Origin of the sequence: Moorena sp. SIO3I8 (assembly GCF_010692325.1) — a bacterium.
In the GTDB taxonomy this organism is placed as follows: Bacteria; Cyanobacteriota; Cyanobacteriia; order Cyanobacteriales; family Coleofasciculaceae; genus Moorena.
Window position 1 is genome coordinate 91,172 of the sequence record NZ_JAAHHW010000018.1, and the last position, 52,912, is coordinate 144,083.

The window sequence follows — 52,912 nt, forward strand, 5'->3', positions numbered from 1 at the left end:
CCAAAAGAGATTAAGTGCTAACGGGTTCAGCTGGCTCAGTAACCGCTCCGTTCTCTTCGATCTCCATTTCCTCATACTTAGTAAAGCACTTACGCTTAGCACCTACAGCTAGGTCGAGCACAATGGGCACTTCTAATTTGATGGGAACTTGGAACACACAGGGTTTATGGTATTTGTAAGCCATGGGTTTTACCTCTTGCTGTAATTAATTTCAATCAACACATTTATATAATGTCAAATCTAACTCTGGCTTCACAGTACCCTTGAGGGTACCTTTTTTCCCTATAGACCTACTTAATCATTAATGGGAGCACATTCGACCTTGAGTAAATCGTCGCGAATCCATCCTTTGGCTCCACTTACTGGAAAACCTACTCTGTGCCAACCATAGCCAAAGCTGTCTATTTTGTAATCTGGCTCTGGAGGAGTTGCTGTCAGGACGTAGACATTATCACCCACTAAACCATAACCCAAGCTTCTATAATTAGTTCCTGCTCCAGAACGTAAGGTGATCCGAGAATTGGGGTTGTTAGCAGTTAGGGTGGCTAGACAGTGGGAACGCTCACTAGGAAAAGTATGCTGAGCAAAAGCCTCAGTTGTCGGGACGGTAATTGCAGCAGCTGTAGCTAGGAATAAGATTGCTTTTTTCATTTGTTTTCTCCAATCATCGACGTTTCTTATTTACTAGTAAAATAGAAATAACAGTTGGAGTGATTGGAGACAGTGTCAGTTTATTAGTAGTCCTAAAGCTGACACCAATAAAGCCTTATTTTTCCATAGTTAACACTGTTGCTAGTACAGACAGTTGAGAAACTGGTCTATGCTGGTCTTGTGGGCGGGGAATAGGGAATAGGGAATAGGGAGTAGGGAATAGGGAGTAGGGAATAGGGAGTAGGGAGTGTGGGGAGATGGGGAGATGGGGAGATGGGGAGATGAGCAACTGCAGTGGAAACCGCTAAAACCATGCTGCATCGCTACTTGATTAACTCTAGCATGCATGCCTCTTGCCAATGCCCTTGCGCGTAGCGCTATATCAGCAGGAGACTGGTAAAAAAAACCCCTGGCTTGATCAGCCTAGGGGGGTTTCAGGGATTAATTACTATGAGCTACTTCAAAGCCAGCCGTCAGAGATTCCTGTCAAATATTCCTAAAGGTACTAAGTGCCAACGGGTTCGGGTGACTCAGTAGTTTCGCTACCTTCGGCCTCTTCGAGCTCCATTTCCTCATATTTGTCAAAACACTTGCGCTTAGCAGCGACAGCGATGTCGAGAACAATGGGTACTTCTAATTTGATCGGAACTTGGAACACACAGGGTTTATGGTATTTGTAAGCCATGGGGTTTACCTCTTGGTGCAATTCATTTCAATCAACACATTTATAGAATGTCAGATCTAACTCTGGCTTCACAGTACCCTTGAGGGTACCTTTTTTTTGGGCGTTGCTTAATAATGGAATGATTTTAATAGTTTTGTGGAACGGGCATCTTGCCGTGGAACGGGCATCTTGCCGTGGAACGGGCATCTTGCCCGTTTCATTTTCGCGCGGGCAGGATGCCCACCCCACTCATATTCATTCCGCCCCTCAGCAATGCCAAAAATCGAGTAGCTCTCGCACTTTGCTAGACACGGTTGAATCCGTTTTGCTTTGGTCACGCAGCTTGGCTGGGGTAACTCCAATGGATCTGCTACACGATGCTCAGCAAAGAGCCGCTACGCGAACGCATAATTCCCCTGTCAACTGGAATGCGATGCTCAGCAAAGAGCCGCTACGCGAACGCATAATTCCCCTGTCAACTGGAATGCGATGCTCAGCAAAGAGCCGCTACGCGAACGCATAATTCCCCTGTCAACTGGAATGTGATCCCATGATTACCCTTTCCACAGTAAAGCGTACGCATGATTACCCTCTCAAAAGTAACGCGATGCTCTGAAATAGCGGCAATTGCAGCAGCTGTAGCTAATCAGAACATTGCTTTTTTCATTTCTTTTCTTCAATCATCAACGGTTCTGATTTAGTAGTAAAACCGAAATAACAGTTGCAGTAATTGGAGACAGTGCCAGTTGATCAGCAGTTCTAAAGCTGACGGAAATAAAACCTTATTTTTCCATAGTTAACACTTTGCTAGTACAGACAATTGAGAAATTGGTCTATGATCCTATTGTGAGTAAACTGTGCTGCTAATACTTTATAAGGGAGTATCAAGCCAGCGCCCAATCATAATTAGTGGGCAATAAGGGCGTGTTATAGATACTAGGTTCCCTAGAGTCTTAATGTAAAAATTAGAGGTAGCAAATTTAGGATGATGATCAAACTGGTACATATTCCTAGCCTTCTAGTTAGGATTCGCTTTGCAATTGCTCCCTTACTCCTTTTAGATGCCCTGGATCGTAACATCAGCTATTGGTTTATTATTGGTTATATCATTGCCGTACTGTCAGACATTTTTGATGGCATCATTGCTCGTCGATTAAAGGTTAGTACAGTCCAACTTCGTCAAGCAGATAGTTGGGCAGATATCTGTCTATACTTGTGCGTTGCCATTAGCACCTGCTTGGTATACCCCAAGGTTATCAAAGATTTCCAAATCCCTTTATTGTTAGCGATCGCTGCCCAAGTTACTTTGTTCACAATCAGTCTAATCAAGTTCAGAAAATTCCCTAGCTTCCATACCTACACTGCGAAAATATGGGGGTTAACGCTACTGGTGGCCACGGTGGGATTATTTGGTTTTGACTATGCTAAAACCCTGTGGTTCGCAATCGCCCTTTGTCTGCTCAATAGTTTAGAAGAGATTGGGATGACGTTGCTCTTGCCTGAGTGGCAATGTGATATTTTAAGCATCTTCCATGCATTCAACTTACGCCAAACCTTGATTGCAAAATTAAAAATTCAGGAGAAGATTGGCTGAAGAATAATATAGCAGTTCTCAGGACGAGTGAGGTAATTTAATCCTAGGTTTTAGGGAGCAGGAATCTTCGGAACAGTCGTCGTTCCCTGCTCCCTACTCCCTACTCCCTACTCCCTACTCCCTCAAAACCTAACCTAATTGAAAACCGCTCTACTACTACGGCAAATCAATCCTTCTGATCCAAAATGTGTGTAAGAGTATGGATTATTCTGATCTGGCCACAGTTGCTGGCCTTTCTCAACTCCAATTTCTTTAACTACCTCTAACTTACCTTCATCGATCGCTTCATTAACTGCCCTAAAGACGCTTTCCCATGCTCCGTAATCATCAAAAATGATCAATGCATTCTTAAATCGCTTTAAACAGTTATCAATATCTTGTTTGATATACTCGTATTTGTGACGTGCATCTATTAAAACCACATCAGCAGGAAAGGTTAACTCATTCCAATCAGAATTATACACATCAAATTTTTTGAATTTTACATTAAAATTCAAAAGATTGTTTAGTCTTGCTACTCTCAGGTACCTATCGTTAACATCTAAACCCAGATATTGAGTGAAGTGATCAGCTAGGTGCTTTGCGGTCAAGCCCTTGTAACATCCCACCTCTAATAAAGTAGATTTTTTTTTCGGGAAAAATTGTTTTACATGATCACGGAATTGTTGGCTAACTGTCCAACAATCTTTACTTTTATCTACAGGTAGGACTATATCCTGCCATGTATTCTGTATTTCATTGAATATCTCAAGCATAGGTTGTAATTAGTAACAGTAATAAATAGTAAAGGGAACAGGGAGTAGGGAGTAGGGAGTAGGGAGTAGGGAGTAGGGAGTAGGGAGTAGGGAATAGCGAACTTCGGATCAAATAGATATCCTATCAAATAAAATAACTGACACCACACACTTCCCACACGCCCTATTCCCCATTCCCTACCCCCAGGGCTGTCGCAGCACCTAAGTGCTTAAGCAAGGTGGCCATAGGAAGTGGCCCAAGCAGATGACTCCAAGGCAAGACTTGCTCTGTTGACCAGTCGGTATAGACGTAGAAGTCTAGTTCAGGTAACTGTCCTCGCAATTGTTTAAAGGCACGGCGGAAACTGCCTAGGGAATCCCCATAATGCCTGGTTAGTTCTAAGAGTTGGGATAAGCGACGATCTCCTCGGGAAATGAGTGCTTGAATTACTGACCAATTGTAGCTTTCTGGTCGAAAGTCTATGGCTTGCGATCGCAATTTTTTCTGCAACAACTTGAGGCGCTTCTGGGCTTGGGGATTGACACCAAACCACTGAAAGGGTGTATGAGCTTTGGGAACAAAGGTGGAGCAACCGAGGGTTAAGCCTAGACCGGGGGCTGCTTTCTTAATCTGTTCCATCATCGCTACAGTTTCTTCAACATCTGCTATTTCCTCTCCGGGAACTCCTACCATCCCGTAGAGTTTCAGACGTTTTAATCCCCCTGCTTTAGCATTGACTGCTGCCTGGATAATTTGGTCATTAGTGAGCTTCTTATTAATAATCTCGCGCAACCGTTGTGAGCCACTTTCCACTGCAATCGTAATGGAACGGGTGTTCCGTTTAGTTAGGGTTTGGGCTAGCTTTTCGGTAACTGTATTGGTTCGCACTGAAGCAATACTCAAGCGCACATGGTTGTATTGTGGCTGATTTAGGTAATCTAACAAAACATCAAACTCGGGATGCTGGGTGACGGATGCTCCCAGTAAGCCAATCCGGTCTGTTACCTTTAATCCCCTTTCTATAGCTGGAATCAACGAATCGATAGCGCTAGGAGTACGAAATGGTAACGTCAGGTAACTGGCCAGACAGAAACGACACATCTCTGGACAACTGCGCACCACTTCTACCATGTAGATGTTTTCCCAAGCGGCTTTTTCGGTGACCACTGTGGAAGCAGACAGGGTATTGCCCCGATAGGTCTGTTTAGATACCGTGGCAGGAATCTGATCAGACACTGGTTGAATGGATGCGATCGCACTCGTTAGGTCATGGTAGGTTACCTGATATAGACTGGGTATATAAACTCCAGGGACTTGGGCCAGATGCTGCAGTTGAGTATTACGTTCAGCAGTGCGAACCTCTTGATAAGCATCGATAAAATTATCTAGCAGGATTTCCCCATCTCCGAGCAAAATCACATCAAAGAAGTCAGCAAAGGGTTCTGGATTAGCCGTTAACACGGGACCGCCACCAAACACTAGGGGATGGCTAGAGTCTCGTTGTGCTGAGTATAGGGGTATCTCCAAAAATTCCAATCCCGCTAAGATATTGACATAATCCAATTCCCATGATATAGAATAACCTAGTAATTCTGGCTGTCTCGGTAATGGCTCATGGTAATCGGTAAAGAAGCGGCTGACCATTAGGTCAGGGCGCAAGGCTAAAGATGCCCACACTATCTGATAGCCAAGACTAGTAATACCGACGTTGTATTGATTAGGAAAGGCAAAGATAGTAGGAATGGCATTGGAGTCAGGAGTGGCTGGTGTAAACAGAAGACGCTCGGAGGAAAATACCACAGGGTTTAAAGTTGACGAATCATGTTGAACAATAGCAAAAAATAACGTTTATTTTATTATTTCTATTATGCTTTGGTTCATGAGTAAGCATATGCGCTACAGATGGTGCTACTTGAGGTGCCGTCAGCTGTCAGCAGTTAGCTTAATGCTTAAGGCAACGGAGTTGCCGAACTAGCCCGTTTCCTTCAAATTGCTATGGGTTCAGCCAGTGAACTTGAAGATCACCTGTTACTGGCAGAAGATCTTAACTTAACTATTAGCCAAAGACTATGAATCCCATCCCAGCAGAGGTAACTCAGCATTATCCGAATGCTTACCTGTTTTATTCAAAAGCTGATAGCTGAATGCTGATAGCTGAATGCTTACCTAGTACGTATAAATCCGGATTTTAGGCAAGCAGAAAGAAAAAAGTGACAGATTCACTAAATTTAAGATTTATAGCCCTAAAATAGACAACAAGTTATAAGACAACAAGTTATGGCTGCTTTTGTATTGCTAAGGAGTTGATGTGTCAATATTTTCCCCGAAGCCCCAAGATCGACATAGCCACCACCCTCCGAATCCCTCAAAGAAACTGACGGAGAAATCGGATTTGAATAGGAGTGCTGTGTCTAATAATGGCAAGCCCCCCTCATCAAAGCCAAGACGGCGGAAGCGGTCGAGGGTAGTTGCCCAAACTCTAAACGGAATCAAGCGTGTATCTACTACGGTTATCAAACCGCTAATCGGACCAAAAGCAATCTATCGTCGCTCCTGGTTTTGGATCGGACTAGGGGTGGGTGGCAGTGCGATCGCATTGGGTTGGGGTTGGCAAAAGCTAGAAAGCTCTCTGCCAGATTCTACTAAGGATGTCTTGACCTATGTTCGAGATGACACCATCACCATCAAAGCTGCCGATAGCACTATTATCCAGCAAATTGGGCCAGCTACCCATGAGACCCTCAAGATTTGGGAAATACCCGAAACCCTGATTGAAGCCTTCATTGCTATTGAAGACCAACGCTTTAAAGAGCATAAAGGGGTAGATTCCCAGGGTATTCTCCGTGCTACTGTGGCTAACCTGAAAGCTGGGGGAGTAGTAGAAGGAGGTAGCACGATTACCCAGCAACTCGCTAGAATTGTCTACTTTGATCACGAACGCAGCATCGTACGGAAACTCAAAGAAATGCGCATGGCGCAGAAAATTGAGCAGGATTTGACCAAAGATCAAATCCTGGAGCGCTATTTAAACTTAGTCTATTTGGGTTCCGGTGCTTACGGCATTGCTGATGCGGCTTGGGTCTATTTTAGTAAACCCGTAAAAGACCTGACCTTGGGAGAAATAGCAACACTGGCGGGATTACCTCCAGCTCCTAGTGTTTACTCGCCATTGTTTGAGGGCAAAATCAATAGCTCTAGGCAAAAAGCAGCCAAAGAGCGTCGTGATGTAGTATTGCAGCGGATGTTGGAAAATGGCTACATCTCCCAGGCTGAAGCCGACAAAGCCATGGCCGAGCCCCTGAGTATTAAGCCAAGCCAACCGAAGCGACTGGAGCGTAAAGCATTCTATTTCACTGAATACATCCAACAAGAATTGCCCAAATACGTTTCCAAAGAAGTACTGGCTCAGAAAGGGCTGACTATTGAAACTACAATTAATTTAGAGTGGCAAGATGCTGCTGAAACTGCTGTCCAAAAGACCATGAAAACCTATGGTCGGTACCAACGGTTTGGACAAGCTGCACTAGTTGCCGTCGATCCCCGCAATGGTCAGATCAAAGCCATGGTCGGGGGTAAGGATTTTAATGACCTAGATAGCAATAATTACCTCAATCGGGTCACCCAAGCTCAGCGTCAGCCCGGTTCTACATTCAAAACATTCGTGTATGCCGCAGCAGTAGCAACAGGGATGTCTCCCTATAAAGGCTATATGGATGCGGGATATATAGTAGATGGTTACGAACCTAAGAACTACAGTGAGAGATTCCGGGGTTCGATCTCAGTGCGGGATGCCCTGATTTCTTCGGTGAATGTGGTAGCCGTAAAAACCCTAGTGGATGTGGGCTGGGAGCCGATCATTAAACTAGCTCAAAAAATGGGGATTAAATCCAAACTCCATCCCACCTACTCCCTAGCCTTAGGAGCATCTGAGGTAAACCTGTTAGAACTCACCAATTCCTATGGGACCTTAGCCGCCCAAGGCATTCACCACGATGCTCATGGGATTCGCCGCATTATTGACCAGCACGGTAACGTGATTTATGACCACAAACTCGAGGGTGAGCGAGCTATTGATGCAGAAACAGCAGCCATTGTGACCTGGATGCTCAGGGGTGTGGTTACCGGGGGTACCGGAACAGCGGCTCAAATTGGACGACCAGCAGTTGGAAAAACCGGTACTACGGATGATGCCCGTGACCTCTGGTTTGTGGGCTATATTCCCCAATTAGTAGCTGGGGTTTGGTTAGGTAATGATGATAATAAGCCTACCAAGGGTTCTAGTGCAACTGCTGCTGCCACCTGGCGTCAGTTCATGTTGGAGGTAATCGAAGACTTAGACCGTGAGTCCTTTACTGAGCGCCCCAGGAAGTTATCAGGTCGGGAAGCTACCATTGAAGCTCAGCCGATTAAACCCAAACGAGTTATTAACAAAAAATTTGTTCCCACTACCGTTACCGCTTCCACAACTCGGTCAAGGAGAAGAACGAGTTCAAGAAGAGCTAGTTCAACCAGAAGAGCCAGTTCTACACGGCGGCGTAGTAGTCGGGTCAGGGTGTCTAGGAAGAACTCTCAACCCAAACGGTATTACCGTCGCAAAGCTACAACTAAACGGTCTTATCCCCGTAAAAGTACCACCAGACGCTATACGCCTAGAAACACTGCCCCGAGACGGTCAGCACCAGCCAAGCGCAGGTATGCACCAGCACGAGCAAGGCGCAGACCAGCACCAGCACCCAGAGTTGCTCCCAAGCCGGTGGCTCGTCCTAAGCCTCAACGCAAGCCAGCAGGAGGTCCGTTAGCTCCCCCAGCAGCTAGAAAGTAGGTATCGAAGCCATCATGCTGGATGGTACGATAACCGAAATACGAGAAAATCTAAACTGGCTATGTATGTATTGATGGAAGCAGGCAGTTTTCCCTTGTGGTTTACCCTAGTGTATGTTGTGGGTTTTGTGGCAGCAGTTGTGATTGGCTCGATTGCTTGGTACAACTCTAAACGTCCTGCTGGTTGGGAAGGGTCAGACACTCCTAATTGGGTACCAAAGATCGATGATCCAGAGGATAATTCTAAGGGAGACCAATCCTAACAGAAGTTAGTTTGGTTGGGAAAACCGGAAGATTTGACTGAAAAAGAACCGTGGCTTCAACACCGTAAGTCACGGTTCTTTTTTAGCCCTATTAGGGGAATCAGGCCACTGGTCAGAATTTGTTGGTATCTTAGAGATGTCTTACCAAATGACCATCATGACCGGAGCTGCTGAAACTAAGAAGAAAGGCAAGTCACTCCCCCCAACACTGATCATCAGGTTGGGAAAATTTGTCTGGACAACTCTCTGGCAAATGATGATGTCGAAGCTGGCTCCACGGAATAATTCTGGAGAGTACATTCGCCCTGCCAGCGAGTTTAGGAATTTTATCGGGACAGAACCAGAGAATCCTTACCAACCCGAAGCAGGACGCTACTGTCTTTATGTAGGACTAGGTTGTCCTTGGGCGCACCGCACTCTCGTCGTCAGGGCACTCAAGGGACTCCAAGACGCAATACCGGTATTCATTGCGTCTCCTTCCTCAAATCAGGGGATTTGGGTATTTAATGAGCAGCAAGAAGGCTGCGATACCCTTCCTGAACTTTACGAGCTGGCAAAAACAGGCTACAACGGTCGTTGCACAGTTCCAGTGGTGTGGGATAAACAGAGCAAAACCATTGTCAACAATGAGAGTGCAGAAATTATCGTAATGCTGAACTCACAGTTCAATGAGTTCGCTACTAATCCTACCCTAGACCTTTATCCAGAGGAACTGAAGGAAACCATTGATGGGTGGAATGAGACCATCTACCACACGGTGAATAATGGAGTCTATCGCTGCGGTTTTGCCCAGACCCAAGAGGCTTATGAGAAAGCTTGCGATCAGCTATTCACAACCTTGGATAAGATTGATCGAGCCCTGGAGACCAGTAGATACCTGTGTGGGGATAGGGTAACTCTGGCAGATGTGCGTCTATTTACCACTCTGTTCCGTTTTGATGTGGTCTATTATGGATTGTTCAAGTGCAACCGTTTCAGAATTCAGGACTACGATAACTTAGGCCCCTACCTGCGTGACTTGTATCAGCTTCCTGGAGTTGCTGATACTTGTAGCTTGGAGGATGTCAAGCGGGATTACTACGGCAATCTGTTCCCCCTCAATCCAGGTGGAATTATTCCCAGTGGCCCTGATCTGACTAGCCTCCTTAAACCTCATGGTAGGGAATCGGGAGTCGGGAGTCGGGAGTCGGGAGTAGGGAGTAGGGAGTAGGGAGTAGGGAGTAGGGAGTAGGGAACAGGGAATAGGGAATAGGGAAACAATTTTGTTTATCTGATTACTATGAAGAAAGCTATCAGCTATCAGCTATCAGCTATCAGCGTATTCTTACACTATGATAACCGCTATAGTTGCAATTACTGTAAGGGTTAACAGCTGAGTGCGATGGCCTTTGGCCACGCTACGCGAACGCATCCAATGCAATTAATACTATAGGGCACCTAAATGCATTGTCAGAATTTAGCTACCCTGTTCCCTGTTCCCTATTCCCTACTCCCTACTCCCTACTCCCTACTCCCTATTCCCTATTCCCTGTTCCCTATTCCCTTTTAATACTTAAAAGGATATAATTTTTTTACCGATTGGCGAGATAGAACAACAATCGTTAAAACTCCAACAAGTGTGCCAAATGGTCTGAACCAGCAGAGTAGGCAAGCTATCATAAACGAAAACCAATAATTCTTGCTTTTTCTGAGCATATATCCAGAGATAATGATAGCAAAAGCAAAGATTTCTCCAAGGATGAAAAGTATGGCACCAGAAATGACCAGCAAATATCCAGGCAAGTCCGATGAGACATTTCGTGATAACTTAAACCACTCTGATAACTCTCCTGATAAGTCTGGAGGAATTGAGTCAGTTGCACCAATCATGAACAGACCAAAAGGGATATACAACATTAGTATAAACAGGGAGTAAAATCCGACAAATCCCCCAAACATGTAGTGAGTCAATGATAATATATTTAACTGCTTTTTAGGATTTCTCATAACTATAAATTAGTCGAATTCCCAAACTTCCCAAACTTCCCAAACTGTCCCAACTTAGCACACCTCCCACACTTCCCTTCAAGACTCTCTAGGGCAGCAAAAGCCTGAGTGTGAATGGCGGCATCTCCATTGAATGCCACAAATTTTCCTAGTTTAACTCCCTGCGTCATCACCGAAAACTCAAGAACTGTTTTACCTTCACCATCTTTCCTAGCTCCACGCTCCGGCTCAGGAGATTTTTCTAGTGCGATGCTCCTTTGGAGCCGCTACGCGATTGACCTTGACCAAAAGGCCACGCTTGGCCTCTGGCCACGCTGCTTGAGGTGCGAATGGTCACGCTACGCGATGAAGCGAAGCTTCCGCTAAAAGCGATCGCATGTTGTAGTACGGATTTAGTAGGGTGGGCATTGCTTGAAACCAACCCCCGAACCTGCCGGCGTCAGCTATCAGCTATCAGGCACTATAACTGCATGGGGTCGGATTAGTGCGATCCCAAATGCCTACGCTGATCTTGATAATATAGCCGAATGGCACTGATGGGGTTCCCGACTTGAGCGACTACATCAATAACAGTATCAGAATACTACTTTGGCAAGGGGTCTACTATTAGTGATCGCACTGGAATCTGAATTGTTCTATGATTGTAAGTAAACTACAAAAAAATAACAATGGCAGCCAAAGATAAATTTCATGCTGCGGTTAGAATCGCCCTAGAAAAAGAGCAGTGGAAGATTACTGATGATCCGTTGCGACTGGAAGTAGGCGGAACCAAGTTTGAAATTGATTTAGGTGCGGAGCAACTGTTAGCAGCAGAGCGAGGCCAAGAAAAAATTGCAGTAGAGATTAAAACCTTCTTGAGTGATTCGCCACTAACAGCTTACCATGCTGCATTAGGACAGTTTTTGAATTATCGGCTTGCCTTAGAAATCAATGATCCAACTCGTATTCTATATTTAGCCGTGCCTGTGATTGCTTATGAAGCTTTTTTCAAGCGCGAATTTACCCAATTTTTATTAGAAATATATCAGATTAAACAAATAATTTATGACCCGATTCAAGAGGTAATTGTACAATGGATAACCTAGAGTATTATCGCCAGATCATTCAGTCGTTGTTGACGGATTATGCTGCCATTCCCATCGCCAATGGAGTGATTGATTGCTACACGGTTTTTGATACCAAACAAGACCACTACATGGTAATGACTGTGGGATGGGATGGCTATCGGCGGGTCTATGGTTGTGTTTTACACTTGGATATTAAGAAGGGAAAGATTTGGATTGAACAAAATATGACGGAAATGAGAATAGCCCAAAAACTTGTGGAGAGAGGGGTAGCGAAGGACGATATTGTGCTGGGGTTTCAAGCACCAGAATTTCGGCAATATACGGACTATGGTGTTGGTTAATTTATAAGCAGTCAGCGGTCAGCAGTCAGCGGTCAGCATGGTAGGGTGGGCAAATATTGAAAGTTTGGCAATTTAATGAGGAATCATCGACCTTTGCCCACCTGACAAGAGCCAATGCGATACGCGCACGCTACGCGAACAGCTATCAGTGGGGTAGGGTGGGCAAATATTGAAAATTTGGCAATTATATTAGGAATCATCGACCTTTGCCCACCCTACAAAAGCTAAATGAATTGTGATAATATTGTTCCCTGTTCCCTAATCCCTGTTCCCTGTTCCCTACTCCCTGTTCCCTGTTCCCTACTCCCTGTTCCCTGTTCCCTTTTCCCTATTATTGACTATTTATATCCTGAACTTATCAACCTCTAAACTATGCTTTCACAAAACCTGAGAATTGTTACTCTGCTCCCCAGTGCCACAGAAATTGTGGCCGCTTTAGGATTAGCTGATGCCATTGTGGGGCGATCCCACGAATGCGACTATCCCGCAACCATCAAAAATCGACCTGTCTGCACCGAGGCTCAAATCAACAGCGACAAACCTAGTGCTGAGATTGATGATGATATAAACAATCTGGTAAAACGTGCCTTGAGTGTTTACCAAGTAAAAACTGATGTTTTAGAACAATTGCAACCAACCCACATTGTTACTCAAGATCAATGTGATGTCTGTGCTGTGAACTTCGATGTGGTCGAGAAAGCAGTTGCCAAGCTTACTAATAGCCAGCCTCAGATAATTTCCTTGCAGCCAAACTTGCTAACTGAAGTTTGGGCAGATATTGAGCGAGTTGCTGTCATCCTGGGAGTAGAGTCACAATCTCTACTGAACCAATTACAGTCTCGCGTGGAAACCTGTAGGCAAAAGACACAGGAAATGTCGGAAAATGACCGCCCTACTGTTGCTTGCATTGAGTGGACTGATCCTCTGATGGCTGCTGGTAACTGGATTCCTGAATTAGTGACAATTGCAGGTGGTAATCCTCTGTTTGGGGCTTTAGGTAAACATTCGCCTTATCTGGAATGGGATGCTTTAGTAAAAGCTAATCCAGACGTAATTATTGTAATGCCTTGCGGCTTTGATTTGGAACGCACAAAACAAGAAACCCAACAGATGGCTCACCATTTGCAGTGGTCAAGTTTGCAAGCCGTACGCCAGGGTAAGGTTTTTGTTACTGATGGTAATGCGTATTTCAATCGTCCAGGACCAAGACTAGTCGATTCAGTAGAAATGATAGCAGAAATTTTGCATCCAGACCTGTTCACTTTTGGTTATCAAGGCACTGCTTGGGAAAGGTTTGAGGTAGGAAATGCTTAAGAAACTTATCCTGGAAAATTGGAAAAGCTTCCGTTATGCAGAACTCCCGATTGATCCCCTGACTGTGTTGATCGGGACGAATGCTAGTGGAAAATCTAATCTAATTGATGCTTTGGAATTTTTCAAACGAATAGTGTTTGGAAAGGAGATTCGATCGGCTTTGGCAGGGGATGCTGCGTTTCCTGGGATTCGAGGTGGAGTAGAGTGGGCGTCACTCAAGCCAGAATCTCACTTTACCTTGAAAGTTGTGGTTGAGGGAGAGGATGATGAAACCGATTACCTTTATAGTATTACAGTAGAAACCAAACCAAGTGTTCAGTTAGCTAATGAATCTCTAATTCGCCAGGTCTATTCACCAGATAGTAATCAAATCCTTACTCAAACTAGTTTGTTCCAAATATCTTATCCTAGAACTCAAGATAAAGATATTCATATTAAATTGGTAGATCAAGAACAAATTTTGTTGATAAATTTCTTGAAAGGTTCTAATTCTATTTTGAGTAGACTTAGGGGAATAAACTATAATGCCGATATGAAAAATATAATTATAAACGTTTGTAGAATTATAGAAAATATTTTTATTTTTAATCCTATGCCTGCCAGAATGCGGAACTATTCACCCCTTTCTGATCGCATTGAGAGTGATGGCTCTAATATTGCTGGTGTGCTAGCCGCATTACCTAAAGAGCAAAAAGACGAGTTTGACTCAACGGTATCTGCTTACTTGAAATATCTGCCAGAACGAGATATACAGGAAGTTTGGGCGGAACCAGTAGGAAAGTTTGGTACAGATGCTATGCTCTACTGTAAGGAAGAATGGAAACCTGGTCAAACTACAGAAATTGATGCCCGAGGAATGTCGGATGGAACCCTGCATTTTTTAGCAATTATTACCGCACTGATCACACGACCAGAAGGGAGTCAATTAGTAATTGAAGATGTAGACACTGGATTGCATCCCTCTAGGTTACATCTGCTGATAAACATGCTCAAAGAAATTGGAGAAAAGAGAAAAATAGACATATTAGTCACTACTCACAATCCGGCTTTGCTAGATGCTTTAGGACCAGAAATGATTCCCTTCGTAGTTGTGGCACACCGGGATTCAAAAACTGGAGAAAGCACACTCACCCTTCTAGAAACTATTGATAATTTACCTAAATTGATGGCATCTGGTTCCTTGGGTAACCTAGTGACTAAAGGAGCTATTGAAAGGAATATTTCTGATCCTAAGCCACTATAGACATGAGTAAGGTTCTGATTATCGATACATCGATTCTCTGCGTTTACTTGGAAGTTCCTGGAAAAGAGACTTGTGGGTCTGGTAATAATAAATGGAATAAGCAGCGAGTTGTTGAGCTTTTGGAAACAGAAGAAAAAGCATCGACAACATTTGTACTACCCTTGGCTGCTATTATTGAAACTGGTAATCATATTGCTCAAGCTAGAATAAAAAGGTATGAAACTGCCCAAGCTTTAGCTGAGATTATGGAGAAAGCAGCAGATGAAAAAACACCTTGGGCAGCTTTCACTGATCAGTCAGTGCTTTGGGACGCTCAAGGACTGAAAAAGTTAGCAGTCGAATGGTCTCAACTCGCAGCACAAAAAGTTTCAATAGGTGATGCTACCATCAAAACTGTAGCAGAATTCTACGCAAAAACTGGTTGCCAGGTGGAGATTCTTACTGGTGATCATGGACTTAAGGCATACCAACCCACTACACCAGCCCCAATTCCCAGACGCAGGAGAAGTAGATGAGCTGAGGGCGTGACAAGTGCTTACGCATTTTGTAGGGTGAGCATTGCCTGTTTCCCACTCCCCTACCTGCCCGAATTCACCAAAGCAATGCCCACCAACCTTTGAGAATGCGATCGCGGCATTAGTATTTTATCCTCACACTATAGGTTATTTTCACTTCCTCCTAATCTTAATGGGTAGTGCTATATCTCCTCTTATCTCCTCTTGATATTTTCCCCCCGCGCCCCCGCCCCACACTCCCTGTTTAACCCTAAATGTAAAAAACCTACCCCTACTCCCTACTCCCTACTCCCTACTCCCTACTCCCTACTCCCTACTCCCTACTCCCTACTCCCTGTTCCCTTTGGAAAATTAACAATTAACAAACTGTCATCAGCAGATCCTGATGCATCCTTGCCCGGTCTACCAATGACTGAATTTGGTCTTTAGTCAATGGTTCACCATTAGCATAGTGTTCTAGCCAGGTTTTACTAATCACATTTGGGTCATCTGGTAAACTAGCAACATCCCATCCAGGTAAATCCAGTTGCTCCATCAAGTAGTTAACTTTAGGGTCATAACTGAGGGCAAAACATCGACATTCTTCCGCTGCTGCCATAATCAAACTGTGGTAGCGCATCCCAATCGCCATTTCCACCCCGCGAAATAATCCTTTTAATTCTCTAGGGTCTTCTATACAAAAGATCTGATGGGGACCGGTTAACTGAGACGCAATAGATTGAGCAATGGTCAAATCTCGGGAAGCTTGGAAAGGGACTAATAAAATACAGGTTTGTGTCGCTTTCTGAAAATCCACTAAGGCATGGGTCAGATTATTCAGGCGTTTGGGAGTTAGGGTAGAATGCGATCGCAAAGTAACTGCTACTCTTGGTGCTGGTAAATCCCACAATCCTGGTACAGGTTTGGAGTCTAATGCCCAAACTGGATCGGGAGCCATAATAAACGGAATTTCCCAATCCGCTAGGAGTGTCGCTGAGCCATAATCCCTGACACTGACTGCTGTACATCCGGTGAAGGACCGCTGGGCTAGCCAACCAATCAGCCGACGCTTAATTGGACCAACCCCCTGGGCCCAAGCAATGGTTTTCAGACCCATCCTTTGAGCTAATCCCATTAAACCACAGTAGTAGAGAGGACTAGCGGCACTAGTCACATCTTGGATTAAACTACCACCCCCCCAGATGAATAGTTCCGAAAAGCGCATGGCCTTGAGCACTGGTAGGGTAGACATGCGATCGCAACTTTCTACTCCATAGCGCTGACGAGTTTGACTAGGGTTACCGGAAAGGACTATCGGCTTCACTGACTTTGGGAGCATTTGCAGCAGTGACGCTAACAAGGCTTCATCGCCACCGTTGCCCTTGCCGTAATATCCACATAAAACTGCTTTGACTTGCTTCATGCCTTCAACTCGTCCTGCCTACGACTCCCTATATTCCCATCCGTGAGTGTAAAAAAAATGCCAATTAAAGTAGGGTGGGCAAAGTAATATTATCTAGAATACTCACGCATAACCAAACTATTTTTGCCCACCCTACAAGCTATAGTGCCATCCGTTAGATCCGTTAACCCATCAATTGCCCCTGATTGGAGCTTATTGCATCCGATCAATAGTACGATATTGAATGGCTTCAGCAACATGTTGGGTTTTAAGGTCATCATCACCACTCAGGTCGGCAATGGTACGGGCAACTTTGAGAATACGGTCGGTGCCTCTAGCAGAAAGACCAAGTTTGCGAATAGCCCCTTCTAATACATTACGGGAAGTATCATCTAATTTACAGAATCGACGTAGATGATGGCTTTGCATCTGAGCATTGCAATGAAGAGTGGGTTCAGTGTGGAAGCGGTGATGAGTGCGATCGCGTGCGACTTGGACTCGTTCTCGCACCGGTGCTGATTCTTCTCCTGTAGACTCTCTAGTGATTTCTTCAGGTTTAAGCCGATTCACAGCTACTTGTAAATCAATGCGATCCATTAATGGTCCTGATAGCTTCGACCAATATTGTTCCCGTTGGCGAGGGGAACAGGTGCAAGGTTGGATCGGGTCACCAAAGTATCCACAGGGACAGGGATTGGTACTAGCCACTAAGGTAAACTGAGCAGGAAACTGTACCGATTGGCGGGTGCGGGAAATAGTGACTTGTCCGTCTTCCAAAGGTTGGCGTAGGAACTCTAAGACATTGCGCTTGAATTCTGTCAACTCGTCTAAAAATAGAACTCCCCGGTGGGCTAAGGAAATTTCTCCCGGTTTCGGAAAACTACCACCACCCACAAGAGATGGGCCAGAGGCGGAATGATGGGGACTGCGAAAAGGGCGATCGCAGATCAGTTTGCCGCGATTTTTCAATAAGCCAGCAACAGAATAAATTTGAGTGACTTCCAAAGCTTCAGCAAAACTCAACGGTGGCAAAATTCCCGGTAATCGTCGCGCCAACATCGTTTTACCACTGCCAGGAGGACCGACAAAGATTAAATTATGTCCCCCAGCCGCAGCAATTTCTAACGCTCGACGCCCATGAGCCTGACCTTTAACATCCTTCAAATCCGGTGCAGTGGACTGGGTTACTTGCAACTGCCCCACGCTATCAATCTCTACCGGTGAATAGCGGTTTGGCTGGTTAAGGAAATCAGCAACATCTGATAGGTGCTCAAATCCATACACAGTGATGCCATTCACCACTGCAGCTTCTGTAGCATTGTCAGCAGGAACCACTAACCCAGTAATTCCCATTTGCTTTGCTGCCGCAGCAATTGGAAGTACACCAGCCACAGGTCGCAAACTGCCATCAAGGGACACTTCTCCGAGAAATAGGTGGTCTCCCAATAACTGAGGATTTAACTGTTCCGATGCCGCTAAAATACCAACACTGATCGGTAAATCAAAACTAGGACCTTCTTTCCGTAAGTCAGCCGGGGTCAGGTTAATCACAATCTTGCGTATCGGAAAGGCAAAACCAGCATTTTTCAGTGCTGCTTTCACCCGTTCTCGCGACTCTTGGACAGCGGTATCCGGTAAACCAACGACTACAATTCCCGGTAAGCCACCGGACACATCTACTTCAACCCCTACTTTTACAGCATCAATGCCGATAATTGAACCACTCCAAACCCTAGCCAGCATAGTGTTAGCCTGATACGTGTTTTGGGACAAGGAAAAAATAAGAGGACTTACGCGGTTAAGTGTCTTTCGCCCCCCTAGCCCCCCAATTCTGGGGGGTAATGATGTCAAAGTCCCCCAGAATTGGGGTATTTAGGGGGCAAATGCGTAAGTCCTGAATAAAATAAGGGGAGAGTGGGAAAACTCCCCATCTCCCTATTACCAGTCTCACTTTTTCCTTCGTTTCTCTTTTTAGAAACCTTCACTTAAAGGCAAGTATAGTGCTTATCGCCTGGAGAGTTTAACCGGAAAATTACATAAATACTGATATCCTGTTCATAACAGGGATGTAACCTAGGATTTTCGGGGAATCGGGAATCGGGAATCGGGAATCGGGAATCGGGAATCGGGAATCGGTAATCAGTAATCAGTAATCTTACGACCATTACCCATTAGCAATTACCTATTACCAAAAATCCAGGGACTACTTGGGAAGACATTAATCCAACAGCCCCTTCTACCGTCAAGTAGGAATTGATCTGATTCGTCGTATCTTGCGCCAGGAAAGGAACGCTGGGCGGCTCGAATGCCTTGGGCGAAGGCCAGATGCCCGTTGGCGGAAGAAATAGGTACTGTACCTATTAAATAGGTACTGACAAGCTAGTTAGTACCTATTTAAGGGGAATTTCCGTTGGAGAAGCTGTGTGCTCAGGCTTGTGTTCGCACCTTCAAAGCCCCGTGGCAACCACAACCGTTGCTCATCTGAACGAAATACCAGCTTTTTTTACCGGCGTTGCTAAATCACGGTATGATTTCACTAACTGGCGATGTTCCAAAAGAACCGTTTCCCGAACGCTTTTTGAAAAATCCATCACATCAATCACAGTTTAATTCTAAAGGCCGGTTTCCGCCTATTGAGAAAACTTCGTTTGGGGAGTTGGGAGTTGGTTGGGAAGGAGTTCCAGGGGAATTATGGGCGATCGCGTAGCGTGCGCCGGTGCGCAATCGCGTAGAGGATTAGATTCACTCAACCTCCCGCCATCGGGAGGTTGTAGGCATAGTCTCACACTCGTGGGCTCAAGGGTTGCTTTCATGTCCAAGTTTGTCGCCTTCTCACTTTATCTGATTTCTGGAGGAAGCGATTGCCAATCATCTTGTTCGATGCGAGCCACTAACTCAAACCACCCTTTCCCATCCGGTCGAAATACTACTGCTTCTCCCTGAGCGACCTTTAAACCAGTTAGAGCCTTAATGTTTGTACTGTGGGCAGATAAAACCGTATTCGTCCCTACCCTGGGGACTGTCTGTAGCATCTCATGAAGATTTTTCCAAAGCCCTACTGGATCATAACTGGGTGTGTCTGGAATAGCGTTTAGGCTTTTGACAACTTCGATCTCCGCCACATCCTCATTGAAAGCATACCAAAGTGTTTCGATGCAGCGACAAGCCGGACTTGCCAGGACTCTACCTACAGGGATGTTGAGCTGTTTAAAATGCTCTCCAACATTCTGCATATCGACCAAACCATCAGCACTTAAGGGTCGTCCAGGATCTAAACACTCTTGAAACTGGTCAGGCAATTGGTCAACCGCATCTGGTCGCACATTTCTGACAGCATTTCCGTGTCTAAAATAAATGACATGACCCCCTTTTTGCAAAGTACTCAATAGTTCTGCGGCAGTAGAGTCACCCTCAATCGTCAGTGCTTTTGCTTCTGGGGACGAGCTTTGCAATCCCACAAGAGCAAGGCTTAAGGCGACAACAGCAGAACTAATGAAACTAAACCCTTTGATGCTGTTCCTTTTTTTCATGATTAATTAATTAGTACAGGTTAGTACAGAGCAAACACATCTAAATTTTATTGACATCCGTCATTGGTAATTACTCATTGGTAATTACTCATTGGTCATTAAGTTGTTGTTGTTTTGACTTCATGGTGTTGCTGATTATGGCTATGATTGTGCTCCCCTAGCCCCTTAATTTTGATACCGCTGGCGAAACATTTATTAACAAGCTGAAAGCCCTAACCAACCGGGACTTTAGCAAAATCAAATGATCGCGCATTCACACTTCAATTCAGCAACACCTGCCACAGATTGTGATTGACTTAGCGCAACTTTTGGCGTTGCTGAATAGAGCAATGAATAGGAGTAGAGTGGGCATCCTGCCCGCCCGAAGATTGTATAGCACTACGCATTAAGCTTAGGACATTCCTAAACTCAGCAAACTTAGTCATAGCTTACTTCTGACTTCTGACTTCTAACTTCTGACTTGCGCGTAGCGCTATAACGGGCAAGATGCCCATTCCACGGCAAGATGCCTATTCCACAGGTGCGACCCGTGGCGAATTTAATAATTAGATGCGGAAAGCGCACCTAAAAACTCTTAAAATCATTCCATTATTAAGCAACGCCCAACTTTTTACACCTAGACCTGGGTGCGCTATTGCCGCACCCAGCACAGGATGTTGGGTTTAGTTATTTGGATAAGATTCAGCAGGTTTTTGGGAATCTTCATCTGTGAGAGTTTTGTAAGGCATGCCGTCAAATTTCTCACTTTTACTGACTCGATAGTAGGCGCTCACAAAGGTCAATACAAAGATGATCCAGATACCAACACCCCAAATTACATACTTATGTAGTTCCTGGATCGATACTGTTTTTTTTGTGAGCTTAACTGTTGTTGTTGATTGTTGCATAGTACCTCTGTTGTCAGATCTGTAATCTTGTCACATATGTGCCGTGTGTAACTATTCAGCTATCAGCTATCAGCTTAAGCGCTACGCCCACGCTACTTGAGGTGCTATCAGCCTATGCACTACGCCCACGCTAGGCGAACAGCTTTCAGTATTCAGCTATCAGCTTAAGCGCTACGCCCACGCTACTTGAGGTGCTATCAGCTAATGCGCTACGCCCACGCTACACCGAACAGCTTTCAGTATTCAGCTATCAGCTAATACGCTACGCCCACGCTACACCGAACAGCTTTCAGTATTCAGTATTGAGCTTTCAGCCATTCGCGTAGCGTGGCCTTTTGGCCTTGGCCAAGACTCACGCTACACGAATGGCTGACCACTGACCGCTGACCGCTGACCGCTGACCGCTGACCGCTGACCGCTGACCACTGACCACTGACCACTGACCACTGACCGCTGACCACTGACCGCTGACCGCTAAGGGCTGAATCCTTACTGCGGTGTTAGATATGTCAGTGCTACTTAGGCATGAGCGGTAAATAGGGAAAAATTGGATGCCAGTTCATAATTGTGGCAGCGGCGATGAACGTAAATAGCCAAAAGATCAGGGTCTTTGCCTGGACTTGGCGATTCTGCCAAAGTTGAGCCAAGATAAACCAACTGAGAAGCCATCCTACTAGCATTACCGTTTCTTTGCCAGAGTAGCTGCCGATCTCGCCATAAATTGGATCTGGATTCCGACTGCCTGGAATCCAACCCCCTAGATCCCAAACAATTTTGTTCCAAACTTTGTAAATGGATGTTAGGTGTTGGTTAACCATTAACAGGAAACAACTAAATGCAGCGCTAAGCAATGCCGCTGCTGCTGGTCCAGAGAGCGTTGGGGGAGATTTAGAGCCAGAGGCTAAACCCTTTGGAAATTGTTTAAGCTGTGTCCAAAATTGGCTGTATAGAGGTTGAGTAGAAAGGTCTTGAGAGGAGTGTTGAGACATTTTTCTTGAGCAATATTCTACAGAGAAAGAATTTTAAAAACAAAAAACAGCTATAGACCATGGGTTTTAGCGACATTGAGTCCGCTAATAAAACCACCCAGGGCGAAAAACATCATCGCCATCAAGGCAATACTGGTAGCTGCTAGTACAGGACGGTTTTTCTTCTCTAAAATTGAGTCGCCATATTTCCAGAGAACCCAGGTGCAGGCAACTCCCAGCGGCAGAGTAAACAGGACTGTAAATTCGTGATACTCCATGAATAGGTAATGAACCAGCGGAGTATTTTCTCTGATCCAGGCGCGCGCACCCCCCAGAGGAGCACGGTAGCGCATATAGGCCCAATTACCAGAAACGATTGCCAAAAAAGCTAAGCAAGATGACCAAAAGGTCAATGTGCGGACTTGGGGCAAGATCTTAGCAGACCCTCTTAACAAAGGAAAAGCCAGATGTCCTGCATAGGCAATAACCAGCACTGCTAACATCGCAGCAGACCCATGGATAGCTCCCATTGTCCGTTGCCAGGGGCTAGGGCTTAACAAACTAACAACAGGTAAAAACAGGAATAGACCAGCAGATAGAATGCCAATGCCGTAGACGCACACAGTTGCAATGTCAATCGATCTGGGAAAAGTTGAGGTATGTGTTGAGGTATTTGATTCAATGGATGGTTGCACCATGATTAAACAAGCAATCTAGAGCTTGATCAGTAGCAGGGTAAGCGTAAGAATGAATACTGACAGGTATTACCCTTAACAATATTGATAATAAAGTGCAATAGTCCTGAAAAGTGCTAAAAATAAAAGCTTAATATTTTCATAATATTTGCCCTAGATCACATTTGGGCTCAATTTTTCTTGCCCTTAGCCTGGTTATCAGTAGGCGACCTTTATGATAGCAATTTACATACCTATTGCTATTTATTAGTTAATAAAACTGAGATGATGACAGATATTGGGAAATATCAGACAGCAATATGTATTAGATTGTCAAACTTACCCCTCTTACCCCTCTTACTCCTTTTACCCCTCTTACCACTTTTACACGTTTTACACGCTTATCCTCCCTTCGTCTCTCCCTCTTGCCTATAAGTTTTTTTTATGATAACAATTATTATAACAAATGGAATATAACCACAGGGTAAACGCATCTAATTTTCTGAATCATATATATAGTGTTTTTTTAATAAAAAAAACACTATATGTGTAAAATGCCTGGTCAATAAGCACAAGAGCATGATCAGCTTATTCAAACACCTGAATATCCGGGGGATACATGCAGGGTAAGCGCAAGAAAAATTGAGCCAAAATGTGATGTAGGGCAAGGATTAAGACAATATTAAGCCTTGATGCTCAACACTATTGATTTTTATTATCAATATTTTTTATAAAAATCCTGCCTTATTGATTCTTGCCCTTACCCTGGCGTTTATAGCGTTTTCAAATCAAATGTGAAACTAGGATTGATGGTATAGCGCTGCGCTATACTTTGTTCAGAGCTTGGTCAAAGGTCATCAACAGGGATTCCAGGGAAAAAGTAGACTTGGCATGGATATAACCCTCCTTGGCTAGCCTATCTGCAGCGCTTGGATCACTGAGCAAATTACCAATGACCTTAGCCAGTGCTACTGGATCTCCTGGCGGTACCAAGTGACCAGTCACGCCATCCTGAATTAACTCCACTGCACCACCAGCAGCAGCAGCAACTACGGGTCGTTTTGCCAACTGACCCTCGACAATCACCCGACCAAAGGGTTCCGGTTCAGTAGAGGTATGGACTACAATATCGCAAGCAGACATCAATGCTGGCACGTCATTGCGAAATCCCAGCATGTGAACACGACCAGCAAGTTCTGGTGCGGCAGCCATGGCTTTGAGCCGTGAGGTGTATTCTGCTTCACCAAATAGCGCTTCACCAACCAACAGGGCGTGTACATTGGGGAGTTCCTGTAAGGCTTCTAGTAAAATATGCTGACCTTTCCAGTAAGATAGCCGACTGAATAAACCAACCAGTGGAGCATCACCAATGCCGAGCTGGTCACGGATTTGAGCTGATTGATCCGATGCGAGATTATCGAAGGGGTCTGAACCAATACCGCCGTAAACCAGTGTTACTAGGTCTTCACGTCCCCCAGCAGCGATAAAGGCTTCACCAGTAGCACGAGAATTGACCAATACTTGAGATGCTAGACGATTAGCTAGGAAAACGGCTATCGCACGATTGAGGGAGCTAAAGTGTGGTGCGGTCACAATATCTCGCAGGTGCCAAACCACTGCAGGACCGCCCATCAATGTTGCGATCGCAGCAGCAATGAACGCTTTTTGGGAGTTGGCGTGTACTAGCTCAAACTCACGTCCAACTGCTGCTATTCGACAAGCCATCCACCACAGGGGAGGTAATGCCTTGAGAGCGGCGCTCATTCCCCCTGAACTCCTTACGGATAAGATGGCTTGGGGTGCAGGTATGACCTTGACCTTCACCTGTGCAGCTTCCAGCCGTTCCCGGAACGGGCCATCGGCAAACAGTAGTACTTCGCTGGTGTCCCGGTAGGCAGTGGCCAGATCCAGCAGGCTCAACTCAGCTCCGCCCAAAACGGCGGCATGATCGACAAAAAGGACTCGACGGCGCTTCATAAGAGTGGGTAGTCCAAAAAAGAGTGTTTCAAACGTGCAAAAGCTCAGAGACTAATCTGATAACTGATCTGAGCTAAATGTTGATTAATCGATGGCAGCTTGATAAACAGATTTAATTCGTTGAGCAATCACCGGCCAAGTATAGTGCTCATGAACATAAGCTTGACAAGCCTCAGAGCTAGGGAGTTGACGCTGACCAGAAAATACCTCGATCATGCCCTGAGCAAGTTGATCAACAGAAGTCCCTTCAAACAATAAGTCTTCTGAAAAAGGCTGTAGAATCTCTGGAATACTATCTACAGGTGTTCCTAGAACTGGCGTTCCATTCACCAATGACTCAATAACAATCAGACCAAAGCCTTCCCATGCCACGGTTGGCACAACTGAGAAACTTGCAGCACGGTAAGCTAGGGCTAAATCTTGATCCGACACAAAACCCAACAAGCGGACATGGTCAGTCAGTCCTAATGCTTCAATCTGTGCTTGCAAGGTTGGCATCAGTGTGCCTTTACCCGCTATCAGTAGCAGCACGTCTGGATAGCGCTTACGCACCTGATCCACTGCTGCAATTAAATTTTCCAAGCCCATGCGTTTAGCTAACCGTCGCACAGCTAAGATAATTGGTCGCTCTTGAGACCAGCCTAGTTTTGACCGTGCCTCCTGGGGTGTAATGGTGGTGTCGAAACGCTCGGTATCAACCCCCGGAGGAATGATGTGAATGCGCTCTAGTGGGATATGATACTCTTGGTGCAAGGTGTTGCGGAAAGCCTCAGAAAGTACGATAAACTTAGCTATCCGTTTGTAAGTCACCCGCTCTAGCATCCATTTTAAGCGAGTCGCAACGGTATTGCTGCCTTCTACATGCCCTTCTAAGGCCCAAGGCCCTTGGAAGTGCATCACCATTGGGCGACTGTCTAATTGATCGAGAATTGGAAAGGTATATAAAGCGAAGTGGGACACTACTAGGGGGTAGTCTTCCTCCTTCAGCACTCGATGCATCGTTTGTCGGATACCGCTCCAGCGTTGCCAGAGAGGGGATTTATGGCTAGCAAAGGCTTGGACTTGACCACCGGAGTTTTCAGATACAGCGGTTGAGCCTGCCACTAAGCCATGCATCTCCACACCAGCTTGGGGTAAGTAACGAGTGCAATCGTAATAAACTCGGTTGAGTCCTCCTGCTTGTTCAGGGAACCAACCCATACCAATTTGAAGTGTTTTCACAGTACTATAGCCTCGATAGTGTTTGTTAAAGCAAAGGGAGTAGGGAGTAGGGAGTAGGGAGTAGGGAGTAGGGAGTAGCGGGAAAAAAATTGAATGTACCTGATAAGTATGATCAACGCTATCAATTAAATTGGTAAGCTGCTGTGCCTTTAAATTGCCTATTTTCCAATTAGGAAAAAACCTGAAAAACCACCACATCTTCACCCCATCTCCCCATCTCCCCATCTCCCCAAAGCGCTCCCATTCAAAATTTAAATGCACAACAGCTTAGCTTAGGGGTCTATCTTTATCCGGTACATTAAAGCTTTAGCGTAAAAATCCTCTTCAGCAAATAGCAAGTATTCTCCATTTTTTCTTCGCACTACTCTTAAGGCCATCGGGACATCCAGCCAACCTGTGGTTGATTTGACTTCTGGGCCGGGGTTTATTTTGCCAATCTCTTGACCTGTGCGAAAATCATAAACTCGCACTTTAGGGTATCGATTCGGATCTTTTTCAAAACTATTATCGACATAGCCGACAAATAAATAGTCTCCCGAAACCGCCATACTTTTCGGTAAATCTGGTCTTACTCCTTCGGATTTTTGATTGTAAGCGATGACTACTTCACCGGCTTTTTGTGGCGCTTTACTCCAATTGATATATTTGACAGCTCTGTTACCAATCAATCCCCAATCACCCCTTTTATCAAACGTCGGGGAATATCCAGCAATGTACATGGTATCGGTTTTCGGATGATACTCAAGTCGTTGAATAATTTGAAATTCCTTTGGCATTTCAAAGGATTGTTGATTGTTAATATCGTAAATCGGGCTGCCGTAGGCATCAAACCGTTTAAGGGATAGTTTTTTAATCCCGTTTCTTGATGTACCTATCCAGATATTACCGTCATCATCAGGCCAAAATCCCCAACCCCGATAGTTTTGTCCTTGATTATATTCACCTTTTTCAGCCTGTTCCTCTTGTCCATTACCGTTTTTATCTTGCCAATACCGATAATCCAATTGACTTCCCCAAAATGAGGCAGTGGGAATAGCAACTTCCCCATCAGTGTCCGGATTAAACCGATAAACATGGATACCAGCTGACTCGGTATACATACTATTAGTAAACATAAGCTTCCGACCCTTAACCCGGCGAATCATAGCACCAGCATTATGCTTGATAGTCTTATTAATTCGCTTATCATTAGGATATTTAAAGGGATTAACGGTATGGGCGACATGAGTCCATTCTTGACCTGATGATTTACTGTAATCTAGTTTAAACTGTTGATTTTTCGTATGAACAACAGTTTCATCCGCTGGATCAATATCAGGAATGTCAATAAATAAGAGACCTTGCAATTTCCAATTGAGAGTGCCATCCAGTTTGTAGCTATCCACGGTTAATCCACCGGCTTGCCAAGCGTAAATTCGACTGGGATCACTGGCGACATAAATATTATTATCCTGATCGACTCCAATCCCGGTAATGGAATTAAAATGTAAGGGTCTAATTTTTCCAATTTCCTGAGGACTTCCGCTGTATATTCCCCCTTTGACACCAAAGGTTCCATCAGGAGTTGGATTTCCACTGCTGTCTAGATTTTTAAAGATTTTAATCTGGTTATCAGGTCCACCATCTCCTACTAATAGGCGATTTTGATTATCCACAACAATAGCTGTAGGGATGCGAACCGACTCAATTTTACCTTGAACTTTGCCCGTTTCTATATTTAACTTAAGTATCTTATTGGTCTTGTTCTGGATAACCCACAATGATCCAGTTTTATCTAATGCTAACTTACCCGGTTGATTCACTGACCATTTTTTAACCGGTTTCATGGTCTGGGCATCATAAACTTTGATTTTATTGTTAGGAGTATCACTAACATATAAGCGACTATTATCTGCTGCAATTCCCCGAATCAAACCTTGATTGGTATTGATAATCAACATACTCTTATCATAGCCATTACCCCCCTTAAACTTTGCTCCTTTATAATTACTTCTGTTATAGCGACGAACACAATACCATTTATCATCAGAATTGGGATATCCTACGCCATAGCGACCCTTTTGTGTCATCGCCATGTAAATATAGTTATCATTGACTGCGATCGCAGTTCCCCCCGATCGTCCCCAGCCATGGGTAGCATCGAGTTGACCAAGAACATCACCATTTTTATAAACCCCCCCTTCTCTACCAGCTTCATCCCAGGGAGCATTAGCATAAACCGTACCATCGGGACTTACAGCCATCCCTAAAATCGATAGCTGGACATGTTTTCCCTTGCCGGGAAGCTCACCTCCAGGACCATAGGTATTACCGATCCAAGAGGTAGTGTAAGTTAACCGTTGGCTTGGGTTGGATTCAGCAGTTATAGTGTCATTGTTGCTAATCACAGAATGGGCAATAATTACCAAAACAGCGATCACAGGAACAATCGCAGCATATTGCCATTCGGGGATAGGTCTTGACATAGTTTTTTCCCTGAACTCGAAACTATTTAAAAGACTGAAGACTCAAGGGTGAAGGTTGAAGGTTGGATGGTTGAAGGTTGAAGGTTGTTCGCGAAGCGTGGCCAATAGGCCAAGGTTGAAGGTTGAAGGTTGTTCGCGAAGCGTGGCCAATAGGCCAAGGTTAGATGGTTGAAGGTTGAAGGTTGAAGGTTGTTCGCGAAGCGTGGCCAATAGGCCAAGGTTAGACGGTTGAAGGTTGTTCGCGAAGCGTGGCCAATAGGCCAAGGTTAGACGGTTGAAGGTTGTTCGCGAAGCGTGGCCAATAGGCCAAGGTTGAAGACTGTAATATGATGTCCGCATAATTACCCTTAATAAAAATCTCCCCATCTCCCCATCTCCCCATCTCCCCCTGCCCGAGCCCCACACTTTGATTATGGGTATTCAACCGGACTTGATCTCAGAAGCTGATGATAAACAGTAGTAATCTTCTCCACCATAGTGGTGACGGTTAGTTCCTCAATGTTTTGCTGTGCTGCACGTCTTAATCTATCCTGTTCAGATGGACTAGCCAGAAGCATCTCGATCTGATCTGCCAGTGCGATCGCATTTTTCGGAGGAACTAGCACTCCTGCCTTACCGTAATCTAGTGCTTCGGGAACACCATCCACCCTAGTAGCAACAATCGGGCAACCCACCTGTCGTGCTTCCATCAAAACCAGAGGGAAAGACTCACGGTGTGAAGCCAGGACAAAAACATCCGCTGCCATCATGTAAGCTTGAGGATTTTTTTGAAAACCCTCAAAGTGGATACGATCAGCAACTGACGATGCCGCAGCTTGAGTTTCAAACATTTGACGGTCGGGACCATCTCCCACTAAGTACAAATGTGCCTTAGGAGAACTCTTAGCGACCTGCTCAAAAGCGCTAATTAACTCAGTAATTCCCTTACGTCGGTTCATGCCAGCTACCGTGACAATAGCCGGATGTTCCAAAGCTTTAGGAGTGCAGGTATCTAAAGCCGGTAATCGGGGACTACCTAAAGTGCGATTCTTGATCACAGGCATTTTCCCCATGGGAATACCCCGCTTAGACATCGACGTTGCTACCGCATCACTCACAGAAATCACCCGTTCAGCTAATCCCATCACTACTGAGCTACGTTGGTAAACATTGTGAATATGGGATACTAGCTTATATTTTGCTGAACCCCGTAGGAACCAAGCTAGGACTACTCCCGTCATCATGTGTCCATGGACAATATCTGGCTGAAATTCTGCGATTATCCCTCGATAACGCCCAGCAGCCTTGAGCAGATGCAACGGTTTTCGGGTCTGATCAAGTTCAAAGTGACTGACGCCATAACGGCTTAGCAATGTTTCATATCCGCCGCCAGCAGAGGCAATAGCAACCTCATGACCCGCTTTCGCTTGCTCACAGGCAACGTCAATCGCTACATTGACAATACCATTACCAGTTTCTTTAATATGGTTTAAGATATGGAGTATACGCATCAAACCTCTCCCAAAAAGCAAAGCACCGCCATATTTGACCTATAAGTTAGTTTATAAGTTAGTTAGGAATTGGTAGTTGAAACATCCGGGTGTTCCTTCCGCTGTTCCTTTCCATCTCCTACTTCTGTTATTCTTCTGTCAGTGCCATTGATCAGAAAATTTTCATAAATCTTTTCTTTAGTAGTGTTCACTTCAGCAATACTTTCCATGTCCGAAGAAAGCTTATTTTGATGCTGGTGATACTTATGTGCTGCCATAGTTAGACCCAAAAATCCCCAAATATAACATCCCCCGACACCAAGCATGGCGCTACCAATCGGTAGCCCGATTAAATTACTCAAACCAATAGCACGAGCAGCACTCATAAAGGAATCACGGCGAATCTCAGGATATTGGAACACACTATATACCAGCAGGAGCAATCCAGACACATAGGGGAGAGTGCCAAACCAGCCTAGTGTAAAAAACATATCTAAAATGCCACTGTCAATCACAAGGCTTCGGAGTTCCCCTTGTTCAGTGATAGTGAATGTATTTCCAATCCCATTACCTAGAACCATAGAAAGAGCTTTGCCAAGACTCTCTTCATAGATCTGTTGTCTAACTTCCGCGCTGTGATCATTTCCAAGGTCAGAAAATGTTGCCAAACGACTACCAATTACCTCCGAGAATGGCTCAATCGTGGTTAACGGCACGATACAAATTCCCATCACCAGGATAGAAATAATGATGCGCATCTGGATTTTGGGTTTGAGTGAACTGGTTAGGGAAGCCAGTCCAAAGAACCAGCTCGCCCACATCGTCCGTGACAACGTTAGTAGAAAAGACAAGTAACCAGCTATGGAAGCAGGAATACGTAAAGGACTGTTATTATTAAATAACAACAGCAAACCCACCATCATGGTTGCGGCAAACGGTCCAGTGGAATTCATCGTGCTCCACAAACGAATACCAAACGGTTCGGGATTCCCCATCGAGAACATTCTGGCGTTGATCAGCCAAAATCGATCCCACTCCGGTGCGATCACATATTGCACTAAGCCATAGACTCCCATCACCAATACACCCCAGAGGAATGTGCGCTGAATGTTTTGGCGATAGCGAGGATAATCTCGCCAATTTATAAATAAGTAGAAACCTAAAAGAATCGGGGTGAACCAGTCTATCAGTGCTCGAATAGCGAAAATAGGAGTGCTTTTAATCAGACCAATGATAAAGCCATACAAAATACTGGTGAATCCCAAAATAAAAGGCAAACCCCCCTGTTTATAGGCTCTAGGAAGGTATTTTAGAAAGGTATCCACAGTAATCCATGTCACCACAGGCGCTACTAGCAATACTGGACTCGGATTAACCCAGTTACTGCGATAGTCAATTAAACGACGAACCAACGGCATTAGAAACCATAGCCACCACATAAAACCTAAGTAGAGGACAGGATACCGTCGATACAGAAAAAGACCTACCGCAAACCCTACCACAGGCAATAAAATACGCATGATGGTGCCAGCACCAGCAATAATGCCCAGTATTGTAATCACAACAAATAACAGGATGGCTGTCCAAGCAGGGGCTGGTTCTAGTTTGATCGGAATTCCTTTTGTCATTAGGTGTTAGGGATTATATCAAGTCCGGTTTAATACCTATAATTAATGGGAGTGTGGGGAGATGGGGAGATGGGGAGATGGGGAGATGGGGAGATGGGGAGATGGAGAAGATTTTGATTAAGGATAATTATCGTGACATAATATTTAGATATACAGCAGTTTTCAATATTTCGTATTCCGAGATCTGCTATTCCCTTTCCACATTTAGTCAACAGTCAACCAAATAACCTACCCTACGGGAACGCCAAAGGCGAACAACCAAATAACCTACCCTACGGGAACGCCAAAGGCGAACAACCAAATAACCTTGGCCTATTGGCCACGCTTCGCGAACAACCTTCAACCAAATAACCTTGGCCTATTGGCCACGCTTCGCGAACAACCTTCAACCAAATAACCTTCCACAGTCCCTTTTGCTAGCCTAAGCAATTTTTCCAGCTCAACCAACCCTGCCAACGTCCACGCAAAGAAGCAAGCCACTTTTGTCCTGCTAAAAGTCCTTCCTTGGGGAAAGACCGCAAACATTGTAGGAAACCCGGTTGAACTCGCGTTCCGACCAATGTTGACCAAACTATAAATATAATCCGTTGTAGAACAGGGAAGTAATCTAACAAAACTATAGTTTCATTATGTGCCGCATTAATTAGGGCAGTATCGCTAAAAACTATGCCTCGCTGATCCTCATCAAAACGCTGTGCTGGATAGTGGTCTACTGCTACCCCTGGGTCATAAATCAGCTTCCAACCCGCTTTTCTTAGGGCTAGACTAAACCCCAGATCATTATGGACTTGAGCTCCCGTCCCTCGCAGACGCTGATCAAAGCGCAAGCCCGATATAGCAGTTCGTCGATAGCTCATGTTAGCTCCCTTAAGGATATCCACCTCGCGAGGTAAACCTACCCCCAGGTGATGATTACCAATCACCCTTCCATACCATTGCACTCGACCTACTCGTTCTTTAGCACCATTTTCCAGGTAGTTACCCAGATGTACCCAATCCCGTCCACCGACACCCCCGATCCGGTGATCGGACAGAAAGTGAGTTTCAATATAAGCTAACCAATTGCTACGGGGAGCAGCATCATCATCGGTAATGGCAATAATATCTCCCTGTGCTGCATCAAGACCTGCGTTGAGAGCGGCCACTTGCCCCGGAATACTTAATTTCACAGGACGCATGGGTAAAACCTCAGGGTTGAATGCTTCAAGAAACTCCCAAGTTTCAGCATCAGTATCCCGTACAATCACCAAGACCTCATCCGCTGGTCGAGTTTGCTTCTCCAGGGCCTTTAAACACCGTTCTAGGTCTTTTGGACGGCGATAGGTGGGGACTATAACAGTGATTCTCATTTCTTCTACGGTTGAGTTAGGTTGGAAAGTTGAAGGTTATTTGGTTGAAGGTTGTTCGCGAAGCGTGGCCAATAGGCCAAGGTTAGACGGTTGTTCGCCTTTGGCGTTCCCGTAGGGTAGGTTAGACGCTTAAAGGTTGTTTGTCAGAATGCAGAATGGTGAATGCAGAATGGTGAATGAAGAATGAAGAATGAAGAATGAAGAATGCAGAATGAAGAATGAAGAATGAAGAATGAAGAATGAAGAATGGTGAATGGTGAAGGCAGAATGGTGAAGGCAGAATGGTGAAGGCAGAATGGTGAAGGCAGAATGGTGAAGGCAGAATGGTGAAGGCAGAATGCAGAATTCTAAATTCTAAATTCTAAATTCTTAATTTTTAATTCTTCATTCTCAATTCTCAATTCTCAATTCTCAATTCTTCATTCTACATTCTAAACAGATTACTATCCTGCTGTTTGAGACCGTAAATAACTCTGTAGAGTACTTAACCAACCTTTTACCATACCTTTCAACTGTAATTCCATATAAATTGTCCATTCAAAGACAGGACGAAAGCCCAATTTCGATAAGAACATGCGAAATCGCAAAGCTGGTGAATCTCCTAACTCTTTCAATAAAGCAATCAGCTCGGTGCGTTCTACCTCATTGAAGAGTGGACGATAACAGTATGCTGTGTGTCTTAAGGCCAGTTTACGACGCTGCTGCTCAATCACCTTTGTATCCCAACCCCGTCGCTTAAAAGCAGGAAAGATACTGTCTTCAAAAACCCGAATACATCCTTTTAATTCAATATTTTTGCGCTTAGGACGTAGATTTTTAGCATCAGTCCAAACGCGATAACAGGCTAATATCTCATTGGCATAAACGTTTCCATAACCCGCATCTGCCATTCTGACCCACATGTTATAGTCCTGTACAAAATCGGGACTATCTTCATAAAACCTAACTGCTGGCAACGCTTCAGCCCGAAACATAGCGATATTGGCAGCTACTTTTACCCCAAAAACTGCGGCTAGTAGTGATTCGTCTGCGCTCTGAAACTCGTGCTGTCTTGCAATACGTCGCACAGCTCGATTGTGACTGCGTTCATCAATTTCTTGCACAGCACTATGGGCATAACCCGCCTCTGGATGGTTCTCTAGCAGGGGTAGTAACGTTTCTACATAGTTGGGTAACAGGGCATCATCTGAATCCAAACGAACAATAAATTCAGTGTTTGGCTGTTTCAAAACCCAATTGTTGTTAGCCGCCATACCTAGGTTTTTAGGCTGTCGATAGTACCGTACTTGAGGAAACTGCTGGCATAGTTGTGCCATAACCTCAGGGGTTTCATCAGTGCTAGCGTCGTCTGACACCCAAACTTCCACATTAGGATAGGTTTGACGGCAAGCGCTACCCACTGACTCCCATAAGTACTGGGCTTGATTATAGGTAGGAATGCAAATAGCAACTGGTTTCATGTCCTGCATCAGGAGTAGTTCCTTTATACGAAAATTATATTACAATCAAATAACCGTAAGAACTGTTTAATTTTCCTTCGTCAAAAGTGCTATTTTTTTATTCAACAGCAACAAATAGCTATCCGGTCATTTTCCCAAAAAGGCTCTATAGGGTTATTTATTGACTAAAAAAAAATTAACAAATTGTTTCAATAGTCCTGATTTACCAGACAAATATTATACTATCACCTTTTTATATTGCCAGAGCATAAAATAATTGCTTAAAGACCACTTATCGACCATAGTCTGTACTACTGTTAGCCGTTGACAGTCAACAGTCAACATTCAACAAAAACCAATCAATTACAATAGGGATCCGTTTAGGAATTCTGATAATTTTTGATGCCATATTCCCTCCCCCCTGCTCCGAAGTCCCTGCTCCCTTTGCGAAACATTAAATTTAGACTACCTGATCAGTTCTTCACATAAATCCACATAGCTTTGTGCCATCTTTTCCCAACTGTATTGGGCGGCTATCTTTGGTGCAGCTTGGCTCATCTGTTTCCTTTTTTCAGGATTAGTAGCCAGAAGACTTAACTCCTTTGCCAAAGCCTGGGTATCGTTGGGGTCAGACAAGACCACTCCGCAGGCTGGGGTAACTAATTCAGCCCCCCCGGCTGTGCTTGCTGTAATCACTGGCAAGCCAGAAGCCATTGCTTCTAGGAGCACTAGTGTGCAAGCTTCATAGCGGGATGGGAAAACAAATAAATCCACCGCCCGCATAATCTCAGGGAGGTCACGTCGGTACCCGAGAAAATGTACCCGTTCGCTCACATTTAGGGTTGCGGCTAGCTGAGGATAGGGACTACCTTCTGTGATGCCAGCAACAGCTAGGTGTAACTCAGGCACTTGGACTAAGGCGTGCAAAATTGTATCCAAGTTCTTCCGAGGTGTTCGGATGTCTCCAGCAAAAAATGCTAAAGGCACTCCCTCGGGAAGACCCAATTGTTTGCGGTCAGCCACACCGGGATAAAATTCTTGTAAGTCAACACCATTCACAATCACCCGAATGGATTCAGGGGGTACACCAATGTCTACTAATTCTTTCTTGACCTTTCCGGAAACTGCGACTACTACTTTTGCCTGACGGAAGGATTTTTTTTCCCAATGGGCATTCAAGGTTGTAACTAGCCGCTGGTAAAGACCATACAAATCCCGACGTAGCCGAGAGGTATGGGCAGGCGATCGCAACCAAGAACTGTGGACAAAATGTACAGCATTCACATCTGAGCCAGCTCTGGTAATGGACCCGTTAACCTTTACTAAGTTGAGCTCACTACGGTGTTGATTTAACCAATTGCCACTCCGCCAGGAAAAGACCAGATGACGAATTAGTGCTGTTGGCCACCTTTTAACTGGAATCAAAATCCAGTTTACCTGATTACTCTGCTGGAGTTCTGGGGCGACATTACTGGCTAATAAGGTGACGTGATGACCGCGACGAATGGCTTCTTTGGCGACTTCATAGTTGACTCGACCTTGGCCATCATTTTTCATGACTTTGTGGGTAACGATACAGAGTTTCATAAGTAGCTATCCTGTTAAAATTATCGAAAACTCTGACTAGTGCATCCTTCGCAGAAGTCTTTAACTACCTGATCTAGTAATCCTAATTTACAGCCGTTTTCAGATGAATTGACCTCACTAACGACAGCTGCAAGCCCCCTAAATCCCCCAATTCTGGGGGACTTTAACTCAATTTACCCCCAGAATTGGGGGGCTAGGGGGGCGAAACTTGCTGTAAACCTTAGAGAAATCAGAATGACTATAGGTAGATTCTTCCCTATTCTTCCCATCTTACCCAAGATGTTTGTCAAGCATATCGAGAACTTTGGCATCTACTTTGTCATCGAACTTGCGGGCAAAGTGCTTACCAGAGGTAATCATTGACTCAAAATCTTGGACACCCATTATGGCTGGATAGGGAGGAGTCCAAGAGATATAACGTTTGTTATCATTGACTATTTTTAGCATCGACTGGTTGAGCAGGATGCTCTGGATGAAAGACTCATCTGGTACGAGTGTGTTTCGATAGTGTTCTACAAATGCTGGGTTACGCTGAACAAATTGATGGATATATTGAATACAGCGATAGGAAAGTGTGTGCCACTGAGAACCCGCGTAGCACTGAAACTCTGGAGTGAAAGGTGTTGAAACGCAACGGATTGCTATTCTGGCACCAAACTTACCAGCCCTGATCCGGACTAGGGGCTGCCAATTGACAACACGATATAGTTTATATACTATAGTCTTTAGACTAGCTGGCAGCTTATAGTAGCGAAAAAAATAGCGCTCTATGCCCAAATCTTTGCCCCACTGCCAAGCTGTTTCTGGTGGTTCTTGTACCGGAAAATATTCCATAAATCCGTCATATTCGGTGTTCTGCAAGAACTGCTCGATTTGGCTGATTGGCTGAAGGGGATAGTCTTGACCAGAGAGGAAGATTAACCAGTCAAATGTCACAGAATTATCTATTAACCAGTTGATGCAGCGAAGTTCCATTTCCACCATAGAAAAATCTGCCCACTCAACTGGAACATAGTCTTCCAGGATGTGAACATTGTTGATATGCTCAAAAGAAGTTGGGCTAAGGCTCGACTTAGATTGATCATGGTGAATTAAGACCTGGGACTCAGGGTTACCAGTCTTAAGTTTCTTGACTAGTCTGACAATTTGGTCTGGATTGCTATGAGAAGCAATTAGGTAAACAATTTTAGTCATGATTGACTCTTAGGTTTAAATATTAGCGAATTTTATTCGCGTTTTATCTATCAAGCCTTACCCAGTAACTATACCTGTGGAATGTGTTATTAACGCCCCCTACTACTTAAGTACTATCTATTACTTAAGTCCTATTTATAAAGGATAGGACTCTAACATTTCTTCTACAGCTACTTCAAGTTCTGAGCGTTCTTTTATAAACCGGGCGAAGGGAATTTGTGAAGTCCATGCTTCGTAAAATGCTTCATTCTTGTAATAAGAGTTAGGAAGAAAGATATGAGGAATCTCTAAAAGAGTACTAAGGATATGACCATGCAAACGATTAGTGATAATTAAACGATGCCTTTTGAATTGATAGATGCCGCTGTGCATCAGGCCCCAAGATGCTAGATTAATTTGGGAGTTATGGGTTGTTTTAAATTTCGCAGTATTAGTATGAAAATACTTCCAGTTTTGTCGGGATAACCATTCTTTAGGAGTTGCTAATCCTCGCTCATAAACTTCCCGAATTATTCTGACCAATCCTGGGATACGCCAATACCAACCTTTAGAGAGTTGCTTAGTAGTTCTTAGAGTCCATCTATCTGAAACCCAGTCTTCTAATACGAGATTTTGTATCTTAGAAGAAAGACTCAGGTTACTAGTGGCCTTAAGTTCTTGATCCTTTCGGGAAAGATAAAGACTAGAATTGTCTTGAGCAGGCTGGATAGAGTCAGTAGATAGACCAGCCATTTGAAATGCCATATCAGGGGCTTTAATCACCCGACAATTCCAGAAATTTTTAAGAGCAATTTCATAGCTGACTTGATCTCGGGTAAATAGGGTTAGGTTAGGATGGGAGTTAAAAACTTTTGCTGCTTTTTTGAGGTTTTCGGGATTTTTAAAATAAATAGTCTGAGGAAAAATAATAATTGGTCGATCTCGATAGTTTTCTATGATCGATTCTCTAAAATTTTGAAAACCTTCATATAGATCACCTAATGCGCCTCCTCCATTAAAGATTATGGGGCATTGATCAATTTTTTTTAGGCTGGCATCAGAGAAACCGTTAATACCAGTGGCATACTTGATTTTCGTTTTTAAGGTATCTGTCAAAAAGAGTACAGAGCCTAACCAAATCAGGTGGTCGCCAATATTGTAATGATCAGGATTGTCTAGCAGTATACATTCTTCAAATTTGTCTAACTGTCCTAGAGAGTTATGAAGAACTTCTTTTACGTTTTCTGGTGTTGAAATAGTCATGGTAATTACTGAAATTATTAATGTAATTTTGAATGTACTTTTGTCTGTTGGATAATTTCCCCTCTGGAAGATATCTCGAAAGGATTTGCTAATTGTTGAGGTATAACGGTGAGCATGAGAGCTGCTACAGTTCGCAGACTGAAATTTTGACTCAAGGCACGAAAAAGATAGGGGCGTGCTTCTGCTAACCGTCCATCCCGTATCAGTCCAATACCCAGAGTTGTGTTCGCTTGTGCTAATTTCTGGGTAAAGTAACTCCGATGCTTTTGTAATTGAGCATCTGCTAAAAAGTGTTCGTAGCAAAAAATACCGGATTTGCCTTTGCGGATCTGAGCCTTGGCGTTTCCACTCCCACTGATATGGGTTTCAGATAACTCATGCACGCGGTATCGAGTCAGTCTTTCTGGATAGTAGTACGCGCCATCACCACTGCGGCAAGCTAGATAGGTTAGGTAGTAATCCCAATAGACCCCCACTGACAACAGTTCATCCCAATTAACCTTGTCCCTGCGAATCAAAGCAGAGGATGCAGGAGACACTGCTTGGTCTACTAGTCCGATAGTACAGAACGGCTGGTATACCTTTGCTTTAAGTTGGTCACGCTTCCAAAGCCGGGTATGTTCTTCAGTAGTTGCATAATTAATTACGCCATCTGCGTCGATAATATAATGGTCGCAAAAAGCTACAACTACATTTGGATTCGCTTCTAGGGGAGGAACTAGCTTTTCTAAAAAGTCTGGATTCCACAGGTCATCGTCATTGAGACTTGCTACATATTTTCCCTGAGCTTGTTTAAATGCGCCAGCAACATTGGGACCATTTCCTAGATTCTTTGAGTTCCGACGGAATCGGATCCGAGCATCTTGAAAGGACTCAATCATAGCTTGCGGATTCTCAGGGCTACAATCGTCAGAAACGATAATTTCAAGATTTTTGTAGGTCTGCTGGAGTACGCTTTCAACTGCTTGCTTGAGGTATATCAAGCGGTTATAGGTGGGGATGATAACACTGACTAGCGGCTCTTGCGCTTCTTGATGGTTTGACATATCCTTGTTATCTTGCCTCTGGTTGTAATAAGGAATTAATTACTGTGCAAATGAAATTGGAGGAGCGACATCTAGTGGCACATCATAAATTTGAAAACTGTCTAAGGATATGTCAGCATTGGGATCTTCAATCCAGTACAAAGGTACCCGTCCATAAAAAGCAGCCCACATGTTATAGGTACTTGGGGGACCTATGATATAGTCACACTGAGCAAGTGAGTACATATCTTCTACAATGTGGTTGTTGGCAAAAGCGAAATCTAATTTTGAGAATTTCTCTCTGTCCTGGGGCACATTTGAACATATTAAAAATTTGACTTTTTTTCCATTGAAAAGAGCTTCTGTTTTTTTCATCAAACTGACATATTCATCAGTAGTATAGAGATATTTTGCTCCTAGCAATTTTTTATAATCCCCCTGTCTAATGTGAACCCCAACCAGAATGTCACAGGATTTTTTTAGGTTACTTACGAGTTGGTTTATCGTTTGAGTATGTTGCTGTATTGGCGTAAAAAACTTCCTTATTGTTTCTGCATACTTCAAAAAGAGTACAGAATTTCTAAACCAATATCCATGAATAAATACTAAGTTTTTTTCACTAAAAAACTTGGCAAGTTTATCATTAAAAATTACAGCTTTGTGTACTCCAGTATCTCTTAAAATATTTATATTGGAGAACTTCAAATCTGTATAATCTTTAACCAATAAGCGGGTTGAATGGTAAACGAATCTATGAAAATTTCTTTTCAGTTTAAGACTATTGCCTTTAAGAACTGATTTTTGGGCAGGGTATCGACAAAAAAAATCGTTATGGGTTCCCTCAAAAAAAACTGCATATTCATCAAAGGCAGGATTTATGACTTTGAAGTTGTATTCCAATGCAAAAGCCATAAAGTTGGCAAATAGCATCATTCTATTGCCTAATTGACCTGTTTTTCTAACAATTACGAACATGTTAATACTCCGATAATATTGACAAGCAATCAATGATAGTTACTACTAGAGTTGGACATTGATAATTGCTACTAGCTAGTCTTAATTTGTTTGACCAACTTCATGCTGCATCTTGTGATATTTCCAAAGTTTACCGCGCTTTTCGAGTAACTCTTGATACTTTCCTTGCTCCACAATTCGCCCCTGTTCGAGAACGACTACCTTATCAGCTTTGGCAATGGTCGATAAGCGATGGGCAATGGTAATTACTGTCCGTCCTACAGCAAGTTTTTCTAAGGACTCCTGAATCAGGCGCTCAGACACAGAATCTAAGGCACTAGTTGCCTCATCTAAGATCAGAATCTCTGGTGCTCGCAGTAAAGCACGAGCAATTGCCAGCCGTTGACGTTGACCTCCAGATAATCGAACTCCCCGATCACCCAGTTGCGTGTCAAAACCTTCAGGCAAATCTAGGATGAAGTCTAATGCATTGGCAAGTTTTGCGGCTTCTCGAATTGCCAGGTCATCTGCCTGTTCTGAACCATAAGCAATGTTATTGCGAACAGAGGTGTTGAAAATAAATGTATCCTGACTAACAATAGCTAGTTTACGACGCACAGAGTTGATGTCAAACTCTTGTAAGTCAGTGCCATCAATGATAATTTTACCTGCGGTTGGGTCATAAAATCGGGGAATTAAGTCAGCAAGGGTTGTTTTACCTGAACCAGAAGCACCGACCAGGGCTGTTGTCTCTCCTTTGTTGATAGTTAAGGTAATATCGTGCAGTACTAGGTTAGAGGGATCGTAACCAAAATCCACCGAAGCAAACTCAATGGCTCGCTGCAATCCTGAAAATTGCACGTTACCATTCTGCAAGTATGGTTTGTTGTCAGTTCTCAGCAGCTCTTTAATGTTATTCATTGGTCCGGTGAATTCCCCAAGACGCCCTCTGGCATTATTAATCAGACGTATAATCGGGATCAGACGAAACAAAACAAACAAGAAGGTGAGTAATGAAGCTGCCTGCATCTGTCCATTAGGAACGAAGATGGTAAATGCTACAATAATCATGCCGATCAGAATTGTGGTGGCTAAGCTTTCCCCAATCGGTTCTATGGCATACCCAAATGATGCAGATTTGATAGTGATGTTTGCAACGTTTTCGCTAGCGTTATAGAATCGTCTACGCTCAAATTCTTGACTTGCAAATGCCTTAACTGTGCGAATGCCATTGATAAACTCTACAGCAACTGATGTAAAGTTACTGCCTGCCTTTGAAACATCAAAACTTGTCTCTCGCACCCTTTTAACCAAGTTAGAAAGACCAACACTCATCAGGCTAAAGAGCATTAATGAGGCAATGGAAAGTTGCCAAGAAAGCAAGAACATTGATGTGACATAGACAACTAGAAGAGAAACTCTAGTCAACATAAAAGCTGTCACATCAAAAGCTTGATTAATTTTTTCTAGTTCGGTAGTTAGACTGTAAACTAGCGCTCCAGAACGACTATGAGAAAAGTAACCCAAACTCAGCCGTTGAAGTTGCTCAAATAGCTTCTTGCGCAGCCTATCTAACAAATTCATCTGAGTTATCATGCTGTACCTGCGTCCACCAAACATAAAGGCTGAACGGAACCAGGTTGTGATCAGAATTAGAGCAGATATCCGGTAAATTCTATCATTGAACGGTCTATTTACTCCAAGTACCGATATATCGAACCAGTTAATACCTGTCTGAATTGGGGTAGCATTAGGGTCGGTTAGATTTTGTAAAAAATTTAGGATAAACCCTAATCCAAATCCTTCAAATAGTGAAGCAAGTATCGTTAAAACAATAGCAAAAAAAGCAGCTTGTTTAAGGAATTTAAATTCCCTTAATATGAAGTGGTTGTCTTGCCACAATTTAGTTGATTTTGTAAATCTGATTACAGAATCAATAAGCTTTATTTCAGCAATTCTATATAGAATACTCACTGGTTTTATTTAGACCTATTTTGATGGGGGGTATGCTTAACTTAAACAAGTTTAGCTAAAAAAACTAAGATCACTCTCCACCATTTCCGCGACAATATCAGGAAATTTATTTTTACTCTTCCAATTCAGCTCATCCCGAATTTTCCAGCTATCCCCACAAAGGGGCACTGTTTCGGTTGGACGATAAAACCTCTGATCAACTTCCACAAAATCTTGATAATCAAGACCAACGTTACTACAAGCACAATCTACTAATTCACGAACGGAGTGATTCACTCCGGAAGCAATCACATAATTCTCTGGAGCTTTGATTTATAGCGAGAAACCAGGTTTTAAGGCTCTTGGTGCGTAATTCCTGCTTCTAAGACAGTGCGTTCGCGTAGCGTATCCTACGGATAATCGCTTATTTTATGCAACGCTAATCCATCAACAACGTCTTATACTAGTCTGTTAATAGGTAATGGATAATGGGGAATTGCGCTCTCCTCGTAGTGTTTCAAAGCAGCAATAGTCTTTTTCTCAATTACCAATTCCCAATTACCCGTTAACCATTACCCGTTACCCATTACCCAAAGGGCGACTAACTATCTCTCTAATCCATTACTAAAAATGGGATTAGACCATATCATTACTAGGGATTACCAGTGGTAACAACCTGACGAATAAAAGCAGTATCAGCGGATTGAGTACAAGAGGTGACAGGCATGATACCTAGTGCCTGAAGGTCAGCATTAACCATGATTTCAACCAGTTGTTTAAAGCTCACTGAAGGTTGCCAACCTAGTATGGTATTAGCCTTGGTGGCATCACCTAACAACAGGTCTACTTCAGCAGGTCGAAAGTACCGTGGATCGATTTCAACGTATTGCTGCCAATCCAAATTCACTAAGCCAAAGGCAATATCGAGAAACTCCCGAATTGATTGAGTTTGACCGGTAGCAACAACATAGTCATCGGGTTCGTCTTGTTGCAGCATTAGCCACATAGCGCGAACATAATCCTTGGCATAGCCCCAGTCCCGTCTGGCATCGAGATTGCCCAGGTAAAGTTTCTTCTGCTGACCAGCTACAATGCGCGCCAAAGCACGGGTAATTTTGCGAGTGACAAAGGTTTCGCCGCGCCGGGGACTTTCGTGGTTAAACAAAATACCATTACAGGCGAATAGCCCATAGGATTCGCGATAGTTAATCGTTTGCCAGTGGGCGTAAACTTTTGCACAGGCATAAGGGCTACGGGGATAAAACGGTGTAGTTTCAGACTGAGGGACAGCCTGCACTAGCCCAAACATTTCAGAAGAGCCAGCCTGGTAAAAGCGTACCTGAGAGCCAATCCGCTGTTGATAGTGCCGTACCGCTTCCAACAAACGCAGGGTTCCCATACCTGTGGCATCGACGGTGTATTCTGGTGAATCAAAGCTGACCCGCACATGGGACTGAGCTCCGAGGTTGTACACCTCTATCGGCTGCACGTCTTCTAGAATGCGTTGTAGTGTCAAGCCATCAGTGAGGTCTCCGTAATGGAGAAATAACCGTGTCTGGGGATTGTGGGGGTCTTGGTAGATGTGGTCGATACGATCTGTGTTGAAGGTAGAGGTGCGTCGGATAATGCCATGGACTTCGTACCCTTTTTCCAGCAGCAGTTCCGCTAGATAAGACCCATCTTGACCGGTAATGCCAGTGATTAATGCTCGTTTAATGTCTGTCACGATTCCTCACGACTCTGATTAGAGTAATTAGTTTGCTAATGTACGGGATGAACACAAAGGCAAATCAAAATTGAAAATTGCAATTAATAACTTAATAAGTTAGGAAGTTATTAACTTTACAGGGAGTAGGGAGTAGGGAGTAGGGAGTAGGGAGTAGGGAATATGGCATCAAAAATTCTCACAATTCCTACAGGGATTGCTATTACAGCACTGGAGTACTTTGAGAATCGAACACATGCGATCGCATATCTTCTTGGTGAAGCCTGATCATTCCTGGCAACAACCTCAGCTGTCGCCGCTCCTCCTGGGTCATCCGAATCACCTCATCCAGTTTCCAAGGACGTGGTCCGACTAAACTCATCTCACCCCTTAGTACATTCACTAACTGCGGTAGTCCATCCAGACAATATTGACGCAGCCACTTTCCAAAATGTGTCATCTTAGACGTGACTTTGCCTTTGTGTATAGCTTCAGTGCGAAATTTAATCACTTGGAACAGCTTACCCCGTTCTCCAGCCAGCAATTGCCGAGAAAAGACTGGTCCTGGTGAAAAAATCGCTATCAGCAACATCAATCCCAGGAGCACTGGACTCAGAATCAGTAGCAATAGAGCAGCTAAACTCGAATCCATCACCCGCCTTAGTCGAGATCGGAATAGTTTTTCCCTACTAGACAATTCTGAGTTGAACGGTACCCTTAGAACAGCTTTCTTCTTCGCTTGCTCACAGGCATTGGTCCAAACTTTTAACCCTGTTTCACCCAGATTGGGGTCGATACAAACCAGCCCTACCGACGAGCGTTGCAAGCAATTACTTAACCAGGACTGACTTTGCAATGGAGGTAAATAATGCTGTTCATTTTTTTTGATAGGGAGTACCCACAACTGTTTCTGTCGCCACTTGAGCTTGCAGGGAGGCAAAGAACTGAGTGCTTCTGGCTCATCATCGATATCTAGGATTGAGATTTTGGAGGTTGTTAGTATGATTCTGGAAGTCGTCATCAATAGTTACTCCATTTCACGAAAATCAAAAGTCAAAGGTTAGATAGTCTCAGGTTTAATACGTATCATTCTCAGGTGTTCGTTAATTGAAACTTGAAACTTGTTAATGAGCAAGTTTCAATTAGCAATTAACCAAAAAATTCAACGAGACTTGACATGATTGCTTAACTGACGCTCTAGTTGTGGAGACACTGGAAGATCAGATACAGGCTGCTTTGGTTCAATAGCACCATGGCTGTTTCGCGAACCATAGTAAGCGTAGTTCTGATTAGAACTCTTGACCCCGTTAGCAATGATTCCAATCAGGTTTAAATTCCTGAGTATAGCAGTAGCCTGGGTGAGTTGAGATTGAGTAACTCGCTCTAGGCGTCCTACCATCAGCACACCTTGGCACAAAGATGCTGCTTGGAGTGCATCCACCATACCTAACACTGGGGGAGTATCCAGCAACACCAGATCATAGGTCTGCTGAAACTCTGCCATTAAGTTCTTCATCCGTTTAGAACCCAACAGCTTAACTGGGTCAATTGGGGTTGGTCCAGCAGTCAAAACATCAATGGTTGACCCCAAAGGTGAGATACTAACTGGGCTGGGTGTAGCAGTATCATCTTCCAATAAAGTAGAAAGTCCTTCCTGATTGGAGAGGCCAAGTTGTTGGTGCAACCTCGGACGGCGCATATCTACATCAATTAGCAGTACTCGTCGATGTAAACGAGCAGCACTCAAGGCTAAACCCAACGCCAGAGTTGACTTGCCCTCACCAGACAGCGCTGACGTAACCATCAGGGATTTCCACTCAGAACCAGAATTGAGCAACTGGATATTCACATAAATCATGTCCAGTGCTTCCTGAAATGGTCGCCATCCCAACAGTTCCATCATCGGAAGTGCTTTCTCGGACTGGCTCAAGCTAAGATTCAGAACAGGTTTACTGATTTTACCCTCTGGCAATTCTGGAATCATACCTAGCAAGGGTAGAGCCACTTGATTTTTCAGATCATCAGAGGTATGAATTCCATCATCCATGGCTTCCCGCACAAAGGCAGCCACACCACCGAGAAATAACCCAACCACTGCACCCAATAATAGGTCTTGGGTCATATTAGGACCGGTCTTCGAGCCCGGTAAAGGTGCTTCTACAACTTGCCAGTTAAATCCCCCCCGAGCCAATTCGATGCTTAACTCCTGCCGTGCTTGTAGTAGCTGCTGCAGAGTATTTTGTTGAATGGCTACTTGCGGTTGTAGACGATTGTACTGAGCAATCAGGGCTGGAAATTCCCTGAGTTGGATACGGATTTCCTCCTCTGTTTTGGCCAGGGCTTGATCACGAGTTTGTAGACTCACTAGATTAATTTGCGAGGTGATCAGTTCGTTGACCAGATTGATATCAACACCACCGAGCTGTCCTTCTGTCAGGAGGTTACTTCCAGTGGTAACCAGTTGAGTCGGAACTTGCCCTAAAACCCGTCTAGTCTCTTCCTGCAAGAGCGCAAACACACTCTGACGCTGTTCAATTAATTTTTGAATACTAGGATGAGCTTCAGTATAAATCCGACTTTGCTCCACCAAAGCCAGTTCTATTCTTTGGATTTCATTGAGCAAATTTTGATAGCGCCCAGATTGACTCAAGCGGGACGATGTCAAGGCATTTTGCGGTGAACGAGCCAGTTTTTGCTGAACAGCCTGGTAGCGAGTTTGAGTTTCCATGTACTGAGCGCGGATGGCTCGGCGCTCCTGTTCAATCCCATTCAGAGTTTGACTGACAGCTAGAGCTTGTTGTGAGGGATCAATCAGGTTTTTGCTCTTGCGAAACTGCTCTAGCCGTTGCTCAGCTTGCTCAAGATTATTACGAGCTGTTGGCAACTGCTGATTGATAAAAGCAAGACCTTTATTCAACCGCATTTCCTGCTGCTCTAGGTTGTAATCTTGATAAACCTTTTGAATAGCTTGCAGTACTTTTTGAGTTTTAATCCGGTCATTGCTGGTGTAGACCGCTTGAAATACCTTAGTTTCGGTTTTACCCTGCAGTACTTGAGCTAATCTTAAGGAGCCTCTAATATCACCGACTGTGATATCTGGGTAGTCATCACGAAGCAAATCCACTGCTCGTTGAATCAATTCAGAACTACGCATCAGCTGTAACTGAGTAGCATAATCGATATCAACAGTGGACTCAGTAAACTGACTCTCGATTCCTCGTGTTTTATCTATATAATTAGGCTCCACCAACAGCTGTAGAGAGCTGATATAAGTCGGCTCTTTCTTCAGAGTGAGATAGAAGGCAATCGGCAAGCTTGTCAACAGTACACTTATAATCCACAAGCGTCTGCGCCACAAAACTGCCAACAGTTGGCCATACCCTGCATCTGTTTCAGCTGCTCCGTTTAAATCAAGTTCCTTCATGGGATTTTAGATTAATGATTGACAAGTTTGGATTGGATGTTAAATTGACATCAAGTCGAGTGAATCAAGTCTAAACTAGTCCCGGGATGATTAGTAATCGGTTGAGATAAAATCCGGTTAATCACGTTGTTAATATTCCCTAGGGTTTTATCATTTTTTTCAAAATAGTTAATTTTAAATTAACCATTAACCCTTGAAAAATTGCCATTGAAATATGACTAATTTCTGGTCAGTAAAATTATCCAGGATACCTGCAACAAATTTTACCGACCTTTTGGGAATGGTAAATTAGGACTTGGAGCCTGATTACCCATTACCCATTACCCATTACCAATGAACCGACAATCATAGGTTGCATCCCTTTTAGAGAAAGGGTATAAAAAGAAGTAGTCAACCGGACATGATATTATCTATTACCCATCAGCAGTCACCCGAGCAGGACTATATTGATTAGTCCACCAGATTGGATCTGATGATTTTGGAGTATCGACCAGTATAAATCCAAAGAAATCAACGAAAAAATCCAAAATCCAAAATCTAAAATCTAAAATCAGTCCAGCCACTATCCTGTCACGTAGCTAAAGTGGGAACCTTGGTTGAATGGGGAAAGGAATAGCTCAAATTAACAGGCTGCCCGCTGACGGTTTTATCAATAATTTGCCCAACTTTGTTAAAGAAAACGTCTTCAGTGAAATGACTCAGGGCATGGTCTCGGATTTTGGCATAATTCCAGGGAATTTCCCTAGCCTCAAGTAGTGCAGCTTGGAGTGCTTCCGGTGTTTGCCGTTGAAAAAACACCCCTGTCGTCCCTGGTATCTGAGTATCCAAAACACCACCTGCACCGTAGGCAATTACTGGGGTACCACTGGCGTTGGCTTCGATTGGCACTAAACCGTAATCTTCTAAAGCCGCCACGATCACCCCACGAGCTTTTGCCATCAAATGACAACGCTGTTTATCGCTGACGTATCCCAAGAATCGAATATTGTCCAAAGCTTTAGATTCTAGACGCTCTCGCTCTGGACCATCACCAGATACTAATAAGGGCCAGCCTAGCCAATTAAACGCCTCGATAATCAGATCGATACGCTTGTAACCCAGTAAACGAGATGATACTAGGTAAAAGTCTTCCTTTTGGTCGGAAAACACAAATTTATGGCTATTAATTGGATAGTTGACCGTCATGGCTGGCTTACCATAGATATTCTGGATACGCCGAGCGACAGTGGTCGAGTTAGCAATGTAAATGTCCGGCTCCTGGGCATAGTCCAGGTCTACTTTTCTGATCAATTGGAAGACTTTATCAATTACAGGAGAAAACGCTCTATATTCTCCATACTCCTTGAGGTAAGTTTGCGTATCCCACAAAAAACGGGTGACATTGTGGCAAAAGCAAACATGCTTGGCTCCTAATTTTTTCTTGACCGCCTTTGCGAAGCTTGAACAACTACTGATAATCAAATCGTAATTTTCTAAATCCAAGGCTCGAAAAGCTGGATAGTAAAACGGAGCCAAGAGTCTGAAGTATTTCGTTGACCCTGGAATGTTCTGAAGTCCGGTGGTATGCACTAGGCGCTCACCTAGGTCAATGGTGTTCTGGGCATCATACAAGGATGTGAACACATCAGCACTAGGGAAGCGCTTACAAAGCAGTTCAAATACCCGTTCTGCTCCACCCTTTTGCGTTAGATAATCATGAACTAGGGCAACTTTCATGCTTGTTTAATAGAAAACCTATTGCTAGAGAATACTCTAATCTATTTACCATTATATTTAATTTGTATCCGGAATTTTACCAAGATATTTTTGAGCCTAAACGGCTCCATTATTTTTCGACAACAAGATAAAAATTGTTTTGATAATGAGCTTAAGGTCATACATTAAGCTCCAGTTTCTTTGGTAGCGTAAATCCAGTTTAATTATATCTGCAAAATCCCGAACTTGCGATCGCCCATGCACCTGCCACTCTCCAGTCATTCCCGGTTTAACATTCAACCGTTGCCACTCGGGAACCTCATAGATTTCCACTTCCTTAGGTACCGGTGGTCTAGTACCTACCAAACTCATTTCACCTTTAATGACATTCCAGAACTGAGGTAGTTCATCCAAACTAGTTTTCCGCAAAAACCGACCCACCCTGGTGATTCTAGGGTCATTTTCGTTTTTGAATATCTTGGCATCCTTAGCTTGATTTTGAACGCTATCTTTCTGGGCTTCAGCATCAGTATACATCGAGCGGAATTTCCAGATCCGAAATCTTTTACCCATCCAACCACAGCGAATTTGACTAAAGAAGATTGGGCCAGGACTGTCGAGTTTAATCGCGATCGCAATGGGAATAAATAATATGGCAGTAATTCCTAAACCTACTATTCCCCCCACTATGTCTAAGCATCGCTTACTCCAAGAGCTTGTAGATGGGTGAGTTGTGGGTAACTGAGCCTTTGACCAATTGACAGCTATTGTTGTCAGGTTATATGAGGGGTCTAGAATTAATTTTTTGTCTAGCCCAGTCATGACCAACACAGCCATAACTGGAGGAGTTATACCCCTTAGTATTAGTGAGACCCCGTTTTCCTGAGTGATTTTGTGATTCCTGACTAAGGCACCAATTCCGCTACTATCGATAAACCCTGTCTGACTCAAGTCAGCAATGATAAGCTTAGGACAATAAGGTTTTTGGAGAAGCTGATCACAGGTTTCTTTAAATTCTATTGCTTCGAGTCTGCTCAGGCGGATCGGTAACTGGACTACAGCAGCTTCATTGATAAACCCTGCCTGGGAAGAAGTCTTTAACCTTGACTGCATCATGATATAATAGGAATTATAATGTCGATTAAATCGTCATTTTTTAGAGAGTATATTTTAACTATGTAGGAATTGTGTATAAAGTTTCGCAATCCTATGAACACCCTAGGTTTTTACCGTACATAGACCTACGGATCCTCTGCCCTTGATTCAGGCAATGTCAGAATTTTTATTACTCTTTGAATTTTGGTTTGAGGGTTATAGTAAGGTTTTAGGTTTTAATTATTGATTCCTAATGCCTTGGTTAAGGGTGCCTAGTATAGAAAAGCCTAGTTTAGCCCTCAATTAAATTTTTACGGAGTAATAGGTATATTTAAAATCGTCTTAAATTAACCTGTGGTAAACAAAAAATGGATACAAATTACCCATTTATAATTTTATCTCGTTACCATATAAGTAACCATTTAGTATTACTCATTTATGAGCAGTGACGTTGGTCAATTAGTGTTCTGTGTAATCCCGGATGAATGACTAATACAACTTTCACGAGTTTTTCATAAAATCCTGACAGAGCTAAAAATTTTTGATGAATTTTTCTTGAAGACGGTAAATATACCGGGTGCATCTCATATTTGTAAAAAAGATGGGAAGTGTGGGAAGTGTGGGAAGTGTGGGAAGTGTGGGAAGTGTGGGGCGGGGGCGCGGGGCGGGGGCGCGGGAAGTGTGGGAATTTTCGCCGGAATTTTTGCCTAATTGCAAAACTGAGATGCACCCTTTCTAGGGGATTACCGGATTTGATATCAGTTCTGATTCTGAGATCCCAAAAACTGTTGGCACAGATTGTTGTGGTCGGCAGAGTAGACTTTTGGCAACCTGGAGCATACAGATTCCAGTATTGTCGAAGGATTTCTGATAGTAAATCATTGCCTGAATTTGGTGAATCAGTGCCAAACCGGTAAACTGAACTACTCGTTTAAGCCAGTTGGGACGAGCCGACTCAATCCCGGGAAAAGCGGTAAGATAGGCTTGGGTTAGAGCAGCGATGGAGGGTTGAAGCACTTCCAAAGGAGTACACAGCCCTATATCCAATAGATATGAGGAAATCGTTTCAGATGATAGTGGTTGCACAATTATAACTATTTTGTGAACTATAACGCGGGCATTATGGTCTCACAAGAATGAAAGTTCTTTCCATTGTCTTGATGCAGTCGCTAATGGGGGAAACCCCCAAGACCGCGCTGCATCGCTACCAAAAATCCCGATCTACTTTCTTCCCTCTTGCTAGCATGCCTATTGCCTATTGCCAATACCCAAGCGCGACTATGTTCACAACTCAAATAAAAATGCTATAGCTAACTGACATTTTGTGTCACAATTGCATCTGATCTAGTAAACATAGTATTGGCAGCTGCTATGAGCGAAACCATCTTTAGCAAGATTATCCGCCGAGAAATTCCAGCGGATATTGTTTATGAAGACGATTTAGCCCTTGCCTTCAAGGATATTAACCCTCAGGCACCAGTTCATATTCTGGTAATTCCCAAGAAGCCCATTCCTCAACTGGCAGCAGCTCAGTCTGAAGATCAAGCCCTGATGGGACACCTGCTCTTAACTGCTAAGCAAGTTGCTGAGCAAGCCGGTTTGACCAATGGCTATCGACTGGTGATTAATAATGGTGCTGATGGTGGTCAAACGGTTGATCACCTGCATTTGCACATTTTGGGTCAACGCCAAATGAAGTGGCCTCCTGGCTGAGGTTTTTTTTAATGCTCAGTGTTGAGTGCTTAGTCGTAAGTAGGTTTCTAAGTTAGGAGTTACGGAAAGAACCAGGCTCAGGCTCTATATTTCAGGCTCTATATATATAGGCGTTCGATGGAGGGCCTCTAGTTTTATGCGATCGCTATCTTGTATGCGATCGCTATTTTGGTTTACCTATTCTTCCTATATCACATTCATATTTATTTGTCAATACTTACGTAATATAAGTCTTACTTATTTACATTATTTAATAAGCTGAGGGTAAATTACTCTCAAACCCCTTTACAAAACTAAATATATTGCTTAATATAAATACATGAAGGCGCACACAAGCCGGACGAACCTCGAAAAGTTCATATTCATACCCGCAATCATAAGAACATGACTACTGTATTACAGCAGAGCAACACCTCTGTGTGGTCTCAGTTCTGCAATTGGGTCACCTCCACCAACAACCGCCTCTATGTAGGCTGGTTCGGTGTCTTAATGATCCCAACCCTGCTAGCTGCTACCACCTGCTTCATCATTGCTTTCATCGCTGCTCCTCCTGTGGACATCGATGGTATCCGCGAGCCCGTTGCTGGTTCCTTGATGTACGGAAACAACATCATCTCTGGTGCTGTTGTTCCTTCTTCTAACGCCATTGGCTTACACTTCTACCCAATCTGGGAAGCTGCTTCCCTAGATGAGTGGCTCTACAACGGTGGTCCTTACCAGCTAGTAGTGTTCCACTTCCTGATTGGTGTATTTGCCTACATGGGTCGTGAGTGGGAACTAAGCTACCGCTTAGGTATGCGTCCTTGGATCTGCGTAGCTTACAGCGCACCTGTTGCAGCTGCTAGCGCCGTGTTCCTAATCTACCCAATCGGACAAGGTTCTTTCTCCGATGGTATGCCTCTAGGTATCAGCGGAACCTTCAACTTCATGTTCGTGTTCCAAGCTGAGCACAACATCCTAATGCACCCCTTCCACATGCTAGGTGTAGCTGGTGTATTCGGTGGTTCCTTGTTCTCTGCAATGCACGGTTCTTTGGTAACCTCCTCCTTAGTACGTGAGACTACTGAAACTGAGTCTCAGAACTATGGTTACAAGTTCGGTCAAGAGGAAGAAACTTACAACATCGTTGCAGCTCACGGCTAC

56 protein-coding genes and 1 pseudogene are annotated in these 52,912 nt (G+C 43.9%); 18 read left to right on the top strand and 39 right to left on the bottom strand.

From position 1 onward, the window contains the following. Positions 1-10: 10 nt before the first annotated feature. The 4 genes from F6K51_RS09890 to F6K51_RS09905 form a co-directional block, all read right to left on the bottom strand. Positions 11-184, bottom strand: a complete 174-nt coding sequence (locus F6K51_RS09890; RefSeq protein WP_293019946.1) for a hypothetical protein — start codon at positions 182-184, stop codon at positions 11-13. A 110-nt stretch (positions 185-294) separates the two neighbouring features. After that, entirely contained in the window at positions 295-651 is a 357-nt protein-coding gene (locus F6K51_RS09895) for an SH3 domain-containing protein (protein WP_293019947.1), read from the bottom strand. Positions 652-792: 141 nt separating this feature from the next. Beyond that, entirely contained in the window at positions 793-999 is a 207-nt protein-coding gene (locus F6K51_RS09900) for a hypothetical protein (RefSeq protein WP_293019949.1), read from the bottom strand. A 157-nt stretch (positions 1,000-1,156) separates the two neighbouring features. Beyond that, positions 1,157-1,336 carry a hypothetical protein gene (locus tag F6K51_RS09905; RefSeq protein ID WP_293019951.1) on the bottom strand — a complete coding sequence of 60 codons (180 nt, stop codon included), beginning with the start codon at positions 1,334-1,336 and terminating at the stop codon, positions 1,157-1,159. Positions 1,337-1,454: 118 nt separating this feature from the next. Here F6K51_RS09905 and F6K51_RS09910 point away from each other — a divergent pair, with 118 nt between their 5' ends. Then, entirely contained in the window at positions 1,455-1,838 is a 384-nt protein-coding gene (locus F6K51_RS09910) for a hypothetical protein (protein WP_293019953.1), read from the top strand. A 462-nt stretch (positions 1,839-2,300) separates the two neighbouring features. After that, a complete protein-coding gene (locus tag F6K51_RS09915; RefSeq protein ID WP_293019955.1) occupies positions 2,301-2,909 on the top strand; it encodes a CDP-alcohol phosphatidyltransferase family protein in 609 nt (202 codons plus the stop codon). Between the two features lie 134 nt (positions 2,910-3,043). Here F6K51_RS09915 and F6K51_RS09920 read toward each other — a convergent pair whose 3' ends face one another. Both F6K51_RS09920 and F6K51_RS09925 read right to left on the bottom strand, forming a co-directional pair. Further along, complete coding sequence (locus tag F6K51_RS09920) at positions 3,044-3,664, bottom strand: class I SAM-dependent methyltransferase (protein ID WP_075904896.1); 621 nt, start codon at positions 3,662-3,664, stop codon at positions 3,044-3,046. 163 nt (positions 3,665-3,827) lie between these two features. Continuing rightward, positions 3,828-5,444, bottom strand: coding sequence for a radical SAM protein (locus F6K51_RS09925; protein WP_293019957.1), 1,617 nt, complete (start codon positions 5,442-5,444; stop codon positions 3,828-3,830). A gap of 174 nt (positions 5,445-5,618) precedes the next feature. Here F6K51_RS09925 and F6K51_RS38395 point away from each other — a divergent pair. The 4 genes and pseudogenes from F6K51_RS38395 to F6K51_RS09940 all read left to right on the top strand — a co-directional run. Then, positions 5,619-5,717 (top strand): annotated as a pseudogene (locus F6K51_RS38395) (four helix bundle protein); the annotation flags it as partial. Between the two features lie 319 nt (positions 5,718-6,036). Then, positions 6,037-8,466, top strand: a complete 2,430-nt coding sequence (locus F6K51_RS09930; RefSeq protein WP_293019958.1) for a penicillin-binding protein 1A — start codon at positions 6,037-6,039, stop codon at positions 8,464-8,466. A gap of 61 nt (positions 8,467-8,527) precedes the next feature. Continuing rightward, a complete protein-coding gene (locus F6K51_RS09935) occupies positions 8,528-8,728 on the top strand; it encodes a hypothetical protein (RefSeq protein ID WP_293019959.1) in 201 nt (66 codons plus the stop codon). A gap of 136 nt (positions 8,729-8,864) precedes the next feature. Further along, positions 8,865-9,938: a glutathione S-transferase family protein gene (locus tag F6K51_RS09940; RefSeq protein WP_293019960.1), complete on the top strand. Its 1,074-nt coding sequence runs from the start codon at positions 8,865-8,867 to the stop codon at positions 9,936-9,938. Between the two features lie 335 nt (positions 9,939-10,273). Here F6K51_RS09940 and F6K51_RS09945 read toward each other — a convergent pair whose 3' ends face one another. Then, positions 10,274-10,714: a hypothetical protein gene (locus F6K51_RS09945; RefSeq protein WP_293019962.1), complete on the bottom strand. Its 441-nt coding sequence runs from the start codon at positions 10,712-10,714 to the stop codon at positions 10,274-10,276. Between the two features lie 114 nt (positions 10,715-10,828). On the opposite strand from F6K51_RS09945, the gene F6K51_RS09950 reads away from it, so the two are divergent. The 8 genes from F6K51_RS09950 to F6K51_RS09985 all read left to right on the top strand — a co-directional run bounded on the left by F6K51_RS09950 (position 10,829) and on the right by F6K51_RS09985 (position 15,623). Next, on the top strand, positions 10,829-11,080 hold the full coding sequence (locus F6K51_RS09950) for a hypothetical protein (protein WP_293019964.1): 252 nt from the start codon (positions 10,829-10,831) through the stop codon (positions 11,078-11,080). Between the two features lie 302 nt (positions 11,081-11,382). Further along, complete coding sequence (locus tag F6K51_RS09955) at positions 11,383-11,799, top strand: XisH family protein (protein WP_293019966.1); 417 nt, start codon at positions 11,383-11,385, stop codon at positions 11,797-11,799. After that, positions 11,787-12,122 carry a XisI protein gene (locus tag F6K51_RS09960; protein ID WP_293019968.1) on the top strand — a complete coding sequence of 112 codons (336 nt, stop codon included), beginning with the start codon at positions 11,787-11,789 and terminating at the stop codon, positions 12,120-12,122. Before F6K51_RS09955 ends, F6K51_RS09960 begins: the two co-directional genes overlap by 13 nt. A 228-nt stretch (positions 12,123-12,350) precedes the next feature. Further along, the gene (locus F6K51_RS09965; RefSeq protein ID WP_293019970.1) at positions 12,351-12,491 is read left to right on the top strand and encodes a hypothetical protein; all 141 of its coding nucleotides are present in this window, start codon (positions 12,351-12,353) and stop codon (positions 12,489-12,491) included. Positions 12,492-12,494: 3 nt separating this feature from the next. Next, positions 12,495-13,436, top strand: coding sequence for a cobalamin-binding protein (locus F6K51_RS09970; protein WP_293019971.1), 942 nt, complete (start codon positions 12,495-12,497; stop codon positions 13,434-13,436). Then, positions 13,429-14,679, top strand: a complete 1,251-nt coding sequence (locus F6K51_RS09975) for an ATP-binding protein (protein ID WP_293019973.1) — start codon at positions 13,429-13,431, stop codon at positions 14,677-14,679. Before F6K51_RS09970 ends, F6K51_RS09975 begins: the two co-directional genes overlap by 8 nt. 2 nt (positions 14,680-14,681) lie before the next feature. Then, positions 14,682-15,194: a hypothetical protein gene (locus F6K51_RS09980; protein WP_293019974.1), complete on the top strand. Its 513-nt coding sequence runs from the start codon at positions 14,682-14,684 to the stop codon at positions 15,192-15,194. A 204-nt stretch (positions 15,195-15,398) separates the two neighbouring features. Beyond that, positions 15,399-15,623, top strand: a complete 225-nt coding sequence (locus tag F6K51_RS09985) for a hypothetical protein (RefSeq protein WP_293019976.1) — start codon at positions 15,399-15,401, stop codon at positions 15,621-15,623. On the opposite strand, the gene csaB is transcribed toward F6K51_RS09985, so the two are convergent. The 17 genes from csaB to F6K51_RS10070 all read right to left on the bottom strand — a co-directional run bounded on the left by csaB (position 15,553) and on the right by F6K51_RS10070 (position 31,394). Further along, positions 15,553-16,596 (bottom strand): polysaccharide pyruvyl transferase CsaB, encoded by a 1,044-nt coding sequence (csaB, locus tag F6K51_RS09990; RefSeq protein ID WP_293019978.1) that lies wholly within the window; start codon positions 16,594-16,596, stop codon positions 15,553-15,555. The two genes, F6K51_RS09985 and csaB, sit on opposite strands and share 71 nt — an antisense overlap. Before the next feature lie 192 nt (positions 16,597-16,788). Continuing rightward, positions 16,789-18,318 (bottom strand): YifB family Mg chelatase-like AAA ATPase, encoded by a 1,530-nt coding sequence (locus F6K51_RS09995; protein ID WP_293019979.1) that lies wholly within the window; start codon positions 18,316-18,318, stop codon positions 16,789-16,791. A 242-nt stretch (positions 18,319-18,560) separates the two neighbouring features. Then, positions 18,561-18,740, bottom strand: coding sequence for a hypothetical protein (locus F6K51_RS10000; RefSeq protein ID WP_293019980.1), 180 nt, complete (start codon positions 18,738-18,740; stop codon positions 18,561-18,563). A 465-nt stretch (positions 18,741-19,205) separates the two neighbouring features. Continuing rightward, the gene (locus F6K51_RS10005) at positions 19,206-19,361 is read right to left on the bottom strand and encodes a hypothetical protein (RefSeq protein ID WP_293019982.1); all 156 of its coding nucleotides are present in this window, start codon (positions 19,359-19,361) and stop codon (positions 19,206-19,208) included. 51 nt (positions 19,362-19,412) lie between these two features. Next, positions 19,413-20,105 carry a hypothetical protein gene (locus F6K51_RS10010; protein ID WP_293019984.1) on the bottom strand — a complete coding sequence of 231 codons (693 nt, stop codon included), beginning with the start codon at positions 20,103-20,105 and terminating at the stop codon, positions 19,413-19,415. Positions 20,106-20,522: 417 nt separating this feature from the next. Next, a complete protein-coding gene (locus F6K51_RS10015) occupies positions 20,523-20,669 on the bottom strand; it encodes a hypothetical protein (protein WP_293019986.1) in 147 nt (48 codons plus the stop codon). Positions 20,670-20,767: 98 nt separating this feature from the next. Then, positions 20,768-20,992, bottom strand: a complete 225-nt coding sequence (locus F6K51_RS10020) for a hypothetical protein (protein WP_293019988.1) — start codon at positions 20,990-20,992, stop codon at positions 20,768-20,770. Between the two features lie 296 nt (positions 20,993-21,288). After that, positions 21,289-21,453, bottom strand: coding sequence for a hypothetical protein (locus F6K51_RS10025; protein WP_293019990.1), 165 nt, complete (start codon positions 21,451-21,453; stop codon positions 21,289-21,291). Between the two features lie 54 nt (positions 21,454-21,507). Beyond that, on the bottom strand, positions 21,508-21,981 hold the full coding sequence (locus F6K51_RS10030) for a hypothetical protein (RefSeq protein WP_293019991.1): 474 nt from the start codon (positions 21,979-21,981) through the stop codon (positions 21,508-21,510). Positions 21,982-22,031: 50 nt separating this feature from the next. Further along, positions 22,032-22,658: a hypothetical protein gene (locus tag F6K51_RS10035; protein ID WP_293019992.1), complete on the bottom strand. Its 627-nt coding sequence runs from the start codon at positions 22,656-22,658 to the stop codon at positions 22,032-22,034. An 801-nt stretch (positions 22,659-23,459) separates the two neighbouring features. Beyond that, positions 23,460-24,611 carry a glycosyltransferase family 4 protein gene (locus F6K51_RS10040; protein WP_293019993.1) on the bottom strand — a complete coding sequence of 384 codons (1,152 nt, stop codon included), beginning with the start codon at positions 24,609-24,611 and terminating at the stop codon, positions 23,460-23,462. An 84-nt stretch (positions 24,612-24,695) separates the two neighbouring features. Next, the gene (locus F6K51_RS10045) at positions 24,696-26,057 is read right to left on the bottom strand and encodes a glycosyltransferase family 4 protein (protein ID WP_293019994.1); all 1,362 of its coding nucleotides are present in this window, start codon (positions 26,055-26,057) and stop codon (positions 24,696-24,698) included. Positions 26,058-26,104: 47 nt separating this feature from the next. Next, positions 26,105-28,297 (bottom strand): hypothetical protein, encoded by a 2,193-nt coding sequence (locus tag F6K51_RS10050; RefSeq protein ID WP_293019996.1) that lies wholly within the window; start codon positions 28,295-28,297, stop codon positions 26,105-26,107. Between the two features lie 42 nt (positions 28,298-28,339). Next, a complete protein-coding gene (locus F6K51_RS10055) occupies positions 28,340-28,561 on the bottom strand; it encodes a hypothetical protein (protein WP_293019998.1) in 222 nt (73 codons plus the stop codon). Beyond that, positions 28,518-28,679 carry a hypothetical protein gene (locus tag F6K51_RS10060; protein ID WP_293020000.1) on the bottom strand — a complete coding sequence of 54 codons (162 nt, stop codon included), beginning with the start codon at positions 28,677-28,679 and terminating at the stop codon, positions 28,518-28,520. Before F6K51_RS10060 ends, F6K51_RS10055 begins: the two co-directional genes overlap by 44 nt. 28 nt (positions 28,680-28,707) lie before the next feature. Further along, positions 28,708-29,787 carry a glycosyltransferase gene (locus F6K51_RS10065; RefSeq protein ID WP_293020002.1) on the bottom strand — a complete coding sequence of 360 codons (1,080 nt, stop codon included), beginning with the start codon at positions 29,785-29,787 and terminating at the stop codon, positions 28,708-28,710. 62 nt (positions 29,788-29,849) lie between these two features. Beyond that, positions 29,850-31,394 (bottom strand): O-antigen ligase domain-containing protein, encoded by a 1,545-nt coding sequence (locus F6K51_RS10070; protein ID WP_293020004.1) that lies wholly within the window; start codon positions 31,392-31,394, stop codon positions 29,850-29,852. 53 nt (positions 31,395-31,447) lie between these two features. On the opposite strand from F6K51_RS10070, the gene F6K51_RS10075 reads away from it, so the two are divergent. Further along, on the top strand, positions 31,448-31,621 hold the full coding sequence (locus F6K51_RS10075; RefSeq protein WP_293020006.1) for a hypothetical protein: 174 nt from the start codon (positions 31,448-31,450) through the stop codon (positions 31,619-31,621). A gap of 189 nt (positions 31,622-31,810) precedes the next feature. Here the strand turns inward: F6K51_RS10075 and F6K51_RS10080 are convergent, their stop codons facing one another. The 14 genes from F6K51_RS10080 to F6K51_RS10145 all read right to left on the bottom strand — a co-directional run bounded on the left by F6K51_RS10080 (position 31,811) and on the right by F6K51_RS10145 (position 50,074). Then, positions 31,811-32,743 carry a glycosyltransferase family 2 protein gene (locus F6K51_RS10080; protein WP_293020007.1) on the bottom strand — a complete coding sequence of 311 codons (933 nt, stop codon included), beginning with the start codon at positions 32,741-32,743 and terminating at the stop codon, positions 31,811-31,813. 443 nt (positions 32,744-33,186) lie between these two features. Next, positions 33,187-34,212, bottom strand: coding sequence for a glycosyltransferase family 2 protein (locus tag F6K51_RS10085; protein ID WP_293020009.1), 1,026 nt, complete (start codon positions 34,210-34,212; stop codon positions 33,187-33,189). A gap of 435 nt (positions 34,213-34,647) precedes the next feature. Further along, positions 34,648-35,769 (bottom strand): glycosyltransferase family 4 protein, encoded by a 1,122-nt coding sequence (locus tag F6K51_RS10090; protein ID WP_293020010.1) that lies wholly within the window; start codon positions 35,767-35,769, stop codon positions 34,648-34,650. A gap of 270 nt (positions 35,770-36,039) precedes the next feature. Continuing rightward, positions 36,040-36,963 carry a beta-1,6-N-acetylglucosaminyltransferase gene (locus tag F6K51_RS10095; protein WP_293020011.1) on the bottom strand — a complete coding sequence of 308 codons (924 nt, stop codon included), beginning with the start codon at positions 36,961-36,963 and terminating at the stop codon, positions 36,040-36,042. Between the two features lie 135 nt (positions 36,964-37,098). Beyond that, entirely contained in the window at positions 37,099-38,205 is a 1,107-nt protein-coding gene (locus tag F6K51_RS10100; RefSeq protein ID WP_293020012.1) for a polysaccharide pyruvyl transferase family protein, read from the bottom strand. Positions 38,206-38,222: 17 nt separating this feature from the next. Continuing rightward, a complete protein-coding gene (locus F6K51_RS10105; protein ID WP_293020013.1) occupies positions 38,223-39,251 on the bottom strand; it encodes a glycosyltransferase family 2 protein in 1,029 nt (342 codons plus the stop codon). Between the two features lie 39 nt (positions 39,252-39,290). Then, positions 39,291-40,205 carry an alpha-1,2-fucosyltransferase gene (locus tag F6K51_RS10110; RefSeq protein ID WP_293020014.1) on the bottom strand — a complete coding sequence of 305 codons (915 nt, stop codon included), beginning with the start codon at positions 40,203-40,205 and terminating at the stop codon, positions 39,291-39,293. Between the two features lie 81 nt (positions 40,206-40,286). Continuing rightward, positions 40,287-42,158 (bottom strand): heterocyst formation ABC transporter subunit HepA, encoded by a 1,872-nt coding sequence (gene hepA / locus F6K51_RS10115; RefSeq protein ID WP_293020015.1) that lies wholly within the window; start codon positions 42,156-42,158, stop codon positions 40,287-40,289. 51 nt (positions 42,159-42,209) lie between these two features. After that, entirely contained in the window at positions 42,210-42,470 is a 261-nt protein-coding gene (locus F6K51_RS10120; RefSeq protein ID WP_293020034.1) for a GDP-mannose 4,6-dehydratase, read from the bottom strand. 319 nt (positions 42,471-42,789) lie between these two features. Then, positions 42,790-43,863: a GDP-mannose 4,6-dehydratase gene (gene gmd, locus F6K51_RS10125; RefSeq protein ID WP_293020016.1), complete on the bottom strand. Its 1,074-nt coding sequence runs from the start codon at positions 43,861-43,863 to the stop codon at positions 42,790-42,792. A gap of 202 nt (positions 43,864-44,065) precedes the next feature. After that, complete coding sequence (hepC, locus tag F6K51_RS10130; protein WP_293020017.1) at positions 44,066-44,863, bottom strand: heterocyst development glycosyltransferase HepC; 798 nt, start codon at positions 44,861-44,863, stop codon at positions 44,066-44,068. Positions 44,864-45,004: 141 nt separating this feature from the next. Beyond that, complete coding sequence (locus F6K51_RS10135) at positions 45,005-47,266, bottom strand: polysaccharide biosynthesis tyrosine autokinase (protein ID WP_293020019.1); 2,262 nt, start codon at positions 47,264-47,266, stop codon at positions 45,005-45,007. Positions 47,267-47,836: 570 nt separating this feature from the next. Further along, positions 47,837-48,982: a glycosyltransferase gene (locus F6K51_RS10140; RefSeq protein ID WP_293020021.1), complete on the bottom strand. Its 1,146-nt coding sequence runs from the start codon at positions 48,980-48,982 to the stop codon at positions 47,837-47,839. Between the two features lie 96 nt (positions 48,983-49,078). Continuing rightward, positions 49,079-50,074 carry a sugar transferase gene (locus F6K51_RS10145; RefSeq protein ID WP_293020036.1) on the bottom strand — a complete coding sequence of 332 codons (996 nt, stop codon included), beginning with the start codon at positions 50,072-50,074 and terminating at the stop codon, positions 49,079-49,081. A gap of 583 nt (positions 50,075-50,657) precedes the next feature. On the opposite strand from F6K51_RS10145, the gene F6K51_RS10150 reads away from it, so the two are divergent. Then, positions 50,658-50,795, top strand: a complete 138-nt coding sequence (locus F6K51_RS10150) for a hypothetical protein (RefSeq protein WP_293020023.1) — start codon at positions 50,658-50,660, stop codon at positions 50,793-50,795. Here the strand turns inward: F6K51_RS10150 and F6K51_RS10155 are convergent. Then, complete coding sequence (locus F6K51_RS10155; protein WP_293020025.1) at positions 50,792-51,142, bottom strand: hypothetical protein; 351 nt, start codon at positions 51,140-51,142, stop codon at positions 50,792-50,794. The genes F6K51_RS10150 and F6K51_RS10155 overlap by 4 nt on opposite strands. 285 nt (positions 51,143-51,427) lie before the next feature. Here F6K51_RS10155 and F6K51_RS10160 point away from each other — a divergent pair, with 285 nt between their 5' ends. Then, positions 51,428-51,769 (top strand): histidine triad nucleotide-binding protein, encoded by a 342-nt coding sequence (locus F6K51_RS10160; protein ID WP_075902343.1) that lies wholly within the window; start codon positions 51,428-51,430, stop codon positions 51,767-51,769. Between the two features lie 384 nt (positions 51,770-52,153). After that, on the top strand, positions 52,154-52,912 hold a 759-nt coding region (locus F6K51_RS10165), incomplete at its 3' end, for a Photosystem Q(B) protein 1 (RefSeq protein WP_293020028.1).

Bases quoted from the DNA above. Each gene is read 5' to 3' on its own strand.
- F6K51_RS10140 (WP_293020021.1), bottom strand. From the start codon at position 48,982: ATGAAAGTTGCCCTAGTTCATGATTATCTAACGCAAAAGGGTGGAGCA.
- F6K51_RS09965 (WP_293019970.1), top strand. From the start codon at position 12,351: ATGAATTGTGATAATATTGTTCCCTGTTCCCTAATCCCTGTTCCCTGT.
- F6K51_RS09975 (WP_293019973.1), top strand. From the start codon at position 13,429: ATGCTTAAGAAACTTATCCTGGAAAATTGGAAAAGCTTCCGTTATGCA.
- F6K51_RS10145 (WP_293020036.1), bottom strand. From the start codon at position 50,074: ATGCAGTCAAGGTTAAAGACTTCTTCCCAGGCAGGGTTTATCAATGAA.
- F6K51_RS09935 (WP_293019959.1), top strand. From the start codon at position 8,528: ATGTATGTATTGATGGAAGCAGGCAGTTTTCCCTTGTGGTTTACCCTA.
- F6K51_RS09955 (WP_293019966.1), top strand. From the start codon at position 11,383: ATGGCAGCCAAAGATAAATTTCATGCTGCGGTTAGAATCGCCCTAGAA.
- F6K51_RS10060 (WP_293020000.1), bottom strand. From the start codon at position 28,679: ATGGGGAGATGGGGAGATGGGGAGATTTTTATTAAGGGTAATTATGCG.
- F6K51_RS10080 (WP_293020007.1), bottom strand. From the start codon at position 32,743: ATGAGAATCACTGTTATAGTCCCCACCTATCGCCGTCCAAAAGACCTA.
- F6K51_RS09900 (WP_293019949.1), bottom strand. From the start codon at position 999: ATGCATGCTAGAGTTAATCAAGTAGCGATGCAGCATGGTTTTAGCGGT.
- F6K51_RS10050 (WP_293019996.1), bottom strand. From the start codon at position 28,297: ATGTCAAGACCTATCCCCGAATGGCAATATGCTGCGATTGTTCCTGTG.
- F6K51_RS09995 (WP_293019979.1), bottom strand. From the start codon at position 18,318: ATGCTGGCTAGGGTTTGGAGTGGTTCAATTATCGGCATTGATGCTGTA.
- F6K51_RS10100 (WP_293020012.1), bottom strand. From the start codon at position 38,205: ATGACTATTTCAACACCAGAAAACGTAAAAGAAGTTCTTCATAACTCT.
- F6K51_RS10000 (WP_293019980.1), bottom strand. From the start codon at position 18,740: ATGGTCGTAAGATTACTGATTACTGATTACCGATTCCCGATTCCCGAT.
- F6K51_RS10160 (WP_075902343.1), top strand. From the start codon at position 51,428: ATGAGCGAAACCATCTTTAGCAAGATTATCCGCCGAGAAATTCCAGCG.
- F6K51_RS09920 (WP_075904896.1), bottom strand. From the start codon at position 3,664: ATGCTTGAGATATTCAATGAAATACAGAATACATGGCAGGATATAGTC.
- F6K51_RS10045 (WP_293019994.1), bottom strand. From the start codon at position 26,057: ATGGGGAGATGGGGAGATGGGGTGAAGATGTGGTGGTTTTTCAGGTTT.
- F6K51_RS10110 (WP_293020014.1), bottom strand. From the start codon at position 40,205: ATGTTCGTAATTGTTAGAAAAACAGGTCAATTAGGCAATAGAATGATG.
- F6K51_RS09980 (WP_293019974.1), top strand. From the start codon at position 14,682: ATGAGTAAGGTTCTGATTATCGATACATCGATTCTCTGCGTTTACTTG.
- F6K51_RS10010 (WP_293019984.1), bottom strand. From the start codon at position 20,105: ATGAAAAAAAGGAACAGCATCAAAGGGTTTAGTTTCATTAGTTCTGCT.
- F6K51_RS09960 (WP_293019968.1), top strand. From the start codon at position 11,787: ATGGATAACCTAGAGTATTATCGCCAGATCATTCAGTCGTTGTTGACG.
- F6K51_RS09950 (WP_293019964.1), top strand. From the start codon at position 10,829: ATGGCGGCATCTCCATTGAATGCCACAAATTTTCCTAGTTTAACTCCC.
- F6K51_RS09890 (WP_293019946.1), bottom strand. From the start codon at position 184: ATGGCTTACAAATACCATAAACCCTGTGTGTTCCAAGTTCCCATCAAA.
- hepC (WP_293020017.1), bottom strand. From the start codon at position 44,863: ATGACGACTTCCAGAATCATACTAACAACCTCCAAAATCTCAATCCTA.
- F6K51_RS10105 (WP_293020013.1), bottom strand. From the start codon at position 39,251: ATGTCAAACCATCAAGAAGCGCAAGAGCCGCTAGTCAGTGTTATCATC.
- F6K51_RS10095 (WP_293020011.1), bottom strand. From the start codon at position 36,963: ATGACTAAAATTGTTTACCTAATTGCTTCTCATAGCAATCCAGACCAA.
- F6K51_RS10065 (WP_293020002.1), bottom strand. From the start codon at position 29,787: ATGCGTATACTCCATATCTTAAACCATATTAAAGAAACTGGTAATGGT.
- F6K51_RS09940 (WP_293019960.1), top strand. From the start codon at position 8,865: ATGTCTTACCAAATGACCATCATGACCGGAGCTGCTGAAACTAAGAAG.
- F6K51_RS10030 (WP_293019991.1), bottom strand. From the start codon at position 21,981: ATGTCTCAACACTCCTCTCAAGACCTTTCTACTCAACCTCTATACAGC.
- F6K51_RS09895 (WP_293019947.1), bottom strand. From the start codon at position 651: ATGAAAAAAGCAATCTTATTCCTAGCTACAGCTGCTGCAATTACCGTC.
- csaB (WP_293019978.1), bottom strand. From the start codon at position 16,596: ATGAAGCAAGTCAAAGCAGTTTTATGTGGATATTACGGCAAGGGCAAC.
- F6K51_RS10040 (WP_293019993.1), bottom strand. From the start codon at position 24,611: ATGAAGCGCCGTCGAGTCCTTTTTGTCGATCATGCCGCCGTTTTGGGC.
- F6K51_RS10020 (WP_293019988.1), bottom strand. From the start codon at position 20,992: ATGCAACAATCAACAACAACAGTTAAGCTCACAAAAAAAACAGTATCG.
- F6K51_RS09915 (WP_293019955.1), top strand. From the start codon at position 2,301: ATGATGATCAAACTGGTACATATTCCTAGCCTTCTAGTTAGGATTCGC.
- F6K51_RS09910 (WP_293019953.1), top strand. From the start codon at position 1,455: ATGATTTTAATAGTTTTGTGGAACGGGCATCTTGCCGTGGAACGGGCA.
- F6K51_RS09905 (WP_293019951.1), bottom strand. From the start codon at position 1,336: ATGGCTTACAAATACCATAAACCCTGTGTGTTCCAAGTTCCGATCAAA.
- F6K51_RS10085 (WP_293020009.1), bottom strand. From the start codon at position 34,212: ATGCAGGACATGAAACCAGTTGCTATTTGCATTCCTACCTATAATCAA.
- F6K51_RS10090 (WP_293020010.1), bottom strand. From the start codon at position 35,769: ATGAAACTCTGTATCGTTACCCACAAAGTCATGAAAAATGATGGCCAA.
- F6K51_RS10135 (WP_293020019.1), bottom strand. From the start codon at position 47,266: ATGAAGGAACTTGATTTAAACGGAGCAGCTGAAACAGATGCAGGGTAT.
- F6K51_RS10070 (WP_293020004.1), bottom strand. From the start codon at position 31,394: ATGACAAAAGGAATTCCGATCAAACTAGAACCAGCCCCTGCTTGGACA.
- F6K51_RS09945 (WP_293019962.1), bottom strand. From the start codon at position 10,714: ATGAGAAATCCTAAAAAGCAGTTAAATATATTATCATTGACTCACTAC.
- F6K51_RS10150 (WP_293020023.1), top strand. From the start codon at position 50,658: ATGGGAAGTGTGGGAAGTGTGGGAAGTGTGGGAAGTGTGGGAAGTGTG.
- F6K51_RS10035 (WP_293019992.1), bottom strand. From the start codon at position 22,658: ATGGTGCAACCATCCATTGAATCAAATACCTCAACACATACCTCAACT.
- F6K51_RS09970 (WP_293019971.1), top strand. From the start codon at position 12,495: ATGCTTTCACAAAACCTGAGAATTGTTACTCTGCTCCCCAGTGCCACA.